The sequence below is a fragment of the Sphingomonas abietis genome (assembly GCF_027625475.1).
In the GTDB taxonomy this organism is placed as follows: Bacteria; Pseudomonadota; Alphaproteobacteria; order Sphingomonadales; family Sphingomonadaceae; genus Solisphingomonas; species Solisphingomonas abietis.
The window spans coordinates 1,895,001-1,952,671 of sequence record NZ_CP115174.1; the positions used below are offsets into that span (position 1 = coordinate 1,895,001).

The 57,671-nt window shown below is 63.0% G+C and carries 44 protein-coding genes, 1 tRNA gene, 2 rRNA genes and 2 pseudogenes (1 of these 49 only partly in view); 23 read left to right on the top strand and 26 right to left on the bottom strand.

Features of this window, described 5'->3' with window-relative positions; genetic code table 11:
- The 4 genes from PBT88_RS09230 to PBT88_RS09245 all read left to right on the top strand — a co-directional run.
- Nucleotides 1–1,062, top strand: a 23S ribosomal RNA gene (locus PBT88_RS09230); it begins 1,762 nt to the left of the window's first position.
- Between the two features lie 109 nt (nt 1,063–1,171).
- Nucleotides 1,172–1,286 (top strand): 5S ribosomal RNA (gene rrf / locus PBT88_RS09235).
- A gap of 65 nt (nt 1,287–1,351) precedes the next feature.
- A tRNA-Met gene (locus tag PBT88_RS09240) sits at nt 1,352–1,428 on the top strand.
- 200 nt (nt 1,429–1,628) lie between these two features.
- The gene (locus PBT88_RS09245) at nt 1,629–5,054 is read left to right on the top strand and encodes a DEAD/DEAH box helicase (protein WP_270078889.1); all 3,426 of its coding nucleotides are present in this window, start codon (nt 1,629–1,631) and stop codon (nt 5,052–5,054) included.
- 414 nt (nt 5,055–5,468) lie between these two features.
- Here the strand turns inward: PBT88_RS09245 and PBT88_RS09250 are convergent, their stop codons facing one another.
- The 6 genes from PBT88_RS09250 to PBT88_RS09275 all read right to left on the bottom strand — a co-directional run bounded on the left by PBT88_RS09250 (nt 5,469) and on the right by PBT88_RS09275 (nt 13,858).
- On the bottom strand, nt 5,469–6,650 hold the full coding sequence (locus PBT88_RS09250) for an IS256 family transposase (RefSeq protein WP_270077161.1): 1,182 nt from the start codon (nt 6,648–6,650) through the stop codon (nt 5,469–5,471).
- 88 nt (nt 6,651–6,738) lie between these two features.
- Nucleotides 6,739–8,700: an oleate hydratase gene (locus PBT88_RS09255; RefSeq protein ID WP_270078890.1), complete on the bottom strand. Its 1,962-nt coding sequence runs from the start codon at nt 8,698–8,700 to the stop codon at nt 6,739–6,741.
- A 364-nt stretch (nt 8,701–9,064) separates the two neighbouring features.
- Nucleotides 9,065–10,162, bottom strand: coding sequence for an ABC transporter permease (locus PBT88_RS09260; protein ID WP_270078891.1), 1,098 nt, complete (start codon nt 10,160–10,162; stop codon nt 9,065–9,067).
- 29 nt (nt 10,163–10,191) lie between these two features.
- A complete protein-coding gene (locus PBT88_RS09265) occupies nt 10,192–11,325 on the bottom strand; it encodes an ABC transporter permease (protein ID WP_270078892.1) in 1,134 nt (377 codons plus the stop codon).
- A complete protein-coding gene (locus tag PBT88_RS09270) occupies nt 11,322–12,332 on the bottom strand; it encodes an HlyD family secretion protein (protein ID WP_270078893.1) in 1,011 nt (336 codons plus the stop codon). The genes PBT88_RS09265 and PBT88_RS09270 overlap by 4 nt, the downstream gene beginning before the upstream one ends.
- Entirely contained in the window at nt 12,329–13,858 is a 1,530-nt protein-coding gene (locus PBT88_RS09275; protein WP_270078894.1) for a TolC family protein, read from the bottom strand. The genes PBT88_RS09270 and PBT88_RS09275 overlap by 4 nt, the downstream gene beginning before the upstream one ends.
- 302 nt (nt 13,859–14,160) lie before the next feature.
- On the opposite strand from PBT88_RS09275, the gene PBT88_RS09280 reads away from it, so the two are divergent.
- On the top strand, nt 14,161–14,730 hold the full coding sequence (locus PBT88_RS09280) for a TetR/AcrR family transcriptional regulator (RefSeq protein ID WP_270078895.1): 570 nt from the start codon (nt 14,161–14,163) through the stop codon (nt 14,728–14,730).
- A gap of 65 nt (nt 14,731–14,795) precedes the next feature.
- Here the strand turns inward: PBT88_RS09280 and PBT88_RS09285 are convergent, their stop codons facing one another.
- Nucleotides 14,796–15,350: a DUF4142 domain-containing protein gene (locus tag PBT88_RS09285; protein ID WP_270078896.1), complete on the bottom strand. Its 555-nt coding sequence runs from the start codon at nt 15,348–15,350 to the stop codon at nt 14,796–14,798.
- A 196-nt stretch (nt 15,351–15,546) separates the two neighbouring features.
- On the opposite strand from PBT88_RS09285, the gene PBT88_RS09290 reads away from it, so the two are divergent.
- Together PBT88_RS09290 and PBT88_RS21285 are read left to right on the top strand one after the other, a co-directional pair.
- Nucleotides 15,547–16,440, top strand: a complete 894-nt coding sequence (locus PBT88_RS09290) for a hypothetical protein (RefSeq protein WP_270078897.1) — start codon at nt 15,547–15,549, stop codon at nt 16,438–16,440.
- A 264-nt stretch (nt 16,441–16,704) separates the two neighbouring features.
- A pseudogene (locus tag PBT88_RS21285) lies at nt 16,705–16,859 on the top strand (transposase); the annotation flags it as partial.
- A gap of 416 nt (nt 16,860–17,275) precedes the next feature.
- Here the strand turns inward: PBT88_RS21285 and PBT88_RS09300 are convergent.
- The 5 genes from PBT88_RS09300 to PBT88_RS09320 all read right to left on the bottom strand — a co-directional run bounded on the left by PBT88_RS09300 (nt 17,276) and on the right by PBT88_RS09320 (nt 22,767).
- Nucleotides 17,276–18,028 carry a hypothetical protein gene (locus PBT88_RS09300; protein WP_270078899.1) on the bottom strand — a complete coding sequence of 251 codons (753 nt, stop codon included), beginning with the start codon at nt 18,026–18,028 and terminating at the stop codon, nt 17,276–17,278.
- Between the two features lie 66 nt (nt 18,029–18,094).
- Complete coding sequence (locus tag PBT88_RS09305; protein WP_270078900.1) at nt 18,095–18,826, bottom strand: YoaK family protein; 732 nt, start codon at nt 18,824–18,826, stop codon at nt 18,095–18,097.
- 57 nt (nt 18,827–18,883) lie between these two features.
- Nucleotides 18,884–21,256 carry a phosphoketolase family protein gene (locus tag PBT88_RS09310; protein WP_270078901.1) on the bottom strand — a complete coding sequence of 791 codons (2,373 nt, stop codon included), beginning with the start codon at nt 21,254–21,256 and terminating at the stop codon, nt 18,884–18,886.
- Between the two features lie 96 nt (nt 21,257–21,352).
- Nucleotides 21,353–22,024, bottom strand: coding sequence for an NAD(P)H-dependent oxidoreductase (locus PBT88_RS09315; RefSeq protein ID WP_270078902.1), 672 nt, complete (start codon nt 22,022–22,024; stop codon nt 21,353–21,355).
- A gap of 83 nt (nt 22,025–22,107) precedes the next feature.
- On the bottom strand, nt 22,108–22,767 hold the full coding sequence (locus tag PBT88_RS09320; RefSeq protein ID WP_270078903.1) for an NAD(P)H-dependent oxidoreductase: 660 nt from the start codon (nt 22,765–22,767) through the stop codon (nt 22,108–22,110).
- A 289-nt stretch (nt 22,768–23,056) separates the two neighbouring features.
- On the opposite strand from PBT88_RS09320, the gene PBT88_RS09325 reads away from it, so the two are divergent.
- Complete coding sequence (locus PBT88_RS09325) at nt 23,057–23,185, top strand: hypothetical protein (protein ID WP_270078904.1); 129 nt, start codon at nt 23,057–23,059, stop codon at nt 23,183–23,185.
- Between the two features lies 1 nt (nt 23,186).
- Here PBT88_RS09325 and PBT88_RS09330 read toward each other — a convergent pair whose 3' ends face one another.
- From PBT88_RS09330 to PBT88_RS09340, 3 genes are all read right to left on the bottom strand, one after another.
- The gene (locus PBT88_RS09330) at nt 23,187–24,482 is read right to left on the bottom strand and encodes a glycoside hydrolase family 130 protein (protein ID WP_270078905.1); all 1,296 of its coding nucleotides are present in this window, start codon (nt 24,480–24,482) and stop codon (nt 23,187–23,189) included.
- A 384-nt stretch (nt 24,483–24,866) separates the two neighbouring features.
- Nucleotides 24,867–25,850 carry an Lnb N-terminal periplasmic domain-containing protein gene (locus tag PBT88_RS09335; protein WP_270078906.1) on the bottom strand — a complete coding sequence of 328 codons (984 nt, stop codon included), beginning with the start codon at nt 25,848–25,850 and terminating at the stop codon, nt 24,867–24,869.
- Nucleotides 25,847–27,829 carry an esterase/lipase family protein gene (locus PBT88_RS09340; protein WP_270078907.1) on the bottom strand — a complete coding sequence of 661 codons (1,983 nt, stop codon included), beginning with the start codon at nt 27,827–27,829 and terminating at the stop codon, nt 25,847–25,849. Before PBT88_RS09340 ends, PBT88_RS09335 begins: the two co-directional genes overlap by 4 nt.
- Before the next feature lie 805 nt (nt 27,830–28,634).
- Here PBT88_RS09340 and PBT88_RS09345 point away from each other — a divergent pair.
- Genes PBT88_RS09345 through PBT88_RS09360 form a run of 4 tightly spaced genes read left to right on the top strand, consistent with a single transcriptional unit; the run spans nt 28,635 to nt 34,954 of the window.
- Complete coding sequence (locus PBT88_RS09345; RefSeq protein ID WP_270079219.1) at nt 28,635–29,990, top strand: efflux transporter outer membrane subunit; 1,356 nt, start codon at nt 28,635–28,637, stop codon at nt 29,988–29,990.
- Nucleotides 29,987–31,060 carry an HlyD family secretion protein gene (locus tag PBT88_RS09350; protein ID WP_407696532.1) on the top strand — a complete coding sequence of 358 codons (1,074 nt, stop codon included), beginning with the start codon at nt 29,987–29,989 and terminating at the stop codon, nt 31,058–31,060. Before PBT88_RS09345 ends, PBT88_RS09350 begins: the two co-directional genes overlap by 4 nt.
- Nucleotides 31,057–33,828 carry a ribosome-associated ATPase/putative transporter RbbA gene (rbbA, locus tag PBT88_RS09355; protein ID WP_270078909.1) on the top strand — a complete coding sequence of 924 codons (2,772 nt, stop codon included), beginning with the start codon at nt 31,057–31,059 and terminating at the stop codon, nt 33,826–33,828. The genes PBT88_RS09350 and rbbA overlap by 4 nt, the downstream gene beginning before the upstream one ends.
- 4 nt (nt 33,829–33,832) lie before the next feature.
- The gene (locus PBT88_RS09360) at nt 33,833–34,954 is read left to right on the top strand and encodes an ABC transporter permease (protein WP_270078910.1); all 1,122 of its coding nucleotides are present in this window, start codon (nt 33,833–33,835) and stop codon (nt 34,952–34,954) included.
- Between the two features lie 1,355 nt (nt 34,955–36,309).
- On the opposite strand, the gene PBT88_RS09365 is transcribed toward PBT88_RS09360, so the two are convergent.
- A complete protein-coding gene (locus PBT88_RS09365; RefSeq protein ID WP_270078911.1) occupies nt 36,310–37,662 on the bottom strand; it encodes an IS1380 family transposase in 1,353 nt (450 codons plus the stop codon).
- Nucleotides 37,663–37,857: 195 nt separating this feature from the next.
- On the opposite strand from PBT88_RS09365, the gene PBT88_RS09370 reads away from it, so the two are divergent.
- The 3 genes from PBT88_RS09370 to PBT88_RS09375 all read left to right on the top strand — a co-directional run bounded on the left by PBT88_RS09370 (nt 37,858) and on the right by PBT88_RS09375 (nt 40,891).
- The gene (locus PBT88_RS09370; RefSeq protein WP_270078912.1) at nt 37,858–38,937 is read left to right on the top strand and encodes an IS630 family transposase; all 1,080 of its coding nucleotides are present in this window, start codon (nt 37,858–37,860) and stop codon (nt 38,935–38,937) included.
- A gap of 148 nt (nt 38,938–39,085) precedes the next feature.
- Complete coding sequence (locus PBT88_RS21170) at nt 39,086–39,436, top strand: PilZ domain-containing protein (protein WP_407696533.1); 351 nt, start codon at nt 39,086–39,088, stop codon at nt 39,434–39,436.
- Between the two features lie 156 nt (nt 39,437–39,592).
- The gene (locus PBT88_RS09375) at nt 39,593–40,891 is read left to right on the top strand and encodes a sensor domain-containing diguanylate cyclase (RefSeq protein WP_270078913.1); all 1,299 of its coding nucleotides are present in this window, start codon (nt 39,593–39,595) and stop codon (nt 40,889–40,891) included.
- A 65-nt stretch (nt 40,892–40,956) separates the two neighbouring features.
- Here the strand turns inward: PBT88_RS09375 and PBT88_RS09380 are convergent, their stop codons facing one another.
- The 8 genes from PBT88_RS09380 to PBT88_RS09415 form a co-directional block, all read right to left on the bottom strand.
- Nucleotides 40,957–42,060 carry a VIT1/CCC1 transporter family protein gene (locus PBT88_RS09380; RefSeq protein WP_270078914.1) on the bottom strand — a complete coding sequence of 368 codons (1,104 nt, stop codon included), beginning with the start codon at nt 42,058–42,060 and terminating at the stop codon, nt 40,957–40,959.
- Nucleotides 42,061–42,417: 357 nt separating this feature from the next.
- Nucleotides 42,418–43,041, bottom strand: a complete 624-nt coding sequence (locus tag PBT88_RS09385) for an HdeD family acid-resistance protein (protein WP_270078915.1) — start codon at nt 43,039–43,041, stop codon at nt 42,418–42,420.
- Nucleotides 43,042–43,207: 166 nt separating this feature from the next.
- Nucleotides 43,208–44,209, bottom strand: coding sequence for a zinc-dependent alcohol dehydrogenase family protein (locus PBT88_RS09390; RefSeq protein WP_326521577.1), 1,002 nt, complete (start codon nt 44,207–44,209; stop codon nt 43,208–43,210).
- Nucleotides 44,210–44,799: 590 nt separating this feature from the next.
- Nucleotides 44,800–45,195, bottom strand: coding sequence for a response regulator transcription factor (locus tag PBT88_RS09395; RefSeq protein ID WP_270078916.1), 396 nt, complete (start codon nt 45,193–45,195; stop codon nt 44,800–44,802).
- An 82-nt stretch (nt 45,196–45,277) separates the two neighbouring features.
- Nucleotides 45,278–45,898 (bottom strand): response regulator transcription factor, encoded by a 621-nt coding sequence (locus PBT88_RS09400; protein ID WP_270078917.1) that lies wholly within the window; start codon nt 45,896–45,898, stop codon nt 45,278–45,280.
- Nucleotides 45,888–47,540, bottom strand: coding sequence for a PAS domain-containing sensor histidine kinase (locus PBT88_RS09405; protein ID WP_270078918.1), 1,653 nt, complete (start codon nt 47,538–47,540; stop codon nt 45,888–45,890). The genes PBT88_RS09400 and PBT88_RS09405 overlap by 11 nt, the downstream gene beginning before the upstream one ends.
- Nucleotides 47,492–47,839 carry a hypothetical protein gene (locus PBT88_RS21175; protein WP_407696534.1) on the bottom strand — a complete coding sequence of 116 codons (348 nt, stop codon included), beginning with the start codon at nt 47,837–47,839 and terminating at the stop codon, nt 47,492–47,494. The genes PBT88_RS09405 and PBT88_RS21175 overlap by 49 nt, the downstream gene beginning before the upstream one ends.
- Before the next feature lie 30 nt (nt 47,840–47,869).
- Entirely contained in the window at nt 47,870–48,025 is a 156-nt protein-coding gene (locus PBT88_RS09415; protein ID WP_270078919.1) for an aldehyde dehydrogenase family protein, read from the bottom strand.
- Between the two features lie 612 nt (nt 48,026–48,637).
- On the opposite strand from PBT88_RS09415, the gene PBT88_RS09420 reads away from it, so the two are divergent.
- From PBT88_RS09420 to PBT88_RS09430, 4 genes and pseudogenes are all read left to right on the top strand, one after another.
- Nucleotides 48,638–49,063 (top strand): organic hydroperoxide resistance protein, encoded by a 426-nt coding sequence (locus PBT88_RS09420; RefSeq protein WP_270078920.1) that lies wholly within the window; start codon nt 48,638–48,640, stop codon nt 49,061–49,063.
- 163 nt (nt 49,064–49,226) lie between these two features.
- Nucleotides 49,227–50,267 (top strand): NADP-dependent oxidoreductase, encoded by a 1,041-nt coding sequence (locus PBT88_RS09425; protein ID WP_270078921.1) that lies wholly within the window; start codon nt 49,227–49,229, stop codon nt 50,265–50,267.
- A 372-nt stretch (nt 50,268–50,639) separates the two neighbouring features.
- Nucleotides 50,640–50,759, top strand: a pseudogene (locus PBT88_RS21060) (cation diffusion facilitator family transporter); the annotation flags it as partial.
- 121 nt (nt 50,760–50,880) lie between these two features.
- On the top strand, nt 50,881–51,558 hold the full coding sequence (locus PBT88_RS09430; protein WP_326521585.1) for a cation diffusion facilitator family transporter: 678 nt from the start codon (nt 50,881–50,883) through the stop codon (nt 51,556–51,558).
- 17 nt (nt 51,559–51,575) lie between these two features.
- Here the strand turns inward: PBT88_RS09430 and PBT88_RS09435 are convergent, their stop codons facing one another.
- Nucleotides 51,576–52,871 (bottom strand): NRAMP family divalent metal transporter, encoded by a 1,296-nt coding sequence (locus PBT88_RS09435; RefSeq protein WP_270078922.1) that lies wholly within the window; start codon nt 52,869–52,871, stop codon nt 51,576–51,578.
- A 526-nt stretch (nt 52,872–53,397) separates the two neighbouring features.
- Here PBT88_RS09435 and PBT88_RS21065 point away from each other — a divergent pair.
- The 4 genes from PBT88_RS21065 (at nt 53,398) to rlxS (ending at nt 57,248) form a co-directional block, all read left to right on the top strand.
- Entirely contained in the window at nt 53,398–53,529 is a 132-nt protein-coding gene (locus PBT88_RS21065; RefSeq protein ID WP_326521586.1) for a hypothetical protein, read from the top strand.
- On the top strand, nt 53,522–54,106 hold the full coding sequence (locus PBT88_RS09445) for a S26 family signal peptidase (protein WP_326521587.1): 585 nt from the start codon (nt 53,522–53,524) through the stop codon (nt 54,104–54,106). Before PBT88_RS21065 ends, PBT88_RS09445 begins: the two co-directional genes overlap by 8 nt.
- Complete coding sequence (locus tag PBT88_RS09450; RefSeq protein ID WP_270078925.1) at nt 54,094–54,849, top strand: lytic transglycosylase domain-containing protein; 756 nt, start codon at nt 54,094–54,096, stop codon at nt 54,847–54,849. Before PBT88_RS09445 ends, PBT88_RS09450 begins: the two co-directional genes overlap by 13 nt.
- 419 nt (nt 54,850–55,268) lie before the next feature.
- Nucleotides 55,269–57,248: a relaxase/mobilization nuclease RlxS gene (gene rlxS, locus PBT88_RS09455; RefSeq protein WP_270078926.1), complete on the top strand. Its 1,980-nt coding sequence runs from the start codon at nt 55,269–55,271 to the stop codon at nt 57,246–57,248.
- A 50-nt stretch (nt 57,249–57,298) separates the two neighbouring features.
- Here the strand turns inward: rlxS and PBT88_RS09460 are convergent, their stop codons facing one another.
- Nucleotides 57,299–57,466 (bottom strand): hypothetical protein, encoded by a 168-nt coding sequence (locus PBT88_RS09460; RefSeq protein WP_270078927.1) that lies wholly within the window; start codon nt 57,464–57,466, stop codon nt 57,299–57,301.
- Between the last annotated feature and the right edge of the window lie 205 nt (nt 57,467–57,671).

The window sequence follows — 57,671 nt, forward strand, 5'->3', positions numbered from 1 at the left end:
GACGTATAGGGTCTGACGCCTGCCCGGTGCCTGAAGGTTAAGTGGAGGTGTGAAAGCACTGAAATGAAGCCCAGGTAAACGGCGGCCGTAACTATAACGGTCCTAAGGTAGCGAAATTCCTTGTCGGGTAAGTTCCGACCTGCACGAATGGCGTAACGACTTCCCCACTGTCTCCAGCACATGCTCAGCGAAATTGAATTCTCCGTGAAGATGCGGAGTACCCGCGGTTAGACGGAAAGACCCCGTGCACCTTTACTGCAGCTTCAGAGTGGCATTAGGAAAGAACTGTGTAGCATAGGTGGGAGGCTTTGAAGCATCGGCGCCAGCCGGTGTGGAGCCATAGGTGAAATACCACCCTGTTGTTTTCTGATGTCTAACCTGCGCCCATGAAACTGGGCGAGGGACCCTCTGTGGCGGGTAGTTTGACTGGGGCGGTCGCCTCCTAAAGAGTAACGGAGGCGCGCGATGGTTGGCTCAGGCCGGTTGGAAACCGGCTGTTAGAGTGCAATGGCATAAGCCAGCCTGACTGCGAGACTGACAAGTCGAGCAGAGACGAAAGTCGGTCATAGTGATCCGGTGGTCCCTCGTGGAAGGGCCATCGCTCAACGGATAAAAGGTACGCCGGGGATAACAGGCTGATAACCCCCAAGAGCTCATATCGACGGGGTTGTTTGGCACCTCGATGTCGGCTCATCACATCCTGGGGCTGGAGCAGGTCCCAAGGGTTTGGCTGTTCGCCAATTAAAGTGGTACGTGAGCTGGGTTCAGAACGTCGCGAGACAGTTTGGTCCCTATCTGCCGTGGGCGTCGAAATTTGAGAGGAGTTGACCCTAGTACGAGAGGACCGGGTTGAACGTACCTCTGGTGGACCTGTCGTGGCGCCAGCCGCGCAGCAGGGTAGCTATGTACGGACGGGATAACCGCTGAAAGCATCTAAGCGGGAAGCCTCCCTCGAGATAAGATTTCATAGAGCCGTGAAAGACCATCACGTTGATAGATCGGATGTGGAAGTGGGGTAACCCATGGAGCTAACCGGTACTAATTGCTCTATTCGCGCTTGAGAGTTCCACACCGCCAACCTCAAGGTTGAACGGAACAGGATATCATCAGCATCGTAACCGTTACAAAACCAACATCGATTTCTACCCAATAGGTTACGCGGATCAGGTAGCTTGGTGGCCATAGCGTCTGTGACCCACCCGATCCCATCCCGAACTCGGCCGTGAAACCGGACTGCGCCAATGGTACTATCGCTCAAGCGATGGAAGAGTAGGGCGCCGCCAGGCTTCCCCATCCGCGTAACTCACAAAAACCCATTCACATACCCTGCAACCAATGCAGGACCATTTGGCGCGGGGTGGAGCAGCCCGGTAGCTCGTCAGGCTCATAACCTGAAGGTCACAGGTTCAAATCCTGTCCCCGCAACCACTTTTGTTATAACTCGCTCGTTATACCGATCTAAAATCCGAGGGTCTCAGATAACGTCCTGCGGCTCTTGGACTTTTTGGCGATGCTCCAAATCGCGGAGGCGTCTCGCTGTATTCTGCGGATCAAACCGACAGGGGCCGCCCCTGGCTCCGCCGCCGAGCCCTATAGCATCCCGTCGAGAGCTGATCTAGCAACGCGCCATGTTGCCGGAGATCACCGATGCCGTCCTGACGCGCGCCATCGCAACGCCACGGATGGTGAGCGCAGGTCTGGACTATTGGAGACGCAGACTCGTTGTCGGGTTGAGCGTCGATCTCGAGAGCGGGACCATACGGGCATCGGTCAAAGGCAGCGAGCCGAAGCCTTATCAGGTAGAAGTGCGCTTCGGCCCGAGAGGCGCGGTCGCGACGCGATGCAGCTGTCCGGTCGGCGCGGGATGCAAGCATGCGGCCGCCGCATTATTCGCTGTGCGGCTGAGCGAGGCGAGCGGCACCGACACTCACAAGCCTCGTACCTCGATGTCTCTGATATCTGCTGGCACTCTCCCACCACCATTATCTATGGAGCCTCTCTCACCGATCCTGTCGCGATGGGCGACAGCGATGCGCCCGTTTGCCGAGCGCGCGAGTAGGCTGTCCGCCCCGCCGTCTCGAGCGATTATCTACGTCGTCCGCGTCCAGGCCCTCACAGGGAACATGCGTATCTCGAAGAAACGCCCTGCGGCCTCGCTGGCACCACGCGGCTGCGCGCTACGGCTGTTCGTCGAAGCCGTCGATGTCGGGCTCGATGTCGCGGGTGAGCCGGTGGGCAACGGCACGAAGGTGCAAACCGCAGGATTCTATGGCAGCGGAAATAGCCCCGCACACATGACAGACGAAGATCGGCTTCTCACCCGACGCTTGCAGATGCGGATCGGCGACACCGATCAGGAAGGTTGTCTCACCGGCGCCGGAGGCGCGGATTTGCTCGAACGCGTGCTCGCGACCGGACGCGCCCGCTGGGCGAGCGTACGCGGTCCGCAGCTCCGCCAGGAGAAGAACGTCAAGGCCGAGCTTGGCTGGATGCACGACGATCTCGGCCGGGCGTGCCTGTCGGTCGCAGGGACAACGTCGGAACAGATCATAGCGTTGGCGACGCCTCCGGTATCGATCGATGTGTTAAGCGGCACGATTTCGCCCCTCGATCTGGGCATCCCGCCGGACATGGCCGAACAGCTGTTGCGCCTTCCGCCGATCGAGCCGGAGGCGATTTCGGCGTTGGCGGTTCGCTGGGCAGATCTCGTGCCCGGCGACGTGCCGCCACCCGCCGTGCCAACGATCCGGGATCTTGGCATGGTGTCGCCGGCGCCTGTTCTTACGGTTCGGATGGATCGTGTAGAGATGGTGACCTATGGCGGGCGTTATCGCTATGGGAGCAAGAGCCGGGTGGATTGCGCGGTCGCGCGCCTCCTGTTTGATTATGCCGGCACGACGATCGATGCGACGATGGCCGAGCAGACGATACTGGTCCGTGATGACGAAGGGCTCGTCCGTTTCACGCGTGATCCCGATGGCGAGCTGGAAGCGATGGGGCGACTGCTCCATACCGGCCTGATCCCGCTGATCGAGTTCGAGGATGTCGAGCCCACGCCGCGCCAGGATTGGGACCATGCGCCGGACATGCCTGCCACTGCAGCGGACTTCACGTCCTTTCTGCTCCATGATGCGGAAGAGTTGCGAGGTGAAGGATGGCGCGTTGATGTCGCACCGGACTTCCCGCTTCGGTTCGTCGCGGCCGATGCGGACAGCCTGTCGGTAGACGTCGAGCCATCCGGCATCGACTGGTTCGATATCGCGCTGGGTGCCACGATCGACGGGGAACGGGTCGATCTCGTGCCGGCGCTCCGCCGGTTGCTCGCGACCATCGACTGGGCGGAGCTCGACATTCTGGAGCATGAGCTCACCGAAGCTGGCGACATTCTGCCGATCGCGCTCGGCGATGGCAGAGTGGTGACGGTCGAAGCGGTGCGTGTCCTGCCGATGTTGCGTGCCCTTCTGCTGCTGGCCGCGAACGACCCGGCATCGGCGACGTCGAGGGGGAAACCGGGCTTCTCCCGGCTCGATCTCGGATTGCTGGGCGAGATAGAATCCTCGACCGCCGGCCTGCCCTGGAGCGGTATCGAGCCGCTACGCCGCCTTGCGCGCAACCTGAGCCAGCTTCGCTTCGATCCAACTCCGCTTCCCGCAAGTTTCGGCGCCACCTTGCGGCCCTATCAGCAGACTGGGCTCGACTGGCTGGAGGCGCTCGCACACGCTGGCCTGGGCGGCCTGCTCGCCGACGACATGGGCTTGGGCAAGACGGTCCAGGCGCTGGCGCATATCGCGGTGCAGAAGGCGGGGGGCAACCTCGAAAAGCCGATCCTGATCGTCGCACCGACGTCCGTGCTGCCCAACTGGCAGGCAGAGATATCGCGGTTTGTGCCGACGCTGTCCGCTTTGCTGCTTCATGGTCCCGATCGACATGGGCGCCATGAAGACATCACGGCCCACGACATCGTCCTGACGAGTTATCCGCTGCTGGTACGCGATCAGGCAGCGCTTGCAAACGAGCAGTTCGGGCTCGTCCTGTTCGACGAAGCCCATATGCTCAAGAACCCGCACACCGCCGGGCATGCCGCCGCCAAGATACTGGTTGCCGATCGCAAGGTGGCGCTGACGGGGACGCCGGTGGAGAACAGGCTCACCGACGCTTGGGCGCTCATCGATCTGGTCCTGCCGGGATTGCTTGGCAATCAACGTGCCTTCGTTCGTGACTATCGCAATCCGATCGAGAAACATGGGGATGCCGAAGCGAAGGCGCGCCTCGCGCGCAAGCTCAAACCCTTCCTGTTGCGTCGGACCAAGGATGCTGTCGCCGTCGATCTGCCGGCCAAGTCAATCGTTCCGCTCACGATCACACTCGGTACGGCGCAGATGGCGCTGCACGAAAGCCAGCGTCTCCTGATGCAACAGCGCGTGCGCGATGAAATCGCGCGGGTCGGGCTGATGCGCGCGCAGATCATGGTTCTCACCGCGCTGACCCGGCTTCGCCAGGTGTGCTGCGATCCCCGGCTGCTACCGGGGCAGGGCAGCAAGCCGCCAAGATCCGCCAAGCTGGAGCGCCTGCTCGAACTCATCGACGAGATGGTTGCGGAGGGACGGCAGATCATCCTGTTCAGCCAGTTCACCTCGATGCTCGATCTCATCAAGCCCGCGCTCGATCATCATGGTCATGGCTGGACCGAACTGACCGGCAAGACCAAAGATCGCAAGGCGCCGGTTGCGCGGTTCCAGGCCGGTGAGGTGCCGCTCATTCTGGTGAGCCTCAAGGCAGGCGGCACCGGCCTCAATCTCACAAGCGCGGACACCGTCATTCTCTATGATCCCTGGTGGAATCCAGCTGTCGAGGCGCAGGCGATCGACCGCGCTCACCGTATCGGCCAGCAAAAGCCGGTGTTCGTTTACCGGATGATCGCGACCGGCACGATCGAGGAGAAGATTCTGGCTCTGCAGGAGCGTAAGGCAGCCTTGGCCGAAGCATTATGGAGCGAGGATGCCGCCGCGCCGGCACACCTCACCGAGGACGATATCGCCTTTCTTCTCGGCTGAAGGATAGGGAGGGAAACGGCGCCTCTGATAGATACGCACCTAGGGCGGAGAACGTTTCTCCCAGCGTGAAACATCGATTTCCGGTACACTGGTGTCGCAGGGGCGACGATCGCCCCAGACGATAGGGCTCCGTTCAGTCGGTCCGCGAGTGGCTGGATGACGTTGGCGGGCAGGGCTCGCAAGGCGGATTGCTCCTGGATCGAACCAGACGATAGCCGAGTTGAACCAGCGCAAGTTGCCGCCGGCCGATCCACCCACTGCTGTAGCAGCAAAGGGTAGCCAAGATGCGCTCATTCTCGGGTCATTGCTATCCTCGTCTCATGCGGACCTCATCACGGAATCGATCTAGCCATCCGGTCAGGCGCCCGAACGTCGATTGCGCAACCTGACGTCTGGAAATTGACGGGTGCGTGATCACGCATCTCGGCATTCCCACTTGATGTAGCCCTTATTGTCGGAGGCCCATGTTTCGTCGATCTCGACGAGAACGGCAGAGACGAGGCGTAGGAGTGCCTGGTCGTTGGGGAAGACGCGGACCTTGACGGTCCGGCGTTTGAGTTCCTGCTGCACAGCGCGCTCGATGGGGTTGGATGTGCGCAGGCGCCGACGGTGATGCTCTGGCAGGTTGAAGACGGCGAGCCCCTCGGGAACGCTGTTTTCCAGCCATGTGGCCAAGGCGGGCGCGGTGTCGCGGTAGTTGGCGACGAGCTCGTCGAGCGCGGCCTGGGCCTTTGGAAGCGAGTTGGCGTTCCAGACGCCGCGCAGCTCGGTTCCGATGCGCCCGCGGATGGCGGTATTGGGTGCGTGATGGATGGCGTTGGCGGCCAGGTGAAACTGGCATCGCTGCCAGGTGGCGGCGCCGAGTACGGCTCGGCGAGCGGCGCGCAGGCCGGCGTGATCGTCGGAGACAATGAATTCAACGCCGCGCATGCCGCGCGCGACCAAGCCGTCGAGGAAGGCACGCCAGTGGACCTCGGCTTCCGACAGCGCGACGCTGACGCCGAGCACCCGGCGCCGCTCGTCTGGGCCGATGCCGATCGCCGAGAGGACGGCTGCGTCGCGAACGACGCCGCCTGCGCGCGTCTTCTCGTACCGGGCGTCAAGGATCAGGTAGCGGATCTCGCCGAGCGGACGAGTGCGCCACGCTTCCAGTTCGTCGTCGAGCAGGGCCGCGGCGCGACTGACCTGCGAGGAGGAAAGACCTTCGATCCCGAACTCGCGCAGCACCGCCTCGGCCTGACGGGTAGAGACGCCCTTCACGTACATCTCGGCCACCGCCAGCATGACTGCGCGCACCGAGCGGCAGCCGCGCTCCAGCGATTGAGGAAAGAAGGGCTCAGCGCCGTGGCCGGCGGTCTTGGGAACTGCCACCTCTACTGTGCCCGCCGGGGTATCGATCCGCTTCGACTTGTAGCCGTTGGCATAGCCCCGTCGGTCGGTCGTGCGTTCGTAGTGCCCTGCACCGAGGAAGCGCTCGCGCTCGATCCGCATCGCCATCTCGAAGGTGCGTGCGAACACGGTCGCGATGCCCTCGGGGCCGTGTTCGATCAGCTGTTCCAGAACCGCCTCGATCGCCTTATCATGCCTGCTGTCCATTCGCTCTCTCCACGGGTGTTTCGCAACTCCATGGAATGTAGAAGATGGGCAGCCGGTGCCGGGGCATGCCCCGGCACCAGCTTACCGATTACGACCCGATCGAATTTCCAGACCTCGCGTTACACAACCCGAACGTCTCTGATCCCCGGCCCAGAAACTGTGCCAGGTCGCTTTCGGCATGTTCGCGCCTCGCGGCCGCGGCCTCCGGTAGCGGCGGGAGAACGTGTGCGAAATATGTATTGTCGAGCAGGCGGTGCAGGAGCCGCTCGCCTGGAAATGGCTCGCCGTTGTTGAGCGCGCGTGCGGCTTTCAGCAGCGTTCTGATATCATACTGCGTCGGACTGATGTCGGCCACCTGCTTGCGAAGGCCGAGGAGGCTATATACCGCCACACGCGCCGTACGGATCGAGCTTTCCATGGTGAAGATGATGTCGTTGCTGGTCTCGACGAATTGGCCGAGCAGGCCGAGGTTGGTGCAGCCTTCGGGAACGACGTGCGGTCGATCGCCTGCCGCGCGCGGCATGAACTGCGCGGTGATGTAGGGCATCAGCGCCAGGCGCACCTTCGTGTTCGCCGCCACGGCATCCAGTTGCCCGACGATCCCCAGATGATAGCAGAGTTCCGCCAGTATTTCCCTGCCGGTGCAGGCGGGCATCGGCTTCTTCACATGATTGCCTTCCCTGTCCATCAGGAGCGCATAGGCCCAGATCACCAGCACGTCCCCGGGCTGGGTCGGAAAATGCGGCTGGCGATTGCAGGTGAAGCTCAACACCCAGTTCGAGTCGGTGAAGGTAATGACGCCACCCGTCACCGTCCGGCCGGAATAGGGATCGTTGACCGAAAGCGCCTTGAGTTTCTCGACCAGGGGGGAGGGCCTGCAGGTCAGCGTAACCGATTCCCACATCGAGCCATCGACGTTGCCGTAGAATTTTTTCGGTTTGCCGAAGATCGGAGATTTCCGCGCCAGATTGCGCCACAGCGTCCAGTCGCTCTCTTCGCCTGGCTCGTGACGGCCACGCCTGAGCACCGGGGCGGTATCGAGATCGCCGTAAGCGGTGCCTTCCGTCATCGAGCCTGTCAGAGCGAAAACCACATCGTCGGGACCGAGCGCGACGACTGTCTCCTTGCCATCGACGCTGGCACGCATGGCTGTGACGGTCCGTGCCCCGGCATCCGTCGCCATGTCCAGATCGTGGACCCGGGTGTTGAACTGCACCCTGACGCCCTTATCGCGGAGCAGACGCATCAGCGGTACGACGAAACTGTCGAACTGGTTGTATTTCGGAAAGACCAGCGCGGACATGTCGGTCAGCCCGTCGATGGCATCGAGAAAACGATGCATGTAGAGCTTCATCTCGAGCAGGCTCTGCCAGTTCTCGAAGGCGAACATCGATCGCCAGAGATACCAGAAATTGGTCTCGAAAAAGCTTTTGCTGAAATATTCTTCGATGGTGACGTCGTCGAGGTCCTCCTTGCGCTTGAGCAGCAGTCGGATCAGCTCCCATTGGTGCGATTTCCGCAGGCCGAGTGTCGAGAAGTCGCGGATCTGGCCCTGCTTGTGCATAAGCCTGGATTTCGAGAAATTGGGATCGTTGTCGTTGATCAGCCTGTATTCGTCGAGAACGCTGTAGCCTGCCGGTAGCTCGAGGGCCGGCACGTCCTGAAACAGGTCCCAGAAGTTGTCGTAGTTCCAGTTCATCTCCCGACCGCCGCGGATGATATACCCTTCGTCCGCATCTCCAGCGCCGTCGAGGGAGCCGCCCTCGATGTCCAGCGCATCGAGGATGGTGATGTCTTCGCCCTTCATGCCGCCATCGCGGATCATGTAGAAGGCGGCCGCGAGCCCGGCGATGCCGCTGCCGACGATCCACGCCTTGCGACCCGCGACCGGCTGGACGGGGAAGGGGCGGTTACGCATATAGGGGCCGGTCATATCGGGCGGTGGGAGCGTGTCACCGGCCCCTTTGTGCCAATAGGCAGCCGTGGCGTCAGCTTCGACCTTAAAGCTTGTTGGCCCAGTCTTCGGGTCGCGGGGTGCGGTGTCATTCATGACGAGCCATCCTGCTGTAGTGCTGATCGACAGCCTTTATCCGTACCGGCCGTGAGATCCAAGGCAGCCGATAATTCGTGATGGGCGTGAACACCAACAGTTGTGGGCCGCCGGATGGTGTGCGAACGCGCTCGGATATAGGGTGATATATTAGACATCGCCGACCTCCGTAGGGTTCGGATGTGAGTCCGAGCCTGGAGAAGACGACGATGACCGATGCCAAGATCGGCCCTGATAAAACTGGTCGAGCAAGGGGGGATAGCAATCAGATGCGCGAGACGCTGGCGTTGCGGCAAAGCGCATGATGGAGATCAGGGCGAGGGCGCCGGCGGAGCGCCGCTCGGCTGGTCGCCTGCCGTTTTTTTCACGGGTTTACAATTGATCTATATCCAGTCTCTCTTCCGTTCCGGGCGATGCGAAGGAAGCCCAGGAATGCGTAGAGGACGACGACGAGCGACAGGGCTGCAAGGGGGCCGGCGACTTCAGAGAGACTCGCGCCCATCTGGTTGAGCCGGACGAACAGATGCACGCCTGCCGTAGCTGGCGACAGATGGGCGCAAAGGGCGACCCAGTGTGGCATGGCTTCGAGCGGCCAGGCCGAGCCTGTCAGGAAGAAGAGCGGCACCGAGGTCGGCACCAGAACCTGCATCGCGCGATACCCGCGATCCATGAGGCTGCCGGCGAGCAGCCCGAGCGCGGAAACCGCTGCGGCGAAGATTGGCGCCGCCGCGATCGCGATCCAGACGTTGCCGCCGCGTGGCACGTCCTGGATCCAGAAGATCAGACCAAAGTAGAGTAGTGCTGCCAAGGTTCCGATCAGGATGAAGGCGGCCCACATCCCCGCGAAGCCGCTGCGGTCGGTTCGCCAGGCGCCACGCTCGCGTCGATCCGCCATGAAGGTGGCGGACCCGAAGAGCAAGGTCTGCTGGAGGATGATGATGCCTACGGCGGGGAAGACGTAATCCTTATAACCCTCGCGCGTATTGAACAGCGGGCGGATCACGATATTGGCGGGAAGCGTCAGCCCGAGTGATCGTACGGTCGGTCCGAGACGTGCCTCGGCGACGCCCGTGATCGTCGCCGTGATCGCCGCACCAATGTCTCGGGCGCGCAGAAGATAGACCCCATCGACCCAGACGCCCACGCCTCCGCCTGGCGCCCCTGTGAGCAAGCTGCGCGTGAAACCGGCTGGGAAAAGGAGAATGCCGTCGGCGCGACGCTCCCTGACCATGGTCTCCGCGGCGTGGAAATCGGGCGCCATCGCGACGAGGCGGACTTCGCGGGCGGCGGTCAGGTCGCGGATTACGGCACGGGTGATGCCGCTGTCCTCCTCATCGACAATGACGATTGGCAGATCCTGCACGGTCTGATGGGCGTAGGGCGCGGGATAGTAGAAGCCGTAGAGGAGCATGGCGAGGATGATGGTGCTGAGCAGTTCACGCGAGCGCAGCACCGCGAGCATGGTCTGTTCGAAGCCCTGTCGAACCCCTGTCATGCCTTTGCTGCCTTTCGCTGGAGTAGCAGAACGGCAAGGCCGCCGCCGACTACGGCATAGAGGATCAATATGCAGAGTTCCGGCAGTGCGGTTCGCAGCGGAGCGTCGAGATATTGGCCCATCTGCATCCGGATATAATGGGTGAGCGGCAGAATCTGGCTCCAGACCCGTGCGAATCCGCTGCCGCCCTGAAGCGGAAGGGTGGCGCCCGAATAGGCAAGGGCCGATCCTGCATAGATCGCGCTCGCCGAAAGGCCGGTACTGATATTGCCGGTGGCTGCCACGAGCAGCGAGGAGATACCGGCAGTGCCGGCGAACAGCAGGGCCTGACCGACAAGGAGCAGCATCAGGCTGCCGTCCACAGGCCAAGAGCGGAACCAGGTGATCCAGATCAACCAGAACGCGCCCCAGATCGTCGCGATAGCGATATAGGGCAGCATCTTGCCGGCGAGCGCTGCGCCGACGCCCCCCGTTCGGTCCACCCAAGCGGCGAGTGATCCGTCGTCGGCCTCGCGCCCCAGCGCAACGACGGTCATACAGGCGACAAGGAGATGCAGTACGGCCGGATCGATCAGGACGGTTAGATACCATTCGAAACTGGTCGAGGGGTTTTCGAGGATGGTCGCTTGAACGGTTGGCGGATGCAGGCGAATGCCGGGTAATCCGTGGCTGGTCAGATTGGCGGGAAGGTGCGCGATCAGCGACGCTGTGACCGTCTCCTCGATCGCCCGCGACACGACTGATCCCATCGAGAGGAAGCTGCCTTGATAGAAGATCTGGATCGCCGGAGGCGGGCGATGCATCAGCCCATTCTCGAGCCCACGCGGAATGCGCAGCACAGCCCATGCCTCTTCCTCGCGCACCCTATGAAAGGCGGGTGCGATCTGGCCTCCCATCCATGTGACCCTGACGGTGGGTGAGGCTTCGATGTCGCGAATGATGGCACGGCTGAGCGCCGATCCGTCCTCGTCCACGATGGCGATGGGAAGCTTCCTCGGGACGCCCTGGATCAGCATCGCGGAGACGAGGATCAGGAGGATCGCTGGCAGGATGGTCAGCGCCGCAAGATCCCAGCGGTCGCGGCCGAGGTGGCGCAGCTCTGCGTCCAGCGCTCGCGTGAAGGCGCTCATTGCGGCCAGTCGAAGAGCACGCTCATGCCGGGGCGCAGCCCCGCCACCGGAGATATCGGCCTGAGCCTGATTTCAAAGGCGCGCACGTCATAGCCGGCCGATTGTCGCGTCGCGCGCCAAGTAGCAAAATCCCCCCGCGGGTTGATGTAAGAGACCTTGAAACGTGCGCTTGTGCCCAGCGCCGGGATCGAACCCGACAAAATTCGTCCGATCGCGAATCCTTTATAGCTGTCCTCGCGGACGTTGAGCGAAACCCAGGGATGATCGATGTCCACGACCTGATAGGCCGGGACGACCGGGCTCACGATCTCGCCCGGCTGCACGAGCTTCCGGGAGATTTCGCCGTCGATCGGCGAGACAAGGCGAGTTTCGGTACCGAGCGACCGTGCCGTGGCAAGGCCGGCCTGCGCGATCTCGACCTGCGCCGCGGCGACCTGCTTATCCTCCGGGCGGGTTCCGCGGAGCGCCTTCAGATATTGCTGGCGGGTCGCGTCCGCCGTGCGTGCGCTGCTGTCACGCCCAGCGCTCGCCTCGTCACGGCGCTGGGCGGCGATCACGCCCTGCGCATAGAGGGCATCCGCCCGGCGGCTGCTGACCGCCGCCAGATCGGCGGCGGCCTGTGCCGCCAGCCAGGTCTCCTTCAGCGAAGCGACGTCCTCACGGCGTGCGCCTGTCTCGGCCACATGCTGTAGCGCACGCGCGCTGTCGAGGGCGCCCTGCGCCTGCTGCTCGCCCCCTGCGATCTCCGGGCTCGACAGGGTTGCCAGTAGCTCGCCAGGCTTCACACGGTCGCCTTCGTTGGCGATCAGATGGTCGACGCGGGCGAGCGCCTTGGTCGCGACATTGACTTCATCGGCATCGACCATGCCCTGGAGCTGATCGGGAACTGGCCGGCTTGCCAGCCACAGGCCGAACGCGACGATCAGGATGACGATTGCGAGGCCGCCGTAGAGCAGCCAACGCGTCCTGCGCGCTGCATGAGAGGAAGAGGCGTGGATATCGGTCATGGGTGATGTGGTGCCAGTCGATAGTCGGCTCGGGCAAGGTAATCGGAGAATTCCGGGAGGCGCCCGCTGGCGGCCAGCAACCCGGCAAGCGCCAGGTCATATTCGTAGGCGGTGGCGATGCGCTGAGTTTCGGCCGCCTGCAGCGCTGCGATCGCGTCTGTCACCGCCGCGCCGTTCGCTTCGCCTTCGCGGAACGAGATTTGCTGGACGCGCAAATTCTCCTGCGCAGCCGCGATGTCGCTGTCGAGCAGCAGGAAGGATTGGCGGGCAGTCTCGACCAGATCATAGGCGCGGATCGTCTCCGTTGTGAGCGTCTTGCGCGCATCCGCGGCGGCATCGGCGGCGGCACGGGCATGTTCGCGCGCGGCATCGAGCGTCTTGCGACGGTCGATATTGGAGAGAAGCGTGTAACGGACCCCAACACCGACAACCCAGTCAGGTTCGGTCGGCAGGGCCTGCTTGTGATCGAAATTATATTCGCCGAATGCATAGGCCTGGGGCAGGAACCGCGATTTTGCCAGCGCGGTGCCCGCGTCGGCGAGCTCGCGGGCGGCGTCGGCCTCCCTTGCGCGGGGCAGATCGCTGCCGCCAAGGAAATCGCCCACTGGTGGAAGTGGTCCTGCGTCGACGAACAACGGCGTCGTCGGGGTGACACCCGCATCCGCGTCGAGCAGTCGGCCAAGCTCATCGCTTGCCGTCCGCGCATCGAGCTCGGCACGAAGGCGGGAACGCTCCGCAGCGTCGCGCGCGACCTGAACCTCCAGGGTCGTGGCGTGAGGGACGATGCCCTGCTGTTCGAGCCTTCGGGTGTCAGACAAATGGCGATCGAAGGCGTCGCGGACATCCGTCCCGCTTGCGAGCAGTTTGATGGCAACCTGCTGGCCGAAATAGACGCGCACGAGATTCACCGTCGAGAGGTCGCGTGCCTCCGCTTGCCTGGCGCGGGCCATATCGGTTCCGGCTTGGGCGCCACGTTGGATCGCAGGGATCGCCCCGCCGGTGTAAAGCGGCATCACTGCCTGGATGGTCGGCCGGAACACGTCGTCGCGATATTGGTAGCTTAGGCTATTGGGTAGGGCGGATAGAAGCCCCGGCAGAGCCTGCTGGACGCGCCCGACCACCTCTCCGACGATCTGCTGGAACGCGGATGGAAACTGAGTGGGCAGATCGCCCAGGAAGCTGTCGGTAGCCGACGTCACATCCGACTTCGCACCAGAAAGATCGAGCGACAGGGTTTTCTGATATTCGAGATACTGCGCCGATACGGTCACGACGGGGCGATGGAGCGTCTTCAGCGCGTCCGCGGTATCGTCGGCAGCCTTGACCTCGTGTCCGGCGCCGCTCAGTGCGTGCGAAACGGAATCTAGCCGGGAGGCCGCGGCATCAAAGCTGATCGCGATGGCAGGATCGGTGGCCGGGAGAGACTGTGCCCTCGCCGTACCGGAAAACAAATGTGCAACGAAGCATGCCGCGATGAACGTCGACCGCCGGCCGCGCGAGAGTCTTCGCGATTCGTGGATTGCCATCACCCTTTCTGCCGCATGTCGTGTGGCGCTTCTATCAACATCGGCGGGCAGCAGGAACCCATCAGTTTCCGAACCGTTGTCGAGCGAGGAATCTCGCTGCGTCGCGTATCGCTGAGGGGCTTTTAGGAACGGAAGGCTTGCGCCAGCAGGTCGCCCTATTCGCATTCGGATCGATGCTTACGATGATGGTGAGGTTTACGTGGAACAGGTCACGCGATGGCTGCGCGTCGGCATTGCCAACGCCCGCCTTACGCCGATAACGGTCTCACATGAACATTATAGATACCCGGGAGAGGCTCCTCGTGGCCGCTGCTAACGAATTCCTTCGCCGCGGTTTCGTTCACGCCAATGTCGGGGCGATCGCCGAGGCCGCGGGGATCTCAAAAAAGACGATCTATGTCCATTTCGAATCCAAGCACGCTCTCTTCGTTGCGGCTGCGCATGATGGCTTGATCAAGGCGAAACTATCGCAAGCGCTCTCCGTGGCGGACGGTCGCACTCTCGAAAGTGTCCTGAGACGGTTCTTGCGGGATGTGCTGGACCTCGCGCTGTCCCCCCGGGGAAGGGCGGCCTACCGGCTCGTCATGGGCGAAGCGCCCAATTTTCCCGTTCTTCTCCAGGCTTATCGCTCGTCGATCGAGGAGACCATCATCCAGCCGCTTAGTCATTGGTTGGAGAGGCAACGCGCTTTAGGGGTGCTCGACATCGACGACGCGCGAACATGCGCATCGATGCTCGTCCACATGGTGATGTCGGAGCCGTTGCGTGACGCGGCGCTCGGCGGCCTACCGGTCCTGCGACCGGCCGCCCGCACAGCGCTGATACGCCAGGTCGTCGGTCTGTTTTTTCATGGGGCGGCAACGCAACGCTAGGCGGCGCCAAGCTCGATCGTCGAGGTGAAATGGTGGGCCGGATGCCGGTCCGGCCCACGGATCGGTTATTGCGCGCCGACCAGTGCGGCCGGCAGCAGCGACGTTGCTTGTGTCACTTCCTGTTCGAACGAGGGCGCAGCCGTCGTCGCCACCTGCTTGAGGCTGTCGTCGGTTCCGTCGAGAGCATAGCCCTTCGATACCGACCAGCCCGCCTTGGCGATCTTGACCGACTGCTGCAGATAAAGGTTGTCGAAGCTGCCCCGCGGCGACTTGCTCAGCAGCTTGAGCATGGCGGCGCGGTCGGCGGACGGCATGGTCGTCGGCGTTTTGATCGTGCGCTGGTCGTTGTGCAGTGACGCGAGCAATGCCTTGTGCCGGGTGTCGGCGGCGTCGAACACGCCCTTGGCATAGGCCTTCACATCGTCCCGCTGGGCTTTGTAGACGGCCAACTGGGCTGCCTTCATCTGGTAGACATCGACGTCGGACGCTGCGTTCACGAAATTTGGACCACTCTGTGACGGGATCGGGCTGACGTCCATCGTAGCCGTCTGGGCTCCCGCTTGCGCGGCGATGCCCGCAGTGCCGAGAAAGAGGGCTGCCGCGCACAGATATTTGTTCATGATGTTCTCCTGAGTGCAGGTGAGGGCGGAGTGATCGACTGACGACCTCACCGAAGCTACGGCATAACAAGCTAAAAACTATCCGGTTCCCAGCAGGAGCGATGGTAGATCAAATCCTGGAAGGCATTTTGGTTGGAACCAGCGGGTTTCCGGCTTGTTCTCCTACACACCCCTTCAGGGATTTCAGGAGCCTATCTTGAACAAACTGTCCCCGACGGTTGTCGCTGCTTCGATTGCTGTAACCGCTGTCACCTCGCCTGTGGTCGCAGCGCCCGCGAGCCGGATCGTTATGCACAAGGTCCAGCTTTACAATTTCGACGACGCATCGGTCGCCGTGACCGACCTCGACGGGACGCTCATTCCCTCGAGGCCGAACGGAATTGTCGATCTCAATGACGTCGGATCCTACACCATCAGGATCAAGTCAGGCGACGTGACGATATCGGCAAAGACGATGGCGATCCTGATGAACCGGTACATCCTGCCTCGCGCCGAAAGCCCGCTCAGCGATTTGGCGATGTCCTTCGGCAGCGGCGTCATCCACATGCACGGCAAGATCAGGGCCCTGGGCCTCAAGCTTGGGTTCGCAGCCGATGCCTATCCGTTTGTCACGCCGGACGGCGATATGGGGATGCGTGTTGAGCACCTCAAGACGGCCGGTTTCATCCCGAGCTCGTTTTCAAATGCGCTGGGCATGACGCTCGAGCGCATGGCACAGCCGGGCAAGCCGGGCGTGATGACGGTCAAGGGCAACGTAATGGCGGTGTCTGTCGGCGCGACCTTCCCACCGCCGGCGCTCGACGGAAAGCTGAGCGCCGTCCGCGTAACACCTGTGGGCATGACGACGCGGATCGGATCAGGCAAAAGCGGGACTGGCGCGCCCTTCATCACGATCGAAGGCGGGGCGGTAAAGTTTGCCCATCTGTTGATGCCCGAGGCCAAGCTCGTCATCCGGCCGATGAAGGCGGAGGCTGATTTCGGCTTCTCGCCGCGGCGCTATTATCGGCAAATGGTGGAAGGAACGAGCAAGGCAACGCCCGATTTCGGGCTCATCGGCTTCTTCGGTGATTTCCGACAGCTCCGACGCTAATCAACGACCGCTGAACAAACGCTACCGCGGGTGATGCGATGAAGGTGGTGTTCTTCTTCATTGGGATAGGCGGCTTTGCCTTCGCGATAACCTTCGTGCGCAGGCGCATGGCTGCGCGGGCGCGAAAACATTCACGAGTGATACCTGATCCACGTCGCCCGCTCCAGCGCGCTACCGACAGCTGTGGTAGAGTTCTGGCGGATCGGCTGGGACACATGTCCGGCTCAGGTGCTCATGGCACGTGGCTGCAGGGTGTGCGACGATGGCGATGAAGCGGTCTACGCCAATCGTGCCCCCTGAAATCCAGTGCCGGGCGCAAGGCCATGCGAAAGCGCGGCGAGATGGTCGAACGCAGTTTTGCCCACGTCCTCGACCGCGGTGGTATGCGCCGCGCATGGCTGCGCGGGCGCGAAAACTTGATTTCTTTCCAAACCCGCGCAATCATTCTGGAGAATGCTTGTACGCTATCTCACGATAAGCCTTATCTGCCTGCCAAACCCGCCACAGCCCAGCACCAGCCGAACAACGTCGCGCGGGCATTGAGTTCCGACGTCGACGTGCCGGCCAAGAGCGGCAGCCAGTCTTCGGAGATCGCCGCTGAGGCTGCCGGTGCGGCAGACGACCCCATCGTTCCGTCGGACTTCTCAAAATCGTGACCGGCGCGGACAAGCAGCGGAAGCGGGCGCAGGCAGCAGTCTATGCCGGATCGATGCGGCGTGGCTGCCTGAAAGGCGTCGGACTCAGTCGAAATGCCTCGCGCCCGCAGCGCCTCGCGGAGACGCCACGCGTTAGCTGCCCTGATCGGCGCTTCGCCCGATGCCGGCGAGGCTCGATATCAACGCTTCGGCTTCACGGGCCGTTGCCACCGGAAGACCGGGATCAGGGCTGCGAGATCCTGTTCGGCTTCGGCGGCTCGGGATTGCGGATAGGCGGCGGTCAGGCGGCCGCTCCAGTAGCCATAGTCTACCGTCGTCAGGCTGAAACGCCATGGCTGGCCATTCCTCGTGCCGGTGAAGATACCACGCCAGGCACTCAGCTGAGGATCGGCTGGAAACGGCACGGGCCCTTCCGAAAGGACCGCCGGTGCGGAAAAGTGCGCCATCGCAGCCGACTTCATGATCGTATAGTGATCATGCGCCGACATGTCCCTGATGTGGACCAGCGCGATCCTGACCACGACATGATCGGCGCTTCCGCCAAGGGGCCGGTCATAGCCGATCGCCACATAATGGCCGCTCGGATCGAATGCCTGCTCCTTCAGCCGCGTGAAGCCGGCAAGCCGGGCCGGAAAGCGGAAGCCGCTCGCGACGTGGACCAGCGTGGTGCCATCGGCGGCCAACGAAAATCCGTCCGGTACACTGCCTGCGGAGGAAGCAATCGCCACAGGCGCAGTTGCGGCCCCGAGGGCTGAGGACAAAGACATTCCGAGGAGGACGATCGGAGCGACAGCAAACTTCAATTTCACGGGAGGATTCTCCGGATGGCGCAAGCGCAACTCTGCGGGCCTGGCTCCCGCTATGCTGCCATCCGTCGGCGCGATATCGGGAAGGATACGTAGTTGGGTCCTGACCGGCGGAAGCGCACCCAAGTACGCGCGGATCCACTCTTGTCACGCTTCTTGGTCGCATAACCGGAACCGCGGACGTTTTCCTCGTCAATGTTTCGGCCGAAGCGGCTGCATGGACGGCGCAAGCAACGGCGGGATGGCGACCATGAAAAGGGGCAGGGACGCCACCAGCAGCATGCCACTGTCCAACGCGCGATAGAGCAGGACACCTGCGACGCCGCCCCCCAGGAAGCAGGCAATTGTCTGGACGTGCAACCGTAATTTTGTCGCGGTCGCTCGCCGCTCACCGTCCTCTGACACGCTCGCTCTCAAGCCGACCAGCTTCGCTATTTCGATGCCGATGTCGGTCGCCATTCCCGAGACGTGCGTCGTCCGGATGCGGGCATCGGAAATATGGGTGACGATGGCATTCTGGAGACCCATCAGGAAGCTGAGGGCAAGGATCAGCAGCGGCACGCCGCGCTCCTGATCGAGTCCCATCTCGGCAACTCCCAGCACAATCAGCAGCAAGCCTTCCGCAACGACCACCCGCGCATAAATGGTGGTTATCGCACGCCGCAATCCGGCATCGACGGCGAGCGTCGAGATCGTCGCCCCCAGGACGAATGTTAGCACGATTGTGACATAGCCGAGGCCATGCATCCATTGGCCGAGCGCGATCAGGCTCGACAACGTCGAGACATTTCCCGTCATGTTGGCGGAGAAGAACCCGACAGCGTGAAAGGCAGCGGCGTTGAGGCCACCCGCGACGGCTGCGAGCACGCTCGCCAGACGCCTGTCGATTCTGTCGTCGCGGGCATTTCCCTGTCGGATGAGCATTTCGCTTGCTAGCGCAGACGGCGCGCGTGCGAAACGCCCGGCTCGTGCTCGTCGGCCTCAGTCCGACCAGACCCAGTCCCTGATCTCCGGCAGATCGTCAAAATACTCTCGAATATAGGTCTCATGCTCCGCGAGCAGGTCATTGCAGTGCGTCACCAGCGCGCCATTGGCGGTGAGGGCACCCGGCACATAGCGCAGCACCTCCAGGCAGAGATGCAGGCGGCTCATCCCGTTGAGCACCACCATGTCGAATGGCGTGGTGGTGGTGCCTTCCTCCATATAGCCGCGGACATGGAAGCGATCATGCGCCGACCGGCCGTGCAGAAGGTCATGGATGACGCCGGGGTAACCGTGAAAGGCGAACACCACGGGTGCGTTGGCCGTGAAGATCTCGGTGAAATCCGCGTCGCTCATTCCGTGCGGGTGCCGATCGGCCGGGCACAGCCGCATGAGATCGACGACATTGACGACGCGCACCTTGATCTCGGGGGCGTGCTGTCTCAGGATCCAGGCGGCCGCGATCGTTTCCTGTGTCGGCACGTCGCCGGCGCAGGCAAGTACGATGTCCGGCGCCTCAGGCTGGTTGCTGTAAATGTCCCACACGCCCGCACCACGTGCGCAGTGGGCTTCGGCCTCTTCCATCGTCAGCCATTGCAGCTGCGGCTGTTTGTCGATCACGATCAGGTTCAGATAATTGCGGCTTCGGAAGCAATGGTCGGCGACCGAGAGCAGGCAGTTGGCATCGGGCGGCAGGTAGACGCGGGCGACCACCGGCTTGCGGTGGATGATCGTGTCGATGAAGCCAGGGCCCTGATGGCTGAAGCCATTATGGTCGTTGCGCCAGCAGGTCGAGGTGAGCAGGTAATTGAGCGAAGGCACGTCGGCTCGCCACGGCACGCGGCGGGCATGCTCGATCCACTTCGCATGCTGCATGGCCATCGAGTCGATGATCAGGGCGAACGCTTCATAGGTTGCGAACAGGCCGTGGCGGCCGGTGAGCGTATAGCCTTCGAGCCAGCCGTGGCAGCAATGCTCGCTCAACACCTCCATGACGCGGCCATCGTGGGAGATATGGTCGTCATTCGGTTCGATCTCGCTCACGAGGCAACGATCCGAGACGTCGAAGACGGCGCCCAGCCGGTTGGAATTCGTCTCGTCCGGGCAGAAGAGGCGGAAATTGTCGGGATTGTCGCGGTAGAGGTCACGCAGATATTGGCCGAGCACGGCGGTGGAGCCCAGGCGCTCGGCCGCGCGCTGCTCGAAGCGGACCTGATAGTCGGAATAATCGGGAAGCTTGAGAGCCTTCGTCAGCAAGCCGCCATTGGCCTGCGGGTTGGAGCCCATCCGCCGATCGCCTTCGGGCGCCAGCGCCGCGATCTCGGGCTGGAGCCGCCCGTCGGCATCGAACAGTTCCTCTGGACGATAGCTGTGCAGCCAGTCTTCGAGGATATGCAGATGCTCCGGGTTGGTCCTGACTTCCGAGACCGGCACCTGATGGGCCCGGAACGTCCCTTCGATCTGCACGCCGTCCACGATCTTGGGGCCTGTCCAGCCTTTCGGCGTGCGCAATACGATCAGCGGCCAGACCGGGCGGTCCTTAAGGCCATTCGCACGAGCTTCCTTCTGGATCTCCCGGATCTTGAGGACCGCCGTCTCCAGCACTCCGGCGAATTGTTGATGGAGGACCATGGGATCATCCCCCTCGACGAAGATAGGCGCATAGCCCTGGCCTTCGAAAAACTTGGTCAGGTCGGCATCGCTATGCCGCGCCCAGACCGTCGGTCCCGAGATCTTGTAGCCGTTGAGATGCAGAATCGGCAGCACCGCGCCGTCGCGTGTCGGGTTGAGGAAATCGATGCTCTTCCAGCTTCCCGCGAGCGGTCCGGTCTCGGATTCGCCGTCGCCGACTACCGCCGTCACCAACAATTCGGGATTGTCCATTACCGCCCCGAAGGCGTGCAGCAGCACATACCCCAGTTCGCCGCCCTCATGGATCGAGCCGGGTGTCGGCACGCTGACGTGGCTCGGCACCCCGCCGGGCGTAGAGAACTGACGAAACAGGCGCAGCATTCCCGGCTCGTCCCGCGTGATCGCGGGATAGAAGTCGGTATAGCTGCCCTCCAGCCAGACATTGGCGATCAGCGCGGGCCCGCCATGGCCGGGCCCTGCCATGTAGATCGTATCGAGATCATATTTCCGGATCAGCCGGTTCATGTGGACATAGATCAGGTTTAGCCCGGGCGATGTGCCCCAATGGCCAAGCAGCCTCGGCTTGACGTGTTCGATCGTCAGCGGCTCGCGCACGAGCGGATTTGCCAGGAGATAGATCTGACCGATGTTGAGATAGTTCGCAGCCCGCCACCAGGCGTCCATCAGCTTCAATTCTTCGGCATCGAGCGGGGCGGGGAGGGTATCTGCGTCTTGGGTCATAGGGTTCCCGTCAGGATTGTCTTAGATGGCGCTATATCGCGGATGCAAGGTCGTCAGGCGTCAGCCGACGCTGGAGATCGCCGGTGGTCTCGCCTGTCAGCTGCCGTTGGCGACGGACAGCGGTGCCGATGCGGCATGCCGTTCCGCTGCGAGCATAGCGCACACCTTCCGCGCGCGCTCATACACTTCATAGAGAGCCTGATCGACGAACCGCTTGGAAAATCCTTCGACGACGCCTCCGAGGTGAAGATGCTCACTGGACTTCATGCCGAAGGCATTGAGAAGATAATGGCTCGTCAGGCTGCGCAGCGATTCCACCTGACCTTGCTCGTCGAGCCACGCTTCTCGCGTACCCGACGATGAGATGTTCAGCATGTGGCGTCCGTGGAGCACACCTTCGCTGGTCCGGTCCTGGATTTCCCGCGCCGTGACGCCGGCGCCCAGCACGCGATCGATATAGCCCTTCATGATCGCCGGCGGCATGGCGAACCAGATCGGGTACACCAGGGTGTAGATGTCGGCGCCCCGGATCGTGTCGATCTCGGCTTGGACATCTGCTGAGAGGACGATGCCGCTCACGCGCGGACGTTCCTCATCCTTGAGCACCGGGTCGAAACCCATCGCGTAGAGATCCCGGACGACCACGTCCTGCCCACATTCGCTCACGGTATCGCAATAGCTCTTTACTACGCTGGCGTTGAAGCTCTTCGGATCGGGATGCGCCAGCACCACCACATGGCGGGGGCGGGCGTGGGGCTGTTCAGACATCGGTTCCTCCTCTCCAGGACTCGAAAGCGCGAATTCGTGGGCGCCGGACGCTAGTCGCGCATGCGAGCGGCGGCGAGGATCCCTCAGCTGGCGGCATTATGCTCAGTCGTCTGATCGGCTGCGACTTCCGCGCAGATGCTGCGGGCGCGTTCATGGACATCGCGTAGATACTGGTCGACATACTCCTGCTCGAGCCCCTCGACCGTCTCACCGAAGTGAAGATCCTCATAGGTTTTGATCGCGAAGGCATGCTTGAGATAGCGGCCAAGCACGTTTCGTAGTGATTCCATCTGGTCCTGCTCGTTGAGCCACATCTTGCTGGCGCCGGACGAGGTGATACTAACCAGACGCTGGCCCTTCATCAGGGTCAGCGCCGTGCGATGCTGCACGTCCTGCGGCGTGACGCCAGCGCCCAGCACGCGGTCGACATAGCCCTTCATCATGGCAGGCGGCATGCCGAACCAGATCGGATAGACCATCACGAAGACGTTGCTACCCCTGATCGCCTCATGCTCGGCTTCGACATCCTTCGACAGCGCGAAGCCCTGCGTTCCCGGCCGTTCATGATCCTTCAGGACGGGATCGAACCCCATGGCGTAGAGATCGCGCACGATCGCTTCCTGGCCGCAGGAGCGCACTGCCGCGCAATAGGTGTCGGCAACCAGACTGTTGAAGCTGTCGCGACCGGGGTGGGCGAGCACCACCACATGCCTCGGACTATAGAAGGCCGGCTGCTTTGACATCGAAGGCTCCTTTTCGAGTCTCCTAGCCTCCCGGCGAGCGATCCGCCTTAGGGGAATCTACGGAGGTGACAGAGGCGGATCAGTCACGGCTCTGGCAGTGGTCACGTCCAAGCGCGGCAGCTATTCTAGCCGGCTGCAAAGTAGGTGAAACCCCGACGGGCGATCATGGCCGCGAGACGACTATCGAACTGTTCAGCGACCGCGCAAAAGGGCTTCCTGCAGTCGCCGCAGACCGCCGCGACCCGGCTCAACTATTAACCCCATAGCGGCCGAGCATCTGCTGAAGGCCTTGGTCGAAGACAAGGAGGGCATGGCTTCCTTACTAATCGCCAAAGCCGGCGTCGCCGTGACCGATGGCGTTCCGTGCCGTCATTCTGCCCCCTCCTCGGACGGTGTCCCGCCATGTGGATCGAGCTAACCTACTCCATGGTTTTGAGCAGGTCATCTACAGAAGCGCTGGCGAAGGCGGCGAAATTGTCCGCAACCCCATAGGGCAGCAGTAGGGTCCGCTCATGAACGATCGATCCACAGCTGTAGACGACATTCGGGACATAGCCGTCGCGCTCGTTCGGACTTGGCCGCAGGATGGGTTCCTTCGTACGGGCGAGCAGTTTCGAGGGATCCGCCTTGTCGAGCAGGCAGGCGCCCATGCAATAATTGCGCGCCATGCCGACACCATGGGTGAGGACGAGCCAGCCCTCGTCGATCTCGATGGGTGAACCACAATTACCCATCTGCACGAACTCCCACGGGAAACGCGGGCTGACGATCCTGCCGCCGCCATCCCAGCAATAGAGCCCATCGGAGGCCAGCAGCCAGATGCTCTCATTGTCCTGGCGGCCGAGCATCATGAACCGGCCGTCTATCTTTCGCGGGAACAGCGCCATGCCCTTCGCCGCGGCGGCTGATCCTTTCAGCACATGCATTTCGAACGTTCTGAAGCCTGTCGCCCGCAGCACCTCGGAGCGAGCGTCGGCACCGTCGAAGGCAGTATAGGTGCCGAGAAATTCGGTACGTCCATCCTCTTCGGTGAAACGAACCAGTCGCAGGTCCTCGATGCCGCGTCGCTGGCTGGCCGTGACCGGGAACAGCACGCTCTCCGAGACGTCTTCGCTTCCTTCGCAGATGATCCGCGTCATCTCGTTCGCAGCGTCTGCCGCCGAGCTGTCGATCCGCGGCGATATCGCCTGATTGCTGGCTTCATCGATGGCGAAACCGTCAGTCGGACTCCAGGTGCCGGTGCGAAAGGTCACCGAGGAGATATGGCCTTCGCCAATGCCGCGCAGCGACAGCAGGAAACGCACGCCGCCTGGCGGGGCGCCTTTCTGGTCCGCCCGCAACACCATGCTGGGGTTGAACAGCGCGGCAGCTTCGTAGGAATATTCCTCGCTGAAATAGGCGCCGACAACGAGCGCGGCCTCCCGGCTCATGCCTTGCGCTTCGGGCACGCGTTCGCGGATATCGTCGGAGCGACGAAGGAGGATTTTCTCGATGTCACGGTGACGCTCGGCGAGCGAGGCGATGATCACCTCTTTCTCCTTCAGCAACCGCGCGCTGTCGAGCGACAGAACGCGTTCCACGATCTGCTGCATGCGGGGATGCGCATCGTTCCTGAAGGCCTGCGGATAATCGACATCGAAGGGCCGGATAACGGTGCGGGACGGGTTGGGTCGTAGGTGAAGCTCGGAATGGCAAAGCAGGCTTTCGTCACTCATCATGCTATCCATTCTCGGCTGCGCCGGATCATTAGTTGCCCCGAGGGCTTCGCCAACCTAGCCGCCGGGAGATATCTTGTCGCGGTCGCTCTCATCGGTTCGGTGCCGCCCGGGCGCATGATGGCCACCTTCCAGCTCTTTCAGGCGTCTTGCGTACGGAGCTTCACTACGCGCCATAGGTGAACGAGCCCGAGGTCCAGTTTAGGTACGCGGCCAATTGGCTGCGGAAGTCGACGAGCAGCATGAGGTGGACCGGCGATCAGGTCAGCCACGCGAACAGGCCAGTCAGACGCGTCCAGCGAAATCGGCCCACGCGAGAGCGGTCGATCACCGCCATCGTGCCGAGGCCACGATAGCGGAACGGGCGGGCGATACGTTCATCTTCTATCTCCCGGACGTTGCAGCTGGTAGAGATTGACGGATTTCCCGGGAGTAATTGAAGCCGGGCGTCGCACCGACGGGACGACGAACTTGGCTGAGGCGCCGAAGCACCGGAAAACTGTAGCGTTGGTCCAGAAAGCCCATTTTCCACGCAAGCGAGGCGGTATAGCCACTCAGTAGGATACGCCAGTCCAGACGGTAACGAAATCCCGCCTGCGCCTCGGACAGAATGCCGGTTGTACAATTGTCTGTGAGCGTGTTGTACCACGCCGGCACCGTGTTGAGCCGGTGGATCGTGTGCAGATAATTGAGGAACAGCCGGCGGCCTTCTCCGGGCGTCAGCTTGAGGTGATAGAGATAGACGCGCTCCCTGCGAAAATCCGTACGTACGCCGATCAGATCGCGCTCGTCGGCGGTCACGTAGAACGTCTCGTAGTGATGGAAGAAGCCGGCAATAACGGAATAGGGGAATCGTTTTTGCCGGCGAGTCTCAATCGAGATAGCCAGATGTCTTCCGTCGAGGAATGCGAAGCTGAGGAATACATGAGCGATGCTTTCGCCCGCCCAGTAGGAAGTGACCATGTCCACACCCGACAGGGTGTCGATATCATAGTTCGCATCGTACCAGTGCGGCGTAAACGTGGATTCATCGTGCCAAGCGAAGTCGCGCACATGCTGCAAATGGGCTATGTTTCCGTCAAGCACCGCATCGGCTGGAATGGAATATTCCACTTGCCAGTCACGATCGTTCCGAGGTGGATCGTTGAGGTACCATCCCCAGAACCCAACAACCAGCAGCGTGGCCGAAACGCCACGCCAGTATTGGTTGCGTAGGCGTAGCGCAACGAGCAGAAACAGGGGAAAACCCAGGGCAAACGCGAGTCGCAGCCAGGACGGGAGGATGGTGGAATAGTAGAAGGCGGCCGCCGCAAACAGCGCATTCATGCCGCCGCCCCACAGGATGAGGCGGTGCCGCAGCCCTTTCATTTGGCCCTCATCGACGTTGGCACATACTCGCCACCCATGCGTATGATATTGCGCTTGGCCATGTCGAATGAAGGTAGGGCATCACCAGCCAAATCCTGGGCCTGTTCAACAAGTAGTCGGCGCACCTCTGCGATTGTGACCGGATTGGACTGAGTCGAATGGGCCGAGTGCCGGACGACAAGTTCGGAGTCGACGCCTGGTATATGTGCGCTTTCATATTTGACGACCCCATCGCTTGCGTGGTCGAGCGGACCATCCTTTAACACGGGAATGATCGAATGAGCCTGGACGTCCGGCGCGACCGGGATAGCAGACAGTGACTGGATAAAAGGGCTCGCGGGCGACATTCCGTAGAGGCTGCCCATACGCCAACTGCTTTTGTCGGGCTTCGTTGCGCCAACATTGGAGGCAACTTGCTGCATGGTTTCCCTAACGGTGAGCGGAAATCTGATGAGGCGGCCCAATAGGCGTGAAACCGACAGAGTGGCGAGATAACTTCCATGCTGCGGCGTAGAGATGAAAACGACGTTACGGACTTCAGGCATGGGTGTCGGGAACAGTTCGTCTTGCAGGACGTCTCGCGTGGCGGGTGTGAGGTTGAGGCTATCGATCGGCCTTGGCATGAGCCCATTCCATAAGCGGTCCTGCGCGTTGATGACGAGCATTTTCGACAGCAATCCACCCTGACTGTGGCCGATCAGCGTAACCCTTCCCAGAGCAGGATCGGCCTGGGGACCGCCCAGTGCCTTGACGGCGGCTGCGATCGATCGTCGCAGCTGCAGGGCAGAATAGGGTATCGGGTTTCCGGTGCCGTAAGAGAAAAGCCAGAATTCATAATGCTGCCGTATGTAGGGATCAGCCAGAAGATCATTGACCATGTCGGCCCAGCGGGCCGGACCAGAGGCGGTGCCGTGTACCATGACTACCGGCATTCGCCCTTGCTGATGGGGTTCAAGAGCGGTGAGGGCCAGACCGTGATGCTGACCGAGGACCTGTCCGTTGAAAAATCCGCGATATTCGGCGGCCCAATCTACCGATTCGCTGAGACTTATGGCGGCCGCAGTGGTGGAGTCGAGTTGTGGCGGGAAATGTGGCCGGTTCGCGGCGTGCAGCGCGGGGTCTTCGTCGGTAGCGAGCGAGAGGCGCCCGCTCACATGATCCGATAAAACCTGTTCTCGAGCGTGCGGGATTTCAATAAACAGGCTGACCGGTATCCGTTCGTGATCGGAAATCTGAATTGCGCTGTTATCGCCGCGATTCATGAGAGGCACGGCAGCGAGTGGTTCACCGAGTCCTGGGTGATTGTAGACGTTGCTGACGCCCTTGACGGCCATCCGGGCGGTGGGGCGAAAGTCGCTCAAGATCTGGCCGTGCCAACTGCGGTCCGCCGGGTTTGCGACAAGATCCAACGTGGCGTAAGGGAGCGTCCAGTGCTGGGACTGCACATTGGCTGGAGAGCCGAGCGCTTCCGTGAGCGCCAGCATGTAGAGATCGCACGCCTGCCGGAAATGGGGATCATAAGCGTCGGGGCGTTCGGAGACGGGCGCATCGGGAGCGAGATAGGCATAGGCATAGAGTGCAGCGGCCATGAACTGCGCGGGATCACGCGTCTTCCGGGCGCGCAGCCAGCTCAGTTCGGCGAGAGCAAATAGGCCGTCTGGCTCTTGCGCAATGGCGCCAGTCTGTATCGCCGAGCGAAGCGACGAGAGCGCCGTTTCGGGTTTCTCCTTCCAGCCCCGAAGCAGGTTTTGCCGTTGCAAGACGATGTGGGTTGTGTTGCTCATCTGGGCGCCCGAGAGGGCGCTCACATTGCGCTGTCGGTACGCCGCAGTGAGGCTCAATTCGTGAACCGAGACCGGAGAGCAGGCCGAGAGGAATGCTGCGGCGGCAAGAGAAATGACGTCCTTCCACCATTTTCGGCCCGTCCCAGGATTGTCGCGAGAGACCGAAGATTCACAATGATGAGGCAGGAGAGACACGGGGAACATCCTCTACAGCGAATGAAACGTTCAGGAGCCTCTGGCGATCGGATCACTCGGCTGCAAATCGGCAGGTCGGTCCGCTCGCGCCGCCCATCGCAAAAACGTAGGGCCAATGCGATGCGTCTGCCTTCCCCGCTTCTCCGTCGCTACGACTTCACAAAATTGGAATCGGAACAGGTTTCGAGAAAGCGGGCTCAGTAGGCGCGACAAGCGCGAGTGGCGACAGGGCGCTCAGCACGGCGACAACGACCCCGCAATCTGGAGCCCGTGTCCTCGACGCATCGAGGATCGATGCCCGGATGGACGACCCGAAGCCGCCGATAATGTTTCCATAGGCCGGTGGTGGGCTGGAAGGTTCGGGACTATCTACTCGACACGAATGATGGCCGCCGTTGACATTTCATTCCGTGGCTGCCTGCGGATCTGCGGCCAGAGCTTGGGGTTCGTTGGCTCGCAAAACCGGCGCCACGCACCGGATGTCAGATATTCGACGCAGTGGTAGTCGGACTATAACGAAGCACAATGGCGTTACCACATCCGTAGAGTTACGGAGTTCGCGCTCGAGAGGGACCCCGCATAGAGCCGGCGAGCATCGCTTTCAGGCGCCATTGCGGGTGTTTCGAGACGAGAAGCGCGTCGGCGGATGCAACCCCGTCATCGGGATCGCCCGGCGTTAGGAGGATATGGACCGTTGAGGCAGCCGAAGATCAGGCATGGTGATGCGCGCCGACAGGCAGGTTTGCGGCGAAATAGTATCGCCGCAATCAGTGCGTTGCTGCTCGGCGCCTGTTCCTTCGCCCCTGTGTACCGGCGCCCGTCACCTCCCGTGGCTCCGGCATTCTCGAGCGATACCCGCGCCGGCGTCTCGATCGCGCGTATCGGATGGCGGGACTTCTTCACCGATCCCGATCTCCAGCGACTGATCGAGACATCGCTCGCAAACAACCGCGATCTGCGGATCGCCATAGGACGGGTCGAGGAAGCGCGGGCGCAATATCGGATCGAGGGATCGCAACTCTATCCGACGCTCGACGGCGTGGCGGGCCTGACGCGCAGCCATACGCCGGCGGATCTCTCCCTGATCGGCCAGCCGGTCACGGCCAGCCAGTACCAGTCGGTGCTGAGTGTCGGCTGGGAAGTCGATTTGTGGGGCCGGCTGCGCAACATGCGTGCGTCCGCGCTTCAGAACTTCCTCGCCACCGAGGAGGCGCGCCGCGGCGTCTCGACGAGCCTCATCGCGCAACTCGTCTCGGCATGGCTCCAGGAACATGAATATGACGAGCGCATCACGCTCGCCGAGCGCACGATCGACAGCCGACGCGAAAGCTTCCGCATCGCCAACCGCCGGTACGAGGTCGGGTCGGGCTCGAAGCTCGACATGACGCAGGCCGAGACGCTGCTGACCCAGGCGCAGACGACGCTCCAGGCGCTCCATCAGGCGCGCGACGAGAACCGCAACGCGCTTACGCTGCTGGTCGGCGCGCCATACGACCCCGGCCAGCGATCGCTGAACCTCGCGGGCACCAACGCAGACCGTGCGCTCCCGGCGGGACTGCCTTCCGAGCTACTGCTCAACCGTCCCGACATCCTCGAAGCGGAGCATCAGCTGATCGCGGCGCATGCGGACGTCGGCGCGGCGCGCGCCGACTTCTTCCCGAACATCACGCTCACCGGCGATTTCGGCACCGCTAGCGCGCATCTGACCGACCTGTTCGCCCACGGCCAGCGAAGCTGGGGTTTTTCGCCGATGGTGACGCTGCCGATCTTCAACGGCGGCCGCAACAAGGCCAATCTCGATCTCGCCAAGGCACGGCGCAACATCGCCGTCGCCAATTACGAGCGGACCATCCAGGCTGCGTTCCGCGATGTCGCCGATGCGCTGGCGCAGCGCAAATGGCTGGCCGGCCAGATCGCGACGACACGCCAGACGGTCGACGCCCTCGACGAGCGGCTGCGGCTCGCGCAGCTTCGCTACACCAGCGGCCGTTCCGCCTATCTCGAGGTGCTCGAGGCCGAGCGCGACCGGTTCGATACCGAGCAGGCGTTGGTCCAGCTCCGCCGCGCTTACTATGCGAGCGGCGTCAGCCTCTACGCCGCGGTCGGCGGCGGGTTTCCGGAAGATGCGACACAGCAGGCCCAGGGCGGACAGGCAGGATGACGGACAAGGCGAAACAATGGCTGCTGCGTGGCGGCATCCTCATCCTCATCGCAGCGATGGCGCTCGGCGGATGGTGGCTACTGCGGCCGAAAGGACTTGGCCCCGGCATCGTCGCCGGCAACGGCCGGATCGAGGCGACCGAGATCGACATAGCGGCCAAGACGCCGGGCCGCATCACTGACATCCTGGTGGATGAGGGCGATACCGTGAAGGCGGGTCAGATCGTCGCCCACATGGACACGCAGGTACTCGAAGCCCAGCGCGCCGAGGCGGAGGCCCAGCTTGCCCAGGCACGAAACGCGATCCTGACCGGACAGAGCCAGGTCGCCCAGCAGCAAAGCGAGCGTGCCGCAGCCGTGGCGGTCGTCCAGCAACGTCTGGCCGAATTCAATTCGGCGGGAAAGCGCCTGGCACGGTCCACGACCTTGGCCCGCGAAGGGGCCACAGCGGTGCAGGAACGGGACGATGACGAGGCGAGCGTCGAAAGCGCGCGCGCCGCCGTCGAGGCCGCTCGCGCCCAGGTCGCGGCGAGCGATGCGGCGATCGCCACCGCCCGCAGCCAGGTGATCGGCGCGAGATCCAATGTCGAAGCGGTCGCCGCGACCATCCGTCGACTGAATGCCGACATCGTCGACAGTGCTCTCAAGGCTCCGCGTGATGGCCGGATCCAGTACCGCGTCGCGCAGCCCGGCGAGGTGATGGCCGGGGGTGGCAAGGTGCTCAACCTCGTCGATCTGTCGGACGTCTACATGACCTTCTTCCTGCCGGAGACGGTGGCCGGACGGGTCGGCCTCGGCAGCGAGATCCGGATCACGCTGGATGCAGCGCCCGGCTATGTGATCCCGGCAAAGGCATCGTTCGTGGCAGACGTGGCGCAGTTCACGCCCAAGACGGTGGAAACCGCGAGCGAGCGCCAGAAGCTGATGTTCCGGGTCAAGGCGCGGATCGCGCCCGAGCTGCTCAGGGAGCATATCAAACAGGTCAAGACCGGCTTGCCGGGCATGGCCTATGTCAAGGTCGATCCGAAGGTCGAGTGGCCGGCGAAGCTGGCGGTGAATGTCGGCCGATGAGCGAGCCGGCCATCGCCGAAAAAAAGGGGGACGAAGCGAAGCCGGCGGCCCGGCTGACCGACGTCAGCCTCCATTATGGCGCTACGCTCGCGCTTAACGGCGTCTCGCTCGAACTGCCTTTCGGGCGGATGACCGGACTGATTGGCCCTGACGGCGTCGGCAAGTCGAGCCTGTTCTCGCTGATCGCCGGCGCGCGCGCAGTTCAGCAGGGAAACGTCGAGGTGCTGGGCGGCGACATGGCCGACCGTCGCCACCGTGAAGCGGTCTGTCCGCGCATCGCCTATATGCCGCAGGGACTCGGCAGGAACCTCTATCCGACATTGTCGGTGTTCGAGAATCTCGACTTCTTCGGACGCCTGTTCGGTCAGGACGGGGCGGAACGCGAACGACGTATCACCGACCTGCTCGAAAGTACGGGCCTCACCGCCTTTCGCGATCGTCCGGCCGGCAAGCTGTCGGGGGGCATGAAGCAGAAGCTCGGCCTGTGCTGCGCGCTGATCCACGATCCCGACCTGCTGCTGCTCGACGAACCGACCACCGGCGTCGATCCGCTTTCGCGGGCGCAGTTCTGGGACCTGATCGACCGCATCCGGGCAGGAAGGCCTGGCATGAGCGTGCTTGTGGCGACCGCCTATATGGAAGAGGCGGCACGCTTCGACTGGCTGATGGCGATGGATGCAGGCCGCATCCTCGACACCGGCACTGCGGCTGACTTCTACACGCGGACCGGCACGACCACGCTGGAGGAAGCCTTCATCGCCTTGCTGCCTGCGGAACGGCGGGCGGGGCATCAGGCGGTGGTCGTCGAGCCCCGTGCGCCAGACGGTACGGTCGCCATCGAGGCCAAGGGCCTCACCATGCGCTTCGGCGACTTCACCGCCGTCGATCATGTCGATTTCCGCATCGAGCGCGGTGAGATCTTCGGCTTCCTCGGCTCGAACGGCTGCGGCAAGTCGACGACGATGAAGATGCTGACCGGCCTGCTGCCGGCGAGCGAGGGCGAGGCGTGGCTGTTCGGCAAGAAGGTCGATCCGCGCAACATCGAAACGCGCCGGCGCGTCGGCTATATGAGCCAGGCCTTCTCGCTCTATTCGGAACTCACGGTTCGGCAGAACCTCGAACTCCATGCCCAACTCTTCCATGTGCCGACGGGCGAGATCCCCGGCCGGATCGAGGACGTCGCCGGCCGCTTCGACCTCAGGCAGATCATGGACGCATTGCCCGACGGCCTGCCGCTCGGCCAGCGTCAGCGCCTCAGCCTCGCGGTGGCGACCATCCACAAGCCCGAGATGCTGATCCTCGACGAGCCGACCTCGGGAGTCGATCCGATCGCGCGCGACAATTTCTGGCAAATGATGATCGACCTGTCGCGCAACGATCATGTCACCATCTTCATCTCGACCCACTTCATGAACGAAGCCGAGCGCTGCGATCGCATCTCGCTGATGAACGCCGGCAAGGTGCTGGTGAGCGACACGCCGCGCGCAATCATGGCAACGCGCAAGGCCGACACGCTCGAGCAGGCCTTCATCGCCTATCTGGAAGAAGCGACGGGGGAGGGGACGGCGTCGTCCCAGGCTGCCGCGCAGCCCGGGACGGAGGCCCCTGCCAGGAGCGCCGCGGCATCGTCGCGCGGCTTCAGCGTGCGGCGCATGTTCAGCTATGTGCGGCGGGAAACGCTCGAACTACGGCGCGACCCGATCCGTGCGACGATGGCGTTGCTCGGCAGCGTGCTGCTCATGCTCGTGATGGGCTATGGCATCAGCATGGACGTCGAGAACCTGCCGTTCGCGGTCCTCGACCGCGACGGCACAACGACCAGCCAGAACTACACGCTGAACCTCGCCGGCTCGCGCTATTTCATCGAGCGGCCACCCATCACGGACTATGCCGATCTCGACCGGCGCATGCGCGACGGCGAACTGAGCGTGGCCGTCGAGATCCCGCCGGGCTTCGCGCGCGACTTGCGGCGCGGGGACGGCGTGTCCGTCGCGATGTGGATCGACGGCGCCATGCCGCAGCGCGCGGAAACCGTGCAGGGCTATGTCCAGGCGCTCCATGCCGAGTGGCTCGGCGACATGGCGGTGTCCGAACTTGGCAGCCGCGCCGCCGCTGCGTCGGGGTTGGTCAACATCGAGACGCGGTACCGCTACAACCCGGATGTCGAAAGCCTGGTAGCGATCGCGCCCGCGGTGATCCCCATCCTGCTACTCCTGCTCCCCGCGATGCTGACCGCGTTGAGCGTGGTGCGGGAAAAGGAACTGGGCTCTATCGTCAATTTCTACGTAACGCCGATCACGCGCGTCGAATTCCTTCTGGGCAAGCAGCTGCCTTATGTGGCGCTCGCCATGCTCAACTTCGTCATGCTGGTCGTGCTGACCTTGTTCGTGTTCAAGGTACCGATGACAGGCAGCCTCCTCGCGCTGACCGCCGGTGCGTTGCTGTACGTCCTGTCATCGACGGCGATCGGTCTGCTCTTCTCGATCTTCATGCGCAGCCAGATCGCCGCGATCTTCGCCACCGCGATCGGCACCATCCTGCCGGCGGTACAGTTTTCGGGTTTGACCAACCCGATCTCCTCGCTCGAAGGTGCCGGCGCCCTGATCGGCCATGTCTTCCCCGCCACCTACTTCATGATCATTTGCCGGGGCGTGTTCTCGAAGGGACTTGGCATTGGCGATCTGCAGGGATCGCTGATCCCGCTGGCGCTCGCCTATCCGGTGGTGTTGGGAGCCTGCGTCCTGCTCCTCAAGAAGCAGGAGGGCTGAGCCGATGCATGCCGCCAACGTCTGGCGCCTCGGCATCAAGGAACTGCGCAGCTTGTGGCGCGATCCGATGATGCTGGTCCTGATCGCCTACGCCTTTTCGCTTGGCATCTATGTCGCGGCGACCGCCATGCCGGAGACCCTGAACAAGGCACCCATCGCGATCGTCGATGAGGACCAATCACCGCTTTCGCAGCGTATAACCAGCGCCTTCTACCTGCCGCACTTCGGTGTTCCGGCGCTTGTACCGCAAAGCGAGATCGATCCGCGCATGGACGCGGGCAAGGATACCTTCGCGCTCGACATCCCGCCCGATTTCCAGCGCGACCTGCTTGCCGGCCGCCAGCCCACCATCCAGCTCAACGTCGACGCGACGCGGATGAGCCAGGCCTTCACCGGCAGCGGCTATATCCAGCAGATATTGAACGGAGAGGTGTCGGAGTTCATGCAGCATCACCGCGGCACGCCGCCGCCGCCGGCCGACCTCGCCTTCCGTGTCCGCTTCAATCCGACGCTGGCCCAGTCCTGGTTCGGCGCGGTGATGGAGGTGATCAACAACGTCACCATGCTCTCGATCGTCCTGACCGGCGCGGCACTGATCCGCGAGCGCGAGCATGGCACGATCGAACATCTGCTGGTGATGCCGGTCACCCCTTTCGAGATCATGGCCAGCAAGGTCTGGGCGATGGGGGCGGTCGTGCTCGCGGCCTGCGCCTTTGCCACCGTCGTCATCGTCGAGGGCTTGCTCAAGGTGCCGATCGAGGGTTCGGTCGCTCTGTTTCTGCTCGGCGCCGGCCTGCACCTGTTCGCGACTACATCGATGGGCATCTTCATGGGCACCATCGCGCGGTCCATGCCGCAGTTCGGGCTGCTGCTGATGCTGGTCATGCTTCCGCTGCAGATGCTGTCGGGCGGGATGACTCCGCGCGAGAGCATGCCCTGGATCGTCCAGCAGATCATGCTGATCGCACCCACCACCCATTTCGTGAAGCTCGCCCAGAGCATCCTCTATCGCGGCGCCGGAATCGATGTCGTGTGGCCGCAATTCATCGCGATCATCGTGATCGGTGCGATCTTCTTCGCAATTGCACTCGGCCGCTTCCGCAAGACGATCGGGAGCATGGGGTGAGGTCGGCAGCACGATCGTGGAGTGGATTCGAGCAGCCCTCTTCGGCGGTCGCAGATATCCAGGTCGATCATGTCATCCTTGGGGGGGCGGCCAAGCTTGGCCGTTTGTATATTGCCGCCCGTTGAGGGCCAGCGCGTGAGCCGGGTCGCCTGGCCTGATCCATCTGGCATTGGCACCATGGCCCGCGTGGGCTTTCGCTGGGTGGCCCCGTGGAGGTGGCGGCTTACGGCGTGCCGGGTCGCGAGGCATTCGCGGCAAGACGTAAGCTGGCGGTGCAATCCTTTTACTGCTGGTTGCGGCCGGCCTGATGCTGGGGAGGCCTTTTGAAGGCGATCATACCTATTTGAGGCTGGCATACCTCCGGTGAACACATGGTGACGGCTAATGGCAGCGTGCGACCCATTGACCGCATCGAGCGATCATCAGGTGCTCAAAATCGCCGCGAGGAAAACCAGCCTCGATGACGAAAAGGCACGCGAGGTGCTTGCTGTCCTTCACCGGACATTTCTCTTTCGGTTTCGCTCCTCGCCGCGCCCTTCGATCGTGCCCCGTCCGAATGGTGCATGCCACGCCACCGCCAGTTGCCATCGGTACGCGGATTGGCATTCGCAAAGGGGGTGGCCTTGCCGCTTTGCTCTCGCCGACTCTCCATTTCTGAGCTGACCCTCGAAGGGGCCATCCCGGAACCGAAGCCGCTCGTTGGAGAGATAGTAGATGGTCTCGCTCGATCGCTTCCAGAGGCCGGTGTCGAACCCGACGATCTGTTGCGGCTGCTCTCCTCTGATTCAATCGGCGCCCAACGAAGAGCGCGCATTCTTCCCGCCGCCCTAACAAATCATCGGCTGTGAATTCGGACTCACGTCTGCGCCGCCGTAAAAAGCCTCCGATCGAAGCGCGCACGACGAGAACTGCCAGCCAGTATCGTATTCGGCCCGAACATCATATGTTAATGATTGCGCGGGCATGGAAAAGAATGGACCTACTGTCTGTGCTCACGGTCGCATGCTCGGTGGTTCATCATGCAAATTGCATCGCTTCCGTTGCTCTTGCCGATTGCCGCCCCACCGCGCGTCGGATTGTATCGGGTTATGCGACCTCTATGTCGAGAATGGACGCACCATCAGCGACGAGGCTAACGCGCCCGGACTGGAAGCACCACTACAGATCGGCGATTTTCGCGCTTGCCCGCTTACCTAGCCGCTCTTATTCGTCGAGGTGAGCTTCGCGGCGCCGGGCTGCTGCGTTGAGTTTGAGCGATCGGGTTCAGGCACGGGATCTCACTGCGCCTGTTTCATCGCGGATCTTTGAGGCTTGCGGGGTTGAAGGGGACAGGCGGAGCGGCACGGCCGCGTTGATCAGGGACCTGCCGCGCGCAGCGTGAGCGAGATGCTGCGGAAGAGAAAGGCATCGGGACATGCGCTGGCGAAGGCGATGCGGATCCGGCTGGCGGTTTCGATGACCCTTGCTGCGACCTTGAGCAGGCGCAGACGGATGGTGGCGAATTCGGCGGTGCGCAGGGGATTCTTGGTCGGCATGGCTTCGCGAACGGCCCACATTAGCCAGTAGGCTGCGGTGTGCAGGATCAGCCGCACCTGATTGGCGTTGGCCGCGCGGCAGGAGGTGCGGTCACTCTTGAGCTGGGATTTGTGAAGCTTGATCAGGTTCTCGGCCTGGCCCCGCGCGCAGTACAGCGTATCATAGACATATTCAGCGCTGCCGTTGCTCAGCGAGGTGACGACAAAGCGAATATCGAGACCGAGAGCGCTTGCCTCGATGCGAGCGGCGACGCGGCGCTTGTCCTTTCCCCAGCTTTTTGCCGCATATTTGGTCTCCGCATATCGACGCAGCTGGCTGCTGCCACGGACCGCGCGATCGGTGGCGCAACTGTCGGCTTCCGTCACGATGATGGGATCCGCATGAAGCGCGGCATTGCCCGGGAGCCCGAAGACATAGTCGACGCCATTCTTTTCGCACCACTCCATCGGCTCGGGGCGGCCATAGTGGCCGTCGCCCCGCAGAGTGATGTGGGTCTCGGGCCAATGGCGCCGGATGCGCCGGACGAGCCGCCGGATATGGCCGGCGACTTCGGTGCCAGAAGGCGTCTTGCCGGTGCGCAACAGCATCGCAACCGGCCGGCCAGTTTCGGTGTCGTAGACGTGGATCGGCAGAAAGCATCGCTCGCCATGGTGGCCGTTCCAAAAGGAAAGCTGCTGCATACCGTGAACGACGTCGACCGTGTCGTCGATGTCGAGTGTGACGGCGGCCGGCGGTGTGGGATAGCTCGCACAGTAGATATCGACCAACGTGCCTGTCAGGCGGAAGATCTCGCGCGTGGTCGGCGCATTCTCCCAGCGCGACATTGTCGGCTGGCTGGCGAGACCGACCGGCCCATCCGGCAGCTTGCCGAGAGCGAGCTTAAAACCCGGGTCGTGGCGCAGCGTATCGAGGTCATCGGCATCCTCATAGCCGCAGGCGATCGCCAGGATCCGGGCGCGCAATATCCCGTCCAGGCTATGGGTGATGCGGCCCTGATCACGCGGATCAGCGATGCAGCGGGCAAGCTGTGCGGCGATACCCAGCTGGCGCTCTGCCTGGGCGAGCAGAAGCACGCCGCCGTCCGAAGTCAGCCTCCCGCCATCGAAGGCCGCCGTGATTTTCCGGCGATGAACGGCTGGAAACGAGAATGGGAGAAGGCTATCATCTGCCATGGCGATCGTGGCTCTATCTGTCCGGCCCAGAGGATTGGTGTAAGCAACCCTTCTCTAAGCTAAATCAGATACTTACGCTACGGTCGCCAACCCAAACTCGCCATCTCGACGAATAAGAACGGCTAGTGGACAAAGTCTGACAGAGGAGTCCTTTGGGGGATTCCCGTAGCATGCCGATTGTGCGAGTCAGGCTGGATGCGCAGTGGTATCTCGATCAGCCTTTCCCCGTCCGACAAAGATCGGCTCGATCGGATCATCAAGGATCGCAATGCGGCGCAGAAGCACGCGTGGCGCGCCGAGATCGTGCTGCTGACGAGCGACGGTGTCGGCACCAACGCGATCATGCGGCGAACTGGGACTTCGAAGACCTGCGTATGGCGATGGCAGGAGCGCTTTATGCAGGAAGGAGTGGAGGGACTGCTCCGCGACAAGACCCGTCCGTCGCGGATCCGGCCCCTGGCTCCGAAAGTGACCGAGCAGGTCGTTGCCCGGACGCTTGAAGGTCCGCCCGGCGAGACGACCCACTGGACGGCGCTGAAGATGGCGACAGAGGTGGGGATCAGCGTCAGTTCGGTGCAGCGGATCTGGCGAGCCCACGGCCTGCAACCCCACCGCGTTCGCCAGTTCAAGCTTTCGAACGACCCGAAGTTTGTCGAGAAGCTACGCGATGTCGTCGGGCTATACGTCTCGCCGCCTGCTCACGCGATCGTGCTGTCGTTCGACGAAAAGAGCCAGATCCAGGCGCTGGATCGCTCGCAGCCCGGCCTGCCCCTCAAGAAGGGACGGGCCGGAACCATGACCCACGACTACAAGCGCAACGGCACGACCACGCTCTTTGCGGCGCTCAACGTGCTCGATGGCACCGTGATCGGCCGCAACATGCAGCGGCATCGCCACCAGGAATTCATCCGCTTTCTCAACCTGATCGAAGCACAGGTGCCGGCTGGAAAGGCGATCCACGTCATCCTCGACAACTACGCCGCCCACAAGCATCCCAAGGTTCGAGAATGGCTCGGCCGGCACCCGCGCTTCACCTTCCACTTTACGCCAACATCGTGCTCATGGCTCAATGCCGTCGAAGGTTTCTTCGCCAGACTAACCAACCGCCACCTCAAACGCGGCGTCTTCCACTCGCTCGTCGACCTCCAGGCCGCCATCAACCGCTTCCTTGCCGAGCACAACGAAAGCTCAAAGCCATTCGTCTGGACCGCCGATCCCGATGAGATTATCGCCGCCGTCAGGCGCGGGCACCAAGTGTTAGATTCCCACCACTAGGATACTTGGCGTTGGAGCGCATAGAACAAGGTTTGTCTCGAATGGTTGATTGGATTCGATAATGTCCGTTCGTGGTCTCGTGATGCCGATAAGAGCCGACCGTTTCGTCATTGGCAGGCATGGGATTCTTCGGGAACGATCCGGTAACATGGGCGCCGTGACCATCGAGAATCTATCGGTTACCGGCTGTGCGTTCAGGGCGGATTTCCCGCTCGAAATCGGGACCGTCATCAGTATCGGGATGCCAGGGATTGGGACACGTGGCGGGCGAGTGACGAGAAGCAACGGTGAGGAACATGGGTGCAGTTTCTTCCTGCCGATCACTGAAGAGGAGATCGCGCAGGCGATGACTGAGGAATCGGCTCCGCAAACGCCCCTCGCTCATATTCGTGACACGATAAGGGCCGAGGAAGAACATAAGGTAGCCGGTCCAACGGAGGGCTCGGCATGGAGACAGTTGCTGCGCGCGGCCCGTGCGCGCCTCGGGCGATCGCGATAATACTGCGCAGCGAGCGCTCGGAGCGGTGCGGGTTTCCGACCCGGCGGAAACTGCGTGGTATATGTGTCTGGCACCAGAAGCATCTGATGAGAGCACGCCGTTAATACATCCCGCGCTAATATCGTGAAGTCCTGAAGAACTGACTGGAATTCGTCCGTGAAAGCCGTGCAGATTGCTGCCGAGGGGGCCGCATCCGACCGACGGGTTCTCCGGGCCGCGGTCATCGTCATGCTCATGTCGATCCTTGTTCTGGCATGCGAAATCTTCGGCCACTTCGGCATTGCGCGCGGCCTTTCCGAAATCCTGTCGTGGGTCAGGATCGGCGCTGGCCTCATCGGCTTGATCGCGCTGGCGGCAGGTGCTCCCCTCGCTCTCCGGGAGATGGGCGAGCGGCGCCGTTACGCAGCGAGTGCGCTTGAATCGCGAGGACAGATTGAAAATTTATTTCAAATGACGGACATGCTCCAAAGTGCGCTCGTCTATGATGACGCCAACGCAGTGCTACGAGCTACGGCCTCCCAATTGCTGCCTGGCTTTGGTGGCGCTTTATATGTATTCAACAATTCGCGTGACAGGCTTGACCTCTCGACCAGTTGGGATTGGCCCGAAGGCCGTTTGCCTCCAGAAACGATCGCACCTTTACATTGCTGGGCGCTGAAGCGAGGCAAGCCCCACGTCAACCATGTCGGCGCGACCGCGCTGCGGTGTGAACACCTCGCGGCGGATATCCTCGTGCTCGAGATCCCGATGATGGCGCGCGGAGACGTTTACGGGCTTCTCAGTATTCAGTCCGGCGGCGAAGACGGCGAGGAAAAGCTTGCCGACATTACACCCCTCGCGGCCGCCGTCGCAGATTCGATGTCCCTGGCGCTCTCAAATATTGCCTTGCGCGAAAAGCTGCGGACGCAGGCGTTGCGCGATCCTCTGACCGGACTATACAATCGGCGATACATGGAGGATATCCTCGATCGGTCCATCAATCTGTCGGAGCGAAACGGCAGCCCGCTTTCGGCGGTGATGATCGATTTGGATCATTTCAAGTTGCTCAATGATGAGCATGGTCATGCGCTGGGCGACGCGGTGCTGCGCGAGGTGGCCGGCGCGATCGTTGGAGCGATCCGGCCTTGCGATGTGGCTTGCCGCTATGGAGGTGAAGAGCTTCTTGTAATCCTCCCTGATTGCTCGCTTGAAGACGCGGTTTTGAAGGCCAATGTCCTTCGAACCCGCATCGAAGGCCTTTCGGAGAATCATGGGTGCCGGATCACGGCGTCCTTCGGTGTCGCTGCGATGCCGGACAATGCTGCAAAAGCTGGCGACCTTCTCGGCGCTGCAGATGCCGCCTTGTACACAGCAAAACAGGAAGGCCGAAATCGCGTGGTCGCCGCGCCGTCTCGACCAGAAAGCGATAGAGCGTCAATCGCGCCGAACTTGGAAGTTATGCTGGAAAACGGGTGACGGTGGGGAATTGAAGGCGGCGTTTCGACGCGGGTATGGCAGGCGCCGCAAGTGTTTGGGACTTGTCAGTCGATACTGACCCCGATCAGGTGGCCGAGGCCAAACGTCACGGCAGCCGCTGCAATACCGATTGCAAGTTGACGCATGGCCGAGAAGGACGCCTTCTGACCGGTGAATAGGCTCGTGGCCGCGCCGATCCCGATCAGCGCCACACCGCTGAGAAGGAAACTCGCCGTGAAGGCAAAACGCCCGTTGAGCAGCAGGAACGGTGCGACCGGAAAGCTCGCTCCGAGCGCGAACAGTCCGAACGACGCTGCCGCCGCCGTCCAGGGCGACCCGCCGAGATCATCGGGATCGATACCGAGTGCCTCGCGGGCGAGCGAATCGAGCGCGCGATCGGGGGACTGGAACAGCTTGTCAACGAGGCGCGCGGCAGCGGCCGCATCGAAGCCCTTGGCGCGATAGATCAGGATCAGATCCTGCTTCTCGAGTTCGGGCAGATCACCGATCGCGGTGGCTTCCCTGGCAAGCCGCCGCTGGGTCATCTCCCGCGCACTGCTGACCGACAGCCATTCGCCCATCGCCATCGAGCAGGCGCCGGCGATCAGGCCCGCCAGGCCGGTCAGCAGGATCGTCCCCTCATTCGCCATCGCGCCCGCTACGCCCATCACGAGGTTGAGATTGGAGACGAGGCCGTCATTGGCCCCCAGCACAGCCGCGCGCAATGCGTTGCCGCTGCCGCCGCGGCGGCGCCCCTCGATCATCCCCAGCGCCCGGCCCGGCAGGCCGCCGACTTCCATCGCCGCCGCCTGAACGATTCGCGCATGGCTATATTCGTCGGCAGGCATACCGGCGGCGACCGCATCGGGTTCGCCATCATAGGCATGGCTTTCCGCCGCTTCGATCCGGGCCAGGATCGGGAGCACGGCGGAAGCGCCGAGCCGCCGCGCCAGGCTTGCCAGCAGGCGCATCCGGCAGGTCGGCGGGGTGTCGGGGGCGGCGACGCCGGCACGCTCCAACCGCGCTCGCCAGAAGGCGGCATGGCGGCGCTCGATCGCCGCCAGCCGACGGAACACGCCGCTGACGCCGACATCGCTTTCGGCATCCGCCAGCGCGTCATAGACATGGGCGCTAGCGAGTTCGCCGCGCAGATAGGCGCGCAGCGTCATGACATCGGCCTTGCCTGCTCGCGGGGGTTGTACCGATGTCATGAGGCGTGTTCTTCCATAAGCGATGTGTTGGCCAGATAGACGCGGAGCTCGCGCGGGCGGCACTCCACCAGGAAGCGCTTGACCCTCACGGGCTCACTGTCGAGGTTGATGCAGAGGCCTCGTCCGATTCATACTCGACCCACTGGCTCCGTCGCGCTTCACTGCAGCGCTGCGGCGACCGTCAGCCGGCCGTGCCCCTCGACGCTCACCTCCACGACATGCCCTTCCCGGCGGGCTTGGCAGACCGCCTCGCGCACTCGCGAGCCGCGCGGGGGCTTGCCGTTGAAAATGAGACGGACCTGGGCCTTGCAGAGCTCAGCCGTGAACGAGGCGGTTCAGGCCGAGCGCGAGCGTCAGGAGGAACACGCCCCGGAATACCAGGCTGATCCCCACCGCGACCGCCAGGAAGCTGAGCGCCGTTAATGGACCCGCGCACAGAATCGCTACTGCCAGCACCAGGTCGAGCACCCCGAGGAGCACATGCCAGGTGCGATCGGACGCGCTGCGAGACGCAACCGTGAGCTGGAAGACCCCGGCCACGAGGAACCAGAAGCCGATCAGCCAGACGATCGACAGGGCGCCTCCGAACGGATCGAACAGGGTCAGAATGCCGGCCAATGTCGCGAGGGCGCCGAATGCGATGGTCCAGCCGGCAACATGGCGCGACGACAGCGCGGCAACGATCGCCAAAATTCCGTAGGCGGTGAGCGTCACCCCGAGCAGGAAACCCGTCGCGAGACCGGTCGTCAGCGGGTTGGCCAGGGCAAAGATGCTCAGCACGATCACGGCAAGCGCATAAGCGAGAACCCATCCCCAGCCGTTTGAGGAAGCTGAAGCGCGTCGAGCGGAAGAATCTTCAAACGCCGTTGTGGCTATCCTTTCTGGTGAGCTCTGCTTTCGGTCGCAGAAGCGCGCGCGCTCGTGAACGGCCGCCGGCATGTCCCGCCTCGATATGGGCCGCCAGCGCCGCCGCCTATAGTATAGCCCAAGCCGGCGATCCTGCGGGAACTGATTTAGGATGTCGCTTCCTCCACGCTCATAATCTTTCTGCGCAGCCGACCGCAGCAGATTCGATCCTTGCTCATCGGTGCAGCCATCGCCCGAACTAGGCGGCCTCGGACGGAACGAGCACGGCCGCTCCCACGAGCTGGCCTGCGCGGAGCCTCGCCAGTGCCTCGTTTGCCCGATCGAGCGGGAAGGTCGTCGTCGTCGTGCTGACGCCGGCTTGCGCGGCGAGATCGAGGAAGGCGCGGCCGTCGGCCCGGGTGAGGTTCGCGACCGACAGGATCGACCGTTCTCCCCACAAATCATCGTAAGGGAAAGACGGGATGTCGCTCATGTGGATCCCGGCGCACACGACGCGGCCGCCCTTGTGCACCGCCTTGAGGGCGGCCGGCACCAGTGCGCCAACCGCCGCGAAGATGATTGCCGCATCCAGTGGCACGGGCGCGGCTTCATCGGACCCGCCGGCCCACGCGCATCCGAGCGAGCGCGCGAAGTCCTGCGCGGCCGTGTCGCCGGGGCGGGTGAAGGCGAACGCCTCGCGCCCCTGCCACCGGGCGACCTGCGCCACAATATGCGCCGATGCCCCAAAGCCGTAGAGCCCGATGCGCCGGCCCTCACCCGCCATGACGAGCGAGCGGTGACCGATCAGTCCGGCGCACAGCAAGGGTGCCGCCTCGACATCGCCGAACATTGCGGGGATCGCCAGGCAGAAGCGCGCATCCGCGATCACGTGTGTGGCGTAGCCGCCGTCGCGCGTAGCGCCGGTGAACAGCGGGTAGTCGCAGAGATTCTCTTGACCGGCGCGGCAATAAGGGCAGGTGCCACAGGTTCCGCCTAGCCACGGCACGCCGACGCGGTCGCCGATCGCCAGTTCCGCGACGCCGGTGCCAAGCGCCTCGATGCGGCCGACGATTTCATGGCCGGGTACGATCGGCAGCGTCGCGGCCACCTCACCGTCGACCACGTGGAGATCGGTACGGCAGACACCACATGCGGCGACACGGATCAGCACCTCGCCGGGTCCAGGCTCCGGAACCGCTCGCGTCACGCGACGGAGTGGTGTTCCAACCGCGTCGAGTTGCATGACATGGTAATGCGCCATTCCTCACTCTGCCTTTCAGCTTGTCTTATCGATCACGTTGCTCCCGGCGCCGCCGCCCGCTCAATGATCGGCTGATGAGCGAAGCTTCGGCTCGCCGGAAACGCCTCGAACCTTGGCCGGGCGGCGGGCCACGCGGACACGCAGGCAATTCCTGCCCGGGTGGCCACCGGATCTTTAATCGTTCCGGTCACATCGTGCCTCGGTTCGACAGCACCGAAGTGCCACTGGCAGTGAATGGTGGAACGCGAACCGCCCGGCCATCCGTATAGACCCGTATTTCAAGCAACGTTCCAACCGGCGAGATGGAGGCCGAAAGGGAGATCATCGCTATGAATTTTGCAGCATCCGGTCGATCCAATCATCAGGCACGCGGCGTCGATCCTCGTGTCCTGATTGGTACCCTCGGCCTTGCACTGGTCACGCTCATTCAGAGCGCAGCGCTCTATGCTCATTCGACTTTCTGATGATTGGCGACGCGGTTCCGCTTCGCGCACTTAATCTGTTGGGAAGGACCGACCGAGGCCATCCGCCGGGCGCATGCTGACCCGTTTCCGCTCTGAACGCCTCTTGTGTCCGGGTAAAGTTCGCCCTCAACTTGGGCGTGTCGTGCGCGCGACGTTCTCAACCAGAACATGATCCTGGAGCGGCTTTTCCAGTATTGTATCGAACCCGGCCTCACGTGCCGCGCGAACGAGATCGGCTGCGTGATGCGCGGTTATCAGGATTGCCGGCTGGTGCCAGCCCTGGTCGCGCAGGCCGCGCAACACGTCGAGGCCGTCCATCTCATCCATGCGATAATCGGTGATCAGGCAGGCGGCTTCGATCGACCGCGGATCCGCGAGCATCTGCCTGCCGGTGGCATAGGCCCGCACGTCATAACCGCGGCCCCGCAACAGCAACTGCAGCGAGCGCCGCACGCCAGCATCGTCCTCCACCAGAAGGAGCTTGGTGCGTACCGCGCTGACCGCGTCGGTCTTATCGATCATGTTCCCCGCTCTATACCGTCCCTCGAAAGCGAAGGATTTGCAACACCTTGTCGGATTGCAGGCGGAGCGTCTTTACGTAGAGCTACGGATCGCGCGGCAGCCCGGCCGCGAAAGCGAGCCGAAGTACATCCGCGAAGCTGCGCACACCAAGCTTGCTCATGAGGTTGGCACGATGCACTTCGACGGTGCGCGGGCTGATATCGAGATCATAGGCGATCGTTTTGTTGGGATGTCCCCGTGCGAGCTCCTGAAGCACGTCACGCTCGCGATCGGTGAGTGCGGCGATGCGCAGCTCGGCTTCGGCGGCCTGATCAAGCCGCTTGTCGGCATTGTCGAGCCGCGCCATGGCGTTGGAGATGGCGGCTAGCAGAGCCACCTTTTCGAACGGCTTCTCGATAAAATCGACGGCGCCCCCCTTCATCGCGCGGATGGCGATCGAGACGTCGCCGTGCCCAGTTAGAACGATCACCGGCCATGTGACGCCGCGTTCGCGCAGCACGTCCTGCACCTCCAGCCCGTCCATCTCGGGCATGCGAACGTCGAGCAGGATGCAGCCAGGCTCGGCCCCTTGCATAACTTTAAGGAAGGCGACTCCCGACGCGTAGGTCTCGACCGCAAAGCCGGAGGTGCGCAGCATGAAACCAGTCGATTTGCGGATTGCCTCCTCGTCGTCGACCAGGTGGATCGTGCGTCTATCCGTCAAGGGTGTCTTCTCCTCCGGCAAGCATGAGGGTGAAATGGAACGTCGTCCCCGCCGCCGCCTGCGAGTCCGCCCAGATGCGGCCGCCATGCGCCTCGACAATGGTTCGGCAGATCGAGAGGCCGAGCCCCATCCCTTCCTGCTTGGTGCTCTGGAACGCGCGGAAGAGTTCGTTTGCGATTTCGGGGGCAAGGCCGGGACCGGTATCGGCGACGGTGACCCGCACCATCTGCGCGGATTTGAGCCCGGACGAGATCCGAAGCTGTCGCACCGGGCTGTCGACCATCGCCTCGACTGCGTTGCGCAGCAGATTGATCAGCACCTGCTGGATCTGCACGCGGTCGACCAACACCGGCGAGGCCGCAGGGTCGATCTCCAGGGCAACCGTGACCCCCTTCTCGGCGGCACCCACCAAGCCGAGCGTGCAAGCCTCCTCGATCAGGCTCGGCAAGTCCTCGATCCGTTTCTCGACCTCGCCGCGGGCAACGAAGTCGCGCAGTCGCCGGACGATCTGCCCGGCCCGCATCGCCTCGGCCGCGGCATCGCCGAGCGCCTCGCGCACCATCGCAATCGCTTCAGGGTCCGCATCGACAAGCAAGTCGCGGCTTGCCTCGACATAATTGGCGACCGCGGTGATCGGCTGGTTCAGCTCGTGTGCGAGCGTCGAGGCCATGGCCCCCATCGCGCTGACGCGAGAGACGTGGATCAGCTCCGCCTGAAGGTCGCTAAGCTGTGACTGCGTGAATTCGCGCTCGGTGAGATCGCGGATGAAGCCGGTGAATAGGCGCCTGCCGCCCCCGCTTGCCTCGCCGATCGCGAGCTCGTGCGGGAAGGTCGAGCCGTCCTTGCGCAGCCCGATGACGCGCCGGGCCTTGCCGATGATCTTTTTCTCGCCGGTCGCGAGATAGCGCCTGAGATAATCGTCATGCCGTTCGAGATCGGGTGACGGCATCAGCATGCGGACGTTCTGCCCGAGCACCTCGCGTTCCGCATAGCCGAACATGCGCTCGGCCGCGCTGCTGAACGATTGCACGATGCCGCGATCGTCGATGACGACCATCGCGTCGGGCACCGTCGCCAGAATCGAGCTCAGCTGCGCCTCGCGCGCCTCGGTCGAGCGCTCGGCAGCCCGCTCGTCGGTGATGTCGCGCAGGACCTTGCCGAAGCCGATCACCGCCCCCTCTTCGTCGCGGAAGGCCGTGATCGTCACGCTGGCGAGAAATTCGGACCCGTCCTTGCGGACGCGCCAGCCTTCTTCCTCGATTCGACCGACGGCGGCCGCGCGGGCCAGATCGTCTGCGCATTTCCCGGCTGACGCCTCCTCCTCGGGATAGAAGATCGAGCAGTGCCGACCGATCACCTCTTCCTCGGTCCAGCCCTTGATTCGCTCCGCACCCTTGTTCCAGATGACGACGTTGCCATCGGCATCGAGCATGTAGATGGCGTAGTTGGCGGCGCTGTCGATGAGCAAGCTCAGCTCCGCCGCCAGCACCTGCGCCTGAAGGCCGACATCGCCCTCGATCGGACGTTCCTTGGCCAGTCCCTTGCGCCAGCGGGCAAGATACTGGCTCAGACCTCCGAGCCGAGCGCCGGACACTATGCCCGCTTCGCCTTCCGACGCGCTGCCTGTACCGTCACGATCCATGTCGGCCCTTGCAGAGGATCATGACGGCCGAGGCAAGCCCGTTTGTGATCGGGAAGGACGAAATGGCGCGGTGCCACGTCGGATGCCGCATCGCTGCGCGCGTGCCATCTCGCGCACGCCGACCGTCTGGTGCCGCCGCGCCGGACCATGCGCAGCGCCTGCCGGAATGCCTTGGGCGAGACGCCGGTCGCGGCGATTCTGAAAAGGATCTGGCCGGCACCCGGCATCGGCACCTTGGCGTCCTCGATGACGATCGGCTTGCCGAACTCATGGACGACGGCTGCCTTCACGGTCTGCATGATCGAACTCCTTGCAGAGGGGGCGTCGTGTCAGAACGGAGCGTCGATATCGACGACGTCGATCAGCTTGTGGTTGACGAACTCCTTGATGCCGAGGCCGAGCAGTTCGCGGCCATAGCCCGAGCGGCGGACACCGCCGAACGGCAGGTCTGCCTTGACCATCGTCGGGTGGTTCACGAACACCATGCCGAACTCGTGCTCTTCACCGCTGTTGATGCCGGCCGCTTATTTACTGGATGATCTCGGCTGTGCCGCTAGCGGTCGCCATCGCGCTGGCGCCCGGGATCCCGCCGACCGATCCGGTGGCTATGCCGGCGATCGCCCAGCGTGTTTCCATCCAGAGTCGGATGATACACATCCTCGAAGGAGAATAGCTGCTCAGCGATGCCTCGGGGCTCGTCCGCCCGCTTTTAGCGATCGACGCCGCCCTGACGGGCAGTTTCTCCATACAGGATGCCGCGCTCAACTTTCTGTGGGTGGCGCTTGGCGGTATCGCCGTTGGAGCCGGAATCACCTGGATCGTTGGACGCATCAAGCTGGATCAGCCGGCGACTGTATTGCTCGAGCGTTCTCGCCGCCGTCCCGCTGGGCTGACCACAGGTTTCGTGGAAGGCAGTAGGCAGCCACTCTCGGTTGTCCGCATCCGCCGTACCATCGTCTGGGAGGTCCCCCAGTTCGCTGCTAACGGCGTTATCTTCGTGCTGCTCTGCGAGCCATCTAGACGCGGACGGGGGGTGGCTTCTTGCTCAATTGCGCGCGATCATATCGCGTATCGATGAATCGCGAGGAATACGCACCATGAGCGCACTTTACACAACCAGGGTAACGGCGATTGGGGGCCGTAGCGGCACCGTTCGGAGCGAAGACGGGGTCCTCGATCTTTCGCTTGCGATGCCGGCCGCGCTCGGTGGTAAAGGTGGCGCGACCAACCCGGAGCAGCTGTTCGCGGCGGGTTACGCGGCCTGCTTCGAGAATGCGGTGATCCACGTTACGCGCAACAAGGATGCCAGGCTCAAGGACGATGACATCGTCGTGGTCGCACAGGTGGGCATGTCCGCCAACGGCAACGGCGGTTTCGCGTTGTCCGTCGCCCTCGATGTCGCTATCTCCGGGATCGAACAGGCCGTTGCCGAAGAGGTCGTCCAGGCGGCACATGCGGTCTGCCCCTATTCGAACGCGGTGAAGGGCAATATCGACGTGGCGATCACGGTCACGACCAGCTGATGCCCGTGCTGAGGGAGCAGGACGAGGATCCGCTGCGCCTCGATCGCTAGGTCTGCTTCCCCCAATACGCCGCGCCGAACCTCCTGACGTATGGACGATTGCCCATGTCGCCAGAGCCGCCGCTGCGGCCGATGACGAATAGTAACATCCGGAAGGACCATCCATGACGCCCACCAACCGCACGATCGTGCTCGCCTCGCGCCCGCACGGCGCGCCCACTCCCGACAATTTCCGCATGGAAGAGAGACCGGTGCCGATACCCGGTGCGGGCGAACTGCTGCTGCAACTCTGCTATCTGTCGCTTGATCCCTATATGCGCGGCCGGATGAACGACGCACCCTCCTATACCCCACCGTTCGAACTCGATGCACCGCTGACCGGCGGCGCGGTGAGCCGGGTGATCGAATCCCGCAATGAAGGCTTCGCTGTCGGAGATCTCGTGCTCGGCCATCTCGGCTGGCAGGAGTATGCGCTGTCCGACGGCGCCGGGTTGACGAAGCTCGACGCTGGCATGGAGCATCCCTCCTATGCGCTTGGCGCGCTCGGCATGCCCGGCTTCACCGCCTGGCACGGCCTGCTGAAGGTCGGCGTCCCTCGCGCGGCGGACACAGTCGTCGTCGCAGGCGCCAGCGGCGCTGTCGGCTCGATCGTCGGCCAGATCGCCAGTATCAAGGGCGCGCGCGTCGTCGGCGTCGCCGGCGGCCCGGACAAATGCCGCCGGGTCGTCGGGGAGCTGGGCTTCGATGCTTGCGTGGATCATCGCGATCCGGGCTTCGCCGCGGCGCTGCTCGCGGCCTGTCCGGACGGCATTGACGTCTATTTCGAGAATGTCGGCGGTGCAGTGTTCGATGCAGTGCTGCCCTTGCTGAACGTTGGCGCACGCGTCCCGGTCTGCGGCCTGATCGCCCATTACAATGATGCCAGCTACAGCGGCGGCGGAGCGACTGACAAGGGCCCGGATCGGCTGCCGCTGGTCATGACGACGATCCTCAAGAGGCGCATCTGCGTGGAGGGCTTCATCATCTCCGATCATCAGGCGGAGCATGGCGATTTCCTGCGCGATCTCGGCGGCTGGATCGCAGCGGGGCGGGTGCGCGTGCTCGAGGACGTCGTCGACGGGCTGGAGAATGCACCGGAGGCGTTCATCGGTTTGCTCGAGGGTCGTAACAACGGCAAGCTCGTTATCCGAGCGACGCACGCGTGAACCATTATGCGGAGAAGCCTGCCATGACCGCCTACCTCGTCTTCACCCGCGAGCGCACCACTTACGCAGCAGAATGGAAGCTCTATGCCGGGAATGCCGGCGCGGCGCGGGAGGATGGGCTCCATTGCGCTTCATTATAGTCTCTGGCGGTATGACGCCTGAAGTCCACGAAATTCCGGCTGGGGCGATCTTTCTTTCCAGCCCTACGCGGAGGCGGCCGTCGGGCGGCTGATCGCTGAATTCGCCTGAGGTTGTCCATTGTCGTGATATGGCTGCCCCGCGTCGGTCATCGGGCGAGGAAGAATTGAAGCTGTCCGTAATGTGCGCTCCTTGTTCCGATGGCGTTCGCCAGCCGGGCAGGTGCGTTTGAAAATGGCGACTGACGGCAAGCGCATCGTCTACACGGCCCTGGCGGGCAATCTAGCGATCGCGGTGACCAAGTTCGTGGCGGCATTGTTGACCGGCAGTTCGTCGATGCTGACCGAAGCCATCCATTCTCTGGTGGAAACCGGCAATCAGGGGCTGCTGCTCTACGGCATGAAACGGTCGCGGCAGAAGCCCGACAATCATCCACCCGCTGGGGCATGGACGGGAACTCTATTTCTGGAGCTTCATCGTAGCCCTCCTGATCTTTGCAGGTGGCGCCGGGGTGTCGGTGTACGAGGGTATCGCGCACATCCGTTTTCCCGAGCCGATCGATCATCCCGTCGTCAACTATGTGGTCCTCGGCGCTGCCTTCCTGTTCGAGGGCGCATCCTGGCGGGTTGCCCATAGGGCATTTCGCCAGGCGCAAGGCGACATGGGCTGGTGGGAAGCCATCCGGCGGAGCAAGGATCCCGCCACCTTCGTGGTGCTGTTCGAGGACAGCGCGGCGCTGGTCGGCATCCTCATCGCGGCCTTCTTCATCGCTCTGGCCGAGGTGCAGAGCGATCCGCGTCTCGACGGCGTCGGGTCTGTGCTGATCGGCATTGTGCTCGGCGGTGTCGCGATCCTGCTGGCGCGCGAGAGCAAGGGGCTGCTGATCGGCGAACGCGCCAGTCCAGCGCTGAGCGCGGACGTCACAGCCATCGCCCAAGCGGAATCGGGGGTCTGCGCGGTCAACAAAGTCCTCACCATTCATCTGGCACCGGATCAGGTGCTGGTGACGATCAGTCTCGATTTCGAGGACGATCTCACCACCCGAAGGATCGAGGCCGCTGTGACCGCGATCGAGAGACGGGCGATGGCAGCGCATCCCGAAATCGTCAGCGTGTTCATACGGCCTCAGGCGCGTGAGGCCATCGCGCCCTGACGACTGCTCGCCTCGTGTCACCAGGTCGCGAACATGCCCACCGCCGCCAGTGCCATCACCAGCGTCGCAGCCCAGCCGACGATCTTCAGCCCGCCATGAAGGCGAAACCCGCCCATCGCATCGCCGCGCGTAGTCAGGAGCATCATCATGACCATGACGGGGACCGCGGCTACGCCGTTGACGACGGCGCTCCAGAACAGCGCCTTAATCGGGTCGATCGGCGTGAAGTTCAGGATGGCGCCAATGAGCGTCGCAACCGCGATGGTGGCGTAGAAGCCCTTCGCCCGCTTCACCTTGCGGGCCAGACCGACATGCCATCCGGCCAATTCGCCGACCGCATAGGCGGCCGAACTGCCGAGCACAGGCAGGGCGAGCATGCCGGTGCCGATGATGCCCAAGCCAAATATCAGGAAGACGAACTGGCCGGCGATTGGGCGCAGCGCCTGCGCCGCCTGCGAGGAGGTCTGGATGTCGGTCACGCCATGGGCGTTCAGGGTGGCGGCGGTGGTGAGCACGATGAACAGCGCGACCGTGTTCGAGATGGCCATGCCGATCCGCGTGTCCCAGCCGATCCGGCGGAACTCGGCCGACGCCTGATCGGGAGCGCGCTGGAGCGGGCGGGCGTGCTCGCGTTCCTTGACCTCTTCGACCTCTTCCTCGGCCTGCCAGAAGAAGAGATAGGGACTGATCGTCGTGCCGAGGATCGCGACCACCGCGGTCAGGTAGGCGGCGTTCCACTGGATGCGCGGCACGATCAGGTGATGCGCGACCGTGCCCCACGGCATGTGCACGACGAACGCCACGCCGACATAGGCGAGCAAGGTCAACGCCAGCCATTTGAGCACTGAGACATAGCGCGAATAGCGGACGAGCGCCTCGAGGAGCACCGAGATGATCGCGAACAATGCCACATAGAGAAGCATCGGGCCGCCGATCAGCAGCTGAAGCGCAGCGGCCATGGCACCGAGATCTGCGCCCAGGTTGATGACGTTGGCAATCACCAGTAGGCCGACGACGGCATAGACCAGCGGCATCGGGAAGTGCCGCTTGAAATTTCCGGCGATCCCGCGCCCGGTGACGCGGCCGATGCGCGCGCTGATCTCCTGGATGGCGCACATCAGCGGCCAGCTGAACAGCAACGTCCAGCCGAGATCGTAGCCGAATTGTGCGCCGATCTGCGAGTAGGTGGCGATGCCGCTCGGATCGTCGTCCGAGGCTCCGGTGATGAGGCCAGGCCCAAGCACCTGGAGCAACTTCGGTCGCTCGGGCTGCTTGACGGCGTCGGGAAGATTGCGCGTCAGGCCATCGTTCATTCAAATCTCCAGAGCCGGCCGAGGCACGCGAATCTCAATCGACCATAGAGCGAATGCCATAGCCGCGCCCTGACGAGCCATTGACGGCGTTCATAGCATCGGGGGACCCGGCAGCGATATCGGGATCTGGAGGACGGCCATTACCGCGGACAGGACGGTCGTCCCTATAAGAGTACCGGGGCTGCACTCAGTGTTTCGGGATCAAATTCCCGCTGCCCAAGCTCGATCTGATCCCAGTCCAGGCGGGGGTGCGAGTGAGACTCAGGGCGCCCGACAGGACCTCAGGACGTTTCCGGGGAGGGGGCGGATTCGTCCATTCCGGCTCGCGTCCCGGCACGCTTTAAGAGCGCTCAGATCATAGCTGGCACCGCTTCGCCCGCTGTGATTGAACAGCCGGAGATGGCCCGTGGACAATCGCGACGATGACGCCGTCGCGCGTGCAGAACGCGCGCGAGAAGGTAGCCCCTTTCTGAGCAATGCTGAAGCCGCACATTATATCGGGTTGCACTGGCGGACACTCGAAACCATGCGCGGGAAGGGGCATGGGCCGCGCTTTCGGCGGCATGGTCGTTTCATCCGCTATCATATCGATGACCTCGATAACTGGTCGCGTGACAGCGGCGGGACACGAGCTCCCAAGGGCGGGTCTGATGTGTAAAGATCAGCTGGTGCCGCTGCCTCGCTGGCAGCCGCGGTTGGCGCGTGAGCGCCGCGCCGACCGCCTTCGACGCCGTCCGATGCTCGCATGGGTTGGCTTCGGTCTCGCGATGCTCGGCCTCTCCGCAACGCGGGATCGGCACGCTGGGCCAACGCCCTGGCTGGCCTGGAATGCGTCCGGCAGCGCGCCGATCGGCCTCTGGCGGATCCATCCCGGGATGGGGGTCGCGGTCGGCGACATGGCGATGGTGCGGACGCCAGACGGTGTGCGCCAGTTCGCTGCCGGTCGTCATTATGTGCCTGCAGGCGTGCCGCTGCTCAAGCGTGTGGCCGCCGCCGATGGTGCTCATATCTGCGCGGTCGGACGCGATATCCTTATCGACGGACACCGCGTCGCCGTGCGTCGGGCAGTGGACCAAGAACGCCGGCCGCTGCCATGGTGGACCGGCTGCAGGCGGCTTTCTCGTGGTCAGCTATTCCTGCTGAACCGCGCGCCAGACTCGTTCGATAGCCGCTATTTCGGCCCGGTCGAACGCGGAGCAGTCATTGGGCGAGCGGTGTCCTTATGGTCGCGCTGATCGCTGCCGCGGTCTCGACTCTGCTGCTCGCGAGCGTCCCCGCGAATGCCGCTCGCGACATCCCGTATGTGTCGCTCTACGTTCCACCCGCGTCGTTTGCCGTTACGCGCTGGGGACCGCTGATAAGCCAGGCCGCAAACCGATTTAACGTTCCCGAAGCGTGGATCGCGGCCGTGATGGAGGCAGAAAGCGGCGGGCGCACCTCGCTGAACGGACGTCCGATTACCTCGCGCGCCGGGGCCATGGGGCTGATGCAACTGATGCCTCGGACGTGGGAAATGATGCGCCGGGAGCATCATCTCGGCGACGATCCTTACGATACGAATGATAATATCTTGGCCGGTGCGGCATGGTTGCGCGTCCTTGCGGACCGTTTCGGCTATCCCGGCCTCTTCGCCGCCTACAACGCTGGCCCTGCGCGTTACGCTGAGCATCTGCGCAGCGGCACGCCGTTGCCGAAAGAGACACGCCGCTATATCGCAAGCCTCACGCAGATGCCGGCGACTGCCTCGACACCGACCGAGATGCTGCCGGAGACAGGCCTATTCTTTGCGCTCGGGGACACGAAAGGCGTGCGTCAATCGCCTGTCCACAGCCCGAACGGCGGTGCGTCGAATACATCCGATGATGGGACATCGGCACCGCCCGATCGTCCATCGGGACACGCCACTCGCGTGGCGCAACCCGCAGCGCGCGCCGGCCTGTTCATATCGCTTAGCACAATGTCCGGCGGTCGCCGGTGATCGTCCCGGCGCCCGTGGAAGAGATAAAATTAGCCGGTAAACGTGAGTATCTGGCGCGGATCCTGCCGTCTCAAGTCGACCTGGCACGACGATTTTCGCGGGAGACCGAGGACTTGAGCAAGCTCCCAGGACGTCCGGAGCGGGGGATTAGAAGACGGCGACGTTGATGAGGTGGCGTTCGAGCGAAGAGACGGCGTAAGGCAAGATGAAGCAATGGCGCCATTCTGCGAATGGCGCCGATAAGCATTTGTCTGCACATCTTTTTTTTTACTCCCTTGGCGCCATGCTCTGGAGCATGGCGCCATCTGCCCCGAAAACCGCGCAAAGGTGCGGTTTCTATGGCGCCAATAGTCGCATGCGGACGGACACCCCACCTCTCGCACCGCGTCCGCGGTGGACGGATGGTGGAGGAGTAGCAAATGGTCGAGGATGACGACTTCGAGCCAAGGTTTGGCCGGATGCGCGCAGGTGGAGGGCGCCCCACCCGACGCTTCCTTCATCGCGTTCTCGCCGCGGCCAATCTGGCGCGGGGCGGGGCCGCCAGCGGGCGGGGACGCGCCGGCTTCCTCGGCAGCCGGATCGGGCGGGGCTCAGGCGTTGGACGTGTACTCGCCAGTCGCGATGCTCATGCGGCTTTTCGCCAGCGCCGCGCCATTATCAAATCGCGGATCGTAAAGCTCGGGTCGTCAAAGGCCATGAATGCTGCCCGCGCGCATATCCGCTACATTCATCGAGACGGTGTCACTCGCGAGGGCACACCGGGTCAGCTCTACACCGCGGATCGCGACAGGACGGATGCCCGTGCCTTTCTCGACCGGGCGAAGGACGACCGGCATCAGTTTCGCTTCATCGTCTCGGCTGAGGACGGTGCCCAATATGAGGATTTGAAACCGCTCACCCGCCGGCTGATGGCGCAGATGGAGCAGGACCTTGATACCAAGCTCGACTGGGTCGCTGCCGATCATTTCAACACGGGCCATCCTCATACCCACATTCTCGTGCGTGGACGCGACGATCTCGGCAAAGACCTGATCATTGCGCGGGAATATCTGACCCAGGGCATGCGTGAGCGCGCCGCCGAGTTGGTATCGCTGGATCTTGGCCCCCGCACTTACGACGAGATCGAGCAACGCTTGCGCGCTGAGGTTGGACAGGAGCGGCTAACCAGCATCGATCGGCGGCTTCTTCGAGACCTGGACGAGGAAGGGATCGTCGCTGCCATCGACCCTGATCCATTCCAGCAGAGCTTGCGTGCTGGCCGGCTGCAGAAGCTGGCGCGGCTGGGCCTGGCGGAACCTACCGGATCTGGGCGTTGGCAACTCGTCCCCGGCTTTGACGAGACGCTGAAGCGGACCGGCGAGCGGCACGACATCATTCGTACGATGCAACGCGCTTTCAATGCGCACGGCGTTGAACGGGCTGGCCTGGATTATGCGATCACCAATACTGCGACGGTGGCGCCGATCGTCGGCAAAGTCATTGAACGAGGCCTGTCGGACGAACTGAACGACCGTCATTATCTGATCATCGATGGCAGCGATGGCCGCGGTCATTATGTCGACATTGGCAACGGCGACGCGACGGGATCGGTTCCGGCGGGCGCGGTGGTGCGGATCACGCCTAAATCCATTGAAGCCCGCTCCGTCGATCGGACAGTTGCTCAGATCGCTGCCGCCCATGATGGGCGCTACAGCATTGATATCCATCTCCGGCACGATCGGAGCGCCACCCAGAACTTTGCCGAGACCCATGTCCGAAGGCTGGAGGCGATGCGTCGCCTCATGGGCAGTGTCGGGCGCGAAGCGGATGGGACGTGGATCATTGGTCCGGACCATGTCGAGAGCGCCGCCGCGTTTGAGGCCCGGCGGGCGAAGTCCGCGCCGGTGGTGGTCGATACCCTGTCGACACTGCCGCTGGATCGCCAGATTGGTGCGGACGGTGCCACGTGGCTCGATCGGGAGCTTCTCGGTGACGGCTCCCAACGGTTACGCGATGCCGGCTTCGGGCACGAGGTTCGCGCCGCGCTGGCGCGGCGGCGACAATGGTTGATCGATCAGGGACTCGCGCAAGAGGAGCAGGGCCGGACTATCTATCGTGCCAATCTATTGGCTGTTCTCACTCGGCGGGAACTAGGCCGCGTCGCCGGTCAGCTTTCGGCTGAATTGGGTCTAGCCTATGGTGAGCCGCAACCGGGCGAGCGGATCGAGGGTCTGTATCGCCGCCCAGTCGAGCTGGCGTCGGGACGCTATGCCCTGATCGAGAAGAGTCGGGAGTTTACTCTCGTCCCGTGGCGGCCGGCGCTGGACCCCCATTTGGATCGGCAGGTGTCTGGCGTGATGCGGGGCGCCAGCATCAATTGGACGATCGGGCGAGGGCGTGGAGGACCATCGATTTCCTGATGATAGGACAGCATGTGCCCTGTTGCTACGTCGGCCGATCGCGGTCCCGATCAACTGGGCGCCAGATTGCCGGCCAGTCGGTAGGACGGGAAGCCGGTGCCGAGACGCCTGCGACAGACGATCCGGATCACTCTGATCAGTAGTAAAAAAAGGTCGACCTCGCAGCCGGCCTGAGTTTTAGGAGAGGATGCCTGAAAGGCATCGATGATGCTGCACATGCGAACACGATATCGCAAGTGCAAAGTCGTTATCCGTGTGGTCCCTGCGATCGCGCGGTTTCTCAGACCATGTACGGGGCGCATTGGTCTGTGACGCGGGTTGCCGGCTTGAGGTGCGGTCGCCACCCGCCTAAGCACCGCGGGCGGGCGCCGTGGAATAGAGGCCGGTCGTTGCCGGGGGTTATCGGTGCCAAGGCTGGCCTTG

Coding starts and splice junctions, on each gene's coding strand:
- PBT88_RS09245 (WP_270078889.1), top strand. CDS start 1,629: ATGTTGCCGGAGATCACCGATGCCGTCCTGACGCGCGCCATCGCAACG.
- PBT88_RS09250 (WP_270077161.1), bottom strand. CDS start 6,650: ATGGACAGCAGGCATGATAAGGCGATCGAGGCGGTTCTGGAACAGCTG.
- PBT88_RS09255 (WP_270078890.1), bottom strand. CDS start 8,700: ATGAATGACACCGCACCCCGCGACCCGAAGACTGGGCCAACAAGCTTT.
- PBT88_RS09260 (WP_270078891.1), bottom strand. CDS start 10,162: ATGCTCGCGGTGCTGCGCTCGCGTGAACTGCTCAGCACCATCATCCTC.
- PBT88_RS09265 (WP_270078892.1), bottom strand. CDS start 11,325: ATGAGCGCCTTCACGCGAGCGCTGGACGCAGAGCTGCGCCACCTCGGC.
- PBT88_RS09270 (WP_270078893.1), bottom strand. CDS start 12,332: ATGACCGATATCCACGCCTCTTCCTCTCATGCAGCGCGCAGGACGCGT.
- PBT88_RS09275 (WP_270078894.1), bottom strand. CDS start 13,858: ATGGCAATCCACGAATCGCGAAGACTCTCGCGCGGCCGGCGGTCGACG.
- PBT88_RS09285 (WP_270078896.1), bottom strand. CDS start 15,350: ATGAACAAATATCTGTGCGCGGCAGCCCTCTTTCTCGGCACTGCGGGC.
- PBT88_RS09305 (WP_270078900.1), bottom strand. CDS start 18,826: ATGCTCATCCGACAGGGAAATGCCCGCGACGACAGAATCGACAGGCGT.
- PBT88_RS09310 (WP_270078901.1), bottom strand. CDS start 21,256: ATGACCCAAGACGCAGATACCCTCCCCGCCCCGCTCGATGCCGAAGAA.
- PBT88_RS09315 (WP_270078902.1), bottom strand. CDS start 22,024: ATGTCTGAACAGCCCCACGCCCGCCCCCGCCATGTGGTGGTGCTGGCG.
- PBT88_RS09320 (WP_270078903.1), bottom strand. CDS start 22,767: ATGTCAAAGCAGCCGGCCTTCTATAGTCCGAGGCATGTGGTGGTGCTC.
- PBT88_RS09330 (WP_270078905.1), bottom strand. CDS start 24,482: ATGAGTGACGAAAGCCTGCTTTGCCATTCCGAGCTTCACCTACGACCC.
- PBT88_RS09335 (WP_270078906.1), bottom strand. CDS start 25,850: ATGAAAGGGCTGCGGCACCGCCTCATCCTGTGGGGCGGCGGCATGAAT.
- PBT88_RS09350 (WP_407696532.1), top strand. CDS start 29,987: ATGACGGACAAGGCGAAACAATGGCTGCTGCGTGGCGGCATCCTCATC.
- rbbA (WP_270078909.1), top strand. CDS start 31,057: ATGAGCGAGCCGGCCATCGCCGAAAAAAAGGGGGACGAAGCGAAGCCG.
- PBT88_RS09360 (WP_270078910.1), top strand. CDS start 33,833: ATGCATGCCGCCAACGTCTGGCGCCTCGGCATCAAGGAACTGCGCAGC.
- PBT88_RS09365 (WP_270078911.1), bottom strand. CDS start 37,662: ATGGCAGATGATAGCCTTCTCCCATTCTCGTTTCCAGCCGTTCATCGC.
- PBT88_RS09370 (WP_270078912.1), top strand. CDS start 37,858: ATGCGCAGTGGTATCTCGATCAGCCTTTCCCCGTCCGACAAAGATCGG.
- PBT88_RS21170 (WP_407696533.1), top strand. CDS start 39,086: ATGGGCGCCGTGACCATCGAGAATCTATCGGTTACCGGCTGTGCGTTC.
- PBT88_RS09380 (WP_270078914.1), bottom strand. CDS start 42,060: ATGACGCTGCGCGCCTATCTGCGCGGCGAACTCGCTAGCGCCCATGTC.
- PBT88_RS09385 (WP_270078915.1), bottom strand. CDS start 43,041: ATGCCGGCGGCCGTTCACGAGCGCGCGCGCTTCTGCGACCGAAAGCAG.
- PBT88_RS09390 (WP_326521577.1), bottom strand. CDS start 44,209: ATGGCGCATTACCATGTCATGCAACTCGACGCGGTTGGAACACCACTC.
- PBT88_RS09395 (WP_270078916.1), bottom strand. CDS start 45,195: ATGATCGATAAGACCGACGCGGTCAGCGCGGTACGCACCAAGCTCCTT.
- PBT88_RS09405 (WP_270078918.1), bottom strand. CDS start 47,540: ATGGATCGTGACGGTACAGGCAGCGCGTCGGAAGGCGAAGCGGGCATA.
- PBT88_RS21175 (WP_407696534.1), bottom strand. CDS start 47,839: ATGCAGACCGTGAAGGCAGCCGTCGTCCATGAGTTCGGCAAGCCGATC.
- PBT88_RS09415 (WP_270078919.1), bottom strand. CDS start 48,025: ATGGTGTTCGTGAACCACCCGACGATGGTCAAGGCAGACCTGCCGTTC.
- PBT88_RS09420 (WP_270078920.1), top strand. CDS start 48,638: ATGAGCGCACTTTACACAACCAGGGTAACGGCGATTGGGGGCCGTAGC.
- PBT88_RS09425 (WP_270078921.1), top strand. CDS start 49,227: ATGACGCCCACCAACCGCACGATCGTGCTCGCCTCGCGCCCGCACGGC.
- PBT88_RS09435 (WP_270078922.1), bottom strand. CDS start 52,871: ATGAACGATGGCCTGACGCGCAATCTTCCCGACGCCGTCAAGCAGCCC.
- PBT88_RS21065 (WP_326521586.1), top strand. CDS start 53,398: ATGCGCGGGAAGGGGCATGGGCCGCGCTTTCGGCGGCATGGTCGTTTC.
- PBT88_RS09445 (WP_326521587.1), top strand. CDS start 53,522: ATGTGTAAAGATCAGCTGGTGCCGCTGCCTCGCTGGCAGCCGCGGTTG.
- PBT88_RS09450 (WP_270078925.1), top strand. CDS start 54,094: ATGGTCGCGCTGATCGCTGCCGCGGTCTCGACTCTGCTGCTCGCGAGC.
- rlxS (WP_270078926.1), top strand. CDS start 55,269: ATGGTCGAGGATGACGACTTCGAGCCAAGGTTTGGCCGGATGCGCGCA.
- PBT88_RS09460 (WP_270078927.1), bottom strand. CDS start 57,466: ATGTGCAGCATCATCGATGCCTTTCAGGCATCCTCTCCTAAAACTCAG.